This is a genomic window from Simplicispira lacusdiani (assembly GCF_003604195.1).
In the GTDB taxonomy this organism is placed as follows: domain Bacteria; phylum Pseudomonadota; class Gammaproteobacteria; order Burkholderiales; family Burkholderiaceae_C; genus Simplicispira; species Simplicispira lacusdiani.
In genome coordinates this window covers 55,933-101,672 of record NZ_QXGR01000014.1, presented here as the reverse complement: position 1 = coordinate 101,672, position 45,740 = coordinate 55,933, and the positions used below count along the sequence as shown (strand labels likewise).

At 65.0% G+C, this 45,740-nt stretch carries 37 protein-coding genes; 10 read left to right on the top strand and 27 right to left on the bottom strand.

Translation table 11 applies throughout. The annotated features are described in order from the left end of the window. Positions 1 to 157 precede the first annotated feature (157 nt). The 23 genes from D8S75_RS16435 to surE all read right to left on the bottom strand — a co-directional run bounded on the left by D8S75_RS16435 (position 158) and on the right by surE (position 22,892). Positions 158 to 682, bottom strand: coding sequence for a phosphoribosyltransferase (locus D8S75_RS16435; RefSeq protein WP_119967450.1), 525 nt, complete (start codon positions 680 to 682; stop codon positions 158 to 160). A gap of 61 nt (positions 683 to 743) precedes the next feature. After that, positions 744 to 2,120 carry an adenylosuccinate synthase gene (locus tag D8S75_RS16430; RefSeq protein ID WP_119967449.1) on the bottom strand — a complete coding sequence of 459 codons (1,377 nt, stop codon included), beginning with the start codon at positions 2,118 to 2,120 and terminating at the stop codon, positions 744 to 746. 29 nt (positions 2,121 to 2,149) lie between these two features. Further along, positions 2,150 to 3,298, bottom strand: a complete 1,149-nt coding sequence (locus tag D8S75_RS16425) for an ATP phosphoribosyltransferase regulatory subunit (protein ID WP_119967448.1) — start codon at positions 3,296 to 3,298, stop codon at positions 2,150 to 2,152. Between the two features lie 75 nt (positions 3,299 to 3,373). Further along, on the bottom strand, positions 3,374 to 3,562 hold the full coding sequence (locus tag D8S75_RS16420) for a DUF2065 domain-containing protein (RefSeq protein ID WP_119967447.1): 189 nt from the start codon (positions 3,560 to 3,562) through the stop codon (positions 3,374 to 3,376). Between the two features lie 26 nt (positions 3,563 to 3,588). Beyond that, entirely contained in the window at positions 3,589 to 4,500 is a 912-nt protein-coding gene (hflC, locus tag D8S75_RS16415) for a protease modulator HflC (protein ID WP_119967446.1), read from the bottom strand. 9 nt (positions 4,501 to 4,509) lie between these two features. Further along, complete coding sequence (gene hflK / locus D8S75_RS16410; protein ID WP_119967445.1) at positions 4,510 to 5,871, bottom strand: FtsH protease activity modulator HflK; 1,362 nt, start codon at positions 5,869 to 5,871, stop codon at positions 4,510 to 4,512. A gap of 53 nt (positions 5,872 to 5,924) precedes the next feature. Beyond that, positions 5,925 to 7,103 carry a GTPase HflX gene (gene hflX, locus D8S75_RS16405; protein ID WP_119967444.1) on the bottom strand — a complete coding sequence of 393 codons (1,179 nt, stop codon included), beginning with the start codon at positions 7,101 to 7,103 and terminating at the stop codon, positions 5,925 to 5,927. Between the two features lie 63 nt (positions 7,104 to 7,166). Continuing rightward, a complete protein-coding gene (gene hfq, locus D8S75_RS16400; protein WP_119967458.1) occupies positions 7,167 to 7,421 on the bottom strand; it encodes an RNA chaperone Hfq in 255 nt (84 codons plus the stop codon). A gap of 133 nt (positions 7,422 to 7,554) precedes the next feature. Then, positions 7,555 to 8,898, bottom strand: coding sequence for a ribosome biogenesis GTPase Der (gene der / locus D8S75_RS16395; RefSeq protein WP_119967443.1), 1,344 nt, complete (start codon positions 8,896 to 8,898; stop codon positions 7,555 to 7,557). Positions 8,899 to 8,914: 16 nt separating this feature from the next. Then, entirely contained in the window at positions 8,915 to 10,024 is a 1,110-nt protein-coding gene (gene bamB / locus D8S75_RS16390; protein ID WP_232829084.1) for an outer membrane protein assembly factor BamB, read from the bottom strand. 41 nt (positions 10,025 to 10,065) lie between these two features. Further along, positions 10,066 to 10,746, bottom strand: a complete 681-nt coding sequence (locus D8S75_RS16385) for a YfgM family protein (RefSeq protein WP_119967442.1) — start codon at positions 10,744 to 10,746, stop codon at positions 10,066 to 10,068. A 14-nt stretch (positions 10,747 to 10,760) separates the two neighbouring features. Then, complete coding sequence (gene hisS / locus D8S75_RS16380; RefSeq protein ID WP_232829086.1) at positions 10,761 to 12,026, bottom strand: histidine--tRNA ligase; 1,266 nt, start codon at positions 12,024 to 12,026, stop codon at positions 10,761 to 10,763. Between the two features lie 148 nt (positions 12,027 to 12,174). Next, on the bottom strand, positions 12,175 to 13,446 hold the full coding sequence (gene ispG, locus D8S75_RS16375) for a flavodoxin-dependent (E)-4-hydroxy-3-methylbut-2-enyl-diphosphate synthase (protein WP_370807805.1): 1,272 nt from the start codon (positions 13,444 to 13,446) through the stop codon (positions 12,175 to 12,177). Between the two features lie 2 nt (positions 13,447 to 13,448). Continuing rightward, entirely contained in the window at positions 13,449 to 14,375 is a 927-nt protein-coding gene (locus D8S75_RS16370) for a helix-turn-helix domain-containing protein (RefSeq protein ID WP_232829083.1), read from the bottom strand. 1 nt (position 14,376) lies between these two features. After that, positions 14,377 to 15,210 (bottom strand): type IV pilus biogenesis/stability protein PilW, encoded by an 834-nt coding sequence (gene pilW / locus D8S75_RS16365; RefSeq protein WP_119967439.1) that lies wholly within the window; start codon positions 15,208 to 15,210, stop codon positions 14,377 to 14,379. Position 15,211: 1 nt separating this feature from the next. After that, complete coding sequence (gene rlmN / locus D8S75_RS16360) at positions 15,212 to 16,363, bottom strand: dual-specificity RNA methyltransferase RlmN (protein ID WP_119967438.1); 1,152 nt, start codon at positions 16,361 to 16,363, stop codon at positions 15,212 to 15,214. 93 nt (positions 16,364 to 16,456) lie between these two features. Continuing rightward, complete coding sequence (gene ndk / locus D8S75_RS16355; RefSeq protein WP_119967437.1) at positions 16,457 to 16,882, bottom strand: nucleoside-diphosphate kinase; 426 nt, start codon at positions 16,880 to 16,882, stop codon at positions 16,457 to 16,459. Between the two features lie 88 nt (positions 16,883 to 16,970). Next, entirely contained in the window at positions 16,971 to 18,458 is a 1,488-nt protein-coding gene (locus D8S75_RS16350; RefSeq protein ID WP_119967436.1) for a pseudouridine synthase, read from the bottom strand. Beyond that, positions 18,455 to 19,183, bottom strand: coding sequence for an SMC-Scp complex subunit ScpB (scpB, locus tag D8S75_RS16345; protein ID WP_232829082.1), 729 nt, complete (start codon positions 19,181 to 19,183; stop codon positions 18,455 to 18,457). Before scpB ends, D8S75_RS16350 begins: the two co-directional genes overlap by 4 nt. Positions 19,184 to 19,342: 159 nt before the next feature. Beyond that, a complete protein-coding gene (locus D8S75_RS16340) occupies positions 19,343 to 20,362 on the bottom strand; it encodes an RluA family pseudouridine synthase (protein ID WP_232829085.1) in 1,020 nt (339 codons plus the stop codon). 17 nt (positions 20,363 to 20,379) lie between these two features. Continuing rightward, positions 20,380 to 21,312, bottom strand: a complete 933-nt coding sequence (locus tag D8S75_RS16335; RefSeq protein WP_119967434.1) for a peptidoglycan DD-metalloendopeptidase family protein — start codon at positions 21,310 to 21,312, stop codon at positions 20,380 to 20,382. A 12-nt stretch (positions 21,313 to 21,324) separates the two neighbouring features. Next, positions 21,325 to 22,104: a protein-L-isoaspartate(D-aspartate) O-methyltransferase gene (locus tag D8S75_RS16330; RefSeq protein ID WP_119967433.1), complete on the bottom strand. Its 780-nt coding sequence runs from the start codon at positions 22,102 to 22,104 to the stop codon at positions 21,325 to 21,327. After that, a complete protein-coding gene (gene surE, locus D8S75_RS16325; protein ID WP_119967432.1) occupies positions 22,104 to 22,892 on the bottom strand; it encodes a 5'/3'-nucleotidase SurE in 789 nt (262 codons plus the stop codon). Before surE ends, D8S75_RS16330 begins: the two co-directional genes overlap by 1 nt. Positions 22,893 to 23,019: 127 nt before the next feature. Between surE and D8S75_RS16320 the strand changes: the two genes are divergently transcribed. The 7 genes from D8S75_RS16320 (at position 23,020) to D8S75_RS16285 (ending at position 33,995) form a co-directional block, all read left to right on the top strand. Further along, positions 23,020 to 23,994, top strand: a complete 975-nt coding sequence (locus D8S75_RS16320; protein ID WP_119967431.1) for an NADPH:quinone oxidoreductase family protein — start codon at positions 23,020 to 23,022, stop codon at positions 23,992 to 23,994. A 247-nt stretch (positions 23,995 to 24,241) separates the two neighbouring features. Then, the gene (locus tag D8S75_RS16315) at positions 24,242 to 26,227 is read left to right on the top strand and encodes a TonB-dependent receptor plug domain-containing protein (RefSeq protein WP_232829081.1); all 1,986 of its coding nucleotides are present in this window, start codon (positions 24,242 to 24,244) and stop codon (positions 26,225 to 26,227) included. Positions 26,228 to 26,230: 3 nt separating this feature from the next. Beyond that, positions 26,231 to 26,773: a YfiR family protein gene (locus tag D8S75_RS16310; RefSeq protein ID WP_119967429.1), complete on the top strand. Its 543-nt coding sequence runs from the start codon at positions 26,231 to 26,233 to the stop codon at positions 26,771 to 26,773. Beyond that, entirely contained in the window at positions 26,770 to 28,665 is a 1,896-nt protein-coding gene (locus D8S75_RS16305; RefSeq protein WP_119967428.1) for a putative bifunctional diguanylate cyclase/phosphodiesterase, read from the top strand. Before D8S75_RS16310 ends, D8S75_RS16305 begins: the two co-directional genes overlap by 4 nt. 63 nt (positions 28,666 to 28,728) lie before the next feature. Further along, positions 28,729 to 30,306, top strand: coding sequence for a GGDEF domain-containing protein (locus D8S75_RS16300; RefSeq protein WP_119967427.1), 1,578 nt, complete (start codon positions 28,729 to 28,731; stop codon positions 30,304 to 30,306). Between the two features lie 173 nt (positions 30,307 to 30,479). After that, positions 30,480 to 32,039 carry an alkaline phosphatase D family protein gene (locus D8S75_RS16290; RefSeq protein WP_119967426.1) on the top strand — a complete coding sequence of 520 codons (1,560 nt, stop codon included), beginning with the start codon at positions 30,480 to 30,482 and terminating at the stop codon, positions 32,037 to 32,039. 162 nt (positions 32,040 to 32,201) lie between these two features. Continuing rightward, a complete protein-coding gene (locus tag D8S75_RS16285) occupies positions 32,202 to 33,995 on the top strand; it encodes a gamma-glutamyltransferase family protein (protein WP_119967425.1) in 1,794 nt (597 codons plus the stop codon). Between the two features lie 70 nt (positions 33,996 to 34,065). Here the strand turns inward: D8S75_RS16285 and D8S75_RS16280 are convergent, their stop codons facing one another. Genes D8S75_RS16280 through D8S75_RS16265 form a run of 4 tightly spaced genes read right to left on the bottom strand, consistent with a single transcriptional unit; the run spans position 34,066 to position 40,367 of the window. After that, entirely contained in the window at positions 34,066 to 35,862 is a 1,797-nt protein-coding gene (locus tag D8S75_RS16280; RefSeq protein WP_232829080.1) for a Na/Pi cotransporter family protein, read from the bottom strand. Positions 35,863 to 35,886: 24 nt separating this feature from the next. Further along, positions 35,887 to 37,533 carry an acyl-CoA synthetase gene (locus D8S75_RS16275; protein ID WP_119967455.1) on the bottom strand — a complete coding sequence of 549 codons (1,647 nt, stop codon included), beginning with the start codon at positions 37,531 to 37,533 and terminating at the stop codon, positions 35,887 to 35,889. 35 nt (positions 37,534 to 37,568) lie between these two features. After that, positions 37,569 to 39,272: a diguanylate cyclase domain-containing protein gene (locus D8S75_RS16270; RefSeq protein ID WP_119967423.1), complete on the bottom strand. Its 1,704-nt coding sequence runs from the start codon at positions 39,270 to 39,272 to the stop codon at positions 37,569 to 37,571. Next, positions 39,273 to 40,367, bottom strand: coding sequence for an ABC transporter substrate-binding protein (locus D8S75_RS16265; RefSeq protein WP_119967422.1), 1,095 nt, complete (start codon positions 40,365 to 40,367; stop codon positions 39,273 to 39,275). It abuts the gene before it with no gap. A gap of 59 nt (positions 40,368 to 40,426) precedes the next feature. Here D8S75_RS16265 and dnaG point away from each other — a divergent pair, with 59 nt between their 5' ends. From dnaG to D8S75_RS16250, 3 genes are all read left to right on the top strand, one after another. Continuing rightward, positions 40,427 to 42,346 (top strand): DNA primase, encoded by a 1,920-nt coding sequence (dnaG, locus tag D8S75_RS16260; protein ID WP_119967421.1) that lies wholly within the window; start codon positions 40,427 to 40,429, stop codon positions 42,344 to 42,346. A gap of 252 nt (positions 42,347 to 42,598) precedes the next feature. Further along, positions 42,599 to 44,968 (top strand): RNA polymerase sigma factor RpoD, encoded by a 2,370-nt coding sequence (gene rpoD, locus D8S75_RS16255; protein WP_119967454.1) that lies wholly within the window; start codon positions 42,599 to 42,601, stop codon positions 44,966 to 44,968. A gap of 76 nt (positions 44,969 to 45,044) precedes the next feature. Continuing rightward, the gene (locus D8S75_RS16250; protein ID WP_119967420.1) at positions 45,045 to 45,728 is read left to right on the top strand and encodes a DNA-3-methyladenine glycosylase I; all 684 of its coding nucleotides are present in this window, start codon (positions 45,045 to 45,047) and stop codon (positions 45,726 to 45,728) included. Positions 45,729 to 45,740: the final 12 nt, after the last annotated feature.

Genomic DNA, 45,740 nt, shown 5'->3' with positions numbered 1-45,740 from the left:
CTCAGCGAAGCCTTGCATTGTATACCGAATTTCTACCCGATCTACGCAAAACCCGAAGATTTTTTGCTTCGGCGAGGCCAACTTTTTAACCCCTCTGTCTTATGCAACTCTCGCTGCAGAAGAAGCGTTACTATAGCATGACAAAGCCGAACAAAAGTCAGACACGCCACTTTTCCAGCAATTTTTCCGGATTGAGGCTGTCGTAAGTCTCAAAGGGCTGATGGATCCATGGGTTCGTCGGAAGGAATTCCACGGAATAGTCAGGTGTGAACGTGGAGACGCCCTTCGTCCAAATGACCGCGCTTCGCAGTTCCGTGATCGGGTCGTAGCTGGTCTTGAGCATATTGATCACTGCATGCAGGGTATGACCCGTATCCGCCAGATCATCCACCAGCAACACCCGCCCAGCGATCTCGCCTTTAGGGGTGGTGATGAAGCGCGCAATGTCCAGATGCCCCTGAACCGTCCCAGCTTCTGCACGGTAGGAACTCGTGGACATGATGGCCAGCGGCTTGTCAAAAATGCGGCTCAAGATATCCCCCGGCCGCAACCCGCCCCGGGCAAGACAAAGAATTGTGTCGAATTGCCAGCCTGACTGATGGACCCGAATCGCGAGCTTCTCGATCAGGCTGTGGTACTCGTCGTAGCTCACGTACAGGTGCTTGCCATCTTCAGTCAACATTTTTTACTCCTAAATTGATAGCAATACACGCTTGATAGATAAGTGCTGAACATCAATTCGCTCAACATGGCAGGTAAGGATGCTGCATCATGATGGTGTGGTCGCGGTCTGGGCTGGTCGAAATCACCGCGACCGGGACCCCCGTCACATGTTCGATGCGCTGCAGGTACAGGCGCGCATTGACAGGCAACTTGTCGTACTGCGTGATGCCCACGGTGGACTCGCTCCAGCCATCCATCACTTCATACACCGGGATACAACGCGCAATTTCATCTGCGCCCATGGGCAGCAGATCGATCTGCTGCCCATCCAGCATATAGCCTGTACATAGCCGCAGCTCCTTCAGGCCGTCCAGCACATCCAATTTGGTGATGCACAGTCCGGACAATCCATTGACTTGTGCGCTGCGCTTGAGCAATGCAGCATCGAACCAACCACAGCGACGACTCCGGCCTGTTGTCACGCCTTTCTCAGCGCCCACGGTGCTCATGTGGTAGCCCGGCGTACCAGGAGTCTCCCAATCAAGTTCCGTGGGGAACGGACCGCCCCCAACACGCGTGCAATATGCTTTTGTGATCCCCAGGATGTAATGCAACATCCCCGGTCCAACGCCAGACCCTGCGGCGGCATTTCCCGCAACGCAGTTGCTTGATGTGACGTAAGGATAAGTTCCATGATCCACATCCAGGAGCGTGCCCTGCGCACCTTCAAACAGAAGGTTGGAACCATTGAGGTGCGCTTCATTCAACTCCCTCGACACATCAGCCATCATGGGCTTGAGCATCTCGGCATGCCGCATCGCTTCTGCATATACCGGATCGAACAGAACACGGCCATCACGCATGTAGGGCGTCAGTGCCTCACCAAAGGCGAATTGCCCGGAATTCAGGAACGTGGTGAGCACATGGTTGTGCAAATCAAGCAATTCGCGCAGCTTCGCCGCAAAGCGGTCCGGATACTTTAAATCCTGTACTCGCAGAGCCCGGCGCGCAATCTTGTCCTCGTAAGCTGGACCAATGCCCCGCCCCGTGGTGCCGATCTTCTCGGTTCCACCCTGCTCGCGAGCCGCCTCCCTTGCAACATCCAGCGCAGCATGGAAAGGCAAGATCAGCGGGCAAGCCTCACTGACGCGCAACCGTGAGCGAACTTCCACCCCAGCTTTTTCAAGCCCTTCAATTTCTTCGAACAACTTAGCGGCGGAAAGGACCACGCCATTGCCGATGTAGCACTTGACCCCCGCACGCATGATGCCACTGGGGATCAAATGCAGCGCCGTCTTAACACCGTTAATGACGAGCGTATGGCCTGCGTTATGGCCACCCTGGAAGCGAACCACGCCTTGTGCGCTCTCGGTCAACCAATCAACTAGCTTGCCCTTGCCTTCGTCGCCCCATTGGGTACCCACCACAACGACATTGCGACCTTTGGTAGTTTTCATTTCAAACCCGATTCAATTGTCAAAAAGCATCAAATGGCCTTGACGGTCCACTTTCCAGCAACCTGCACCAGCTCACGATCACAACGAAATTCATCTACTTCGCTTTCATGGCCTGGCAGCATGCACACCACGGTCTCACCACAGCGTCGCAATTCGGTGATCGCAGCACGAACATCCTCAGCCTCGCCCCATGGCGCACTGATGGCCGGCTTGAGCGCCCGCACGGGGACAGCAGCAACCACCTGCTTGAGATCCAGGCTGAATCCAGCAGCGGGTCTGTTTCGTCCAAAAACAGCCCCGACTTCATCGTAGCGCCCTCCGCGTACCAAGGCGTCACTAGCGCCACGGACATAGATCGCAAATCGGGCGCCGCTGTAATACGAATAGCCCCGAAGATCGGAAAGGTCGAAGGTAACGCGAGCCTGACCCACCCGGGCAGCCAGCCATTGCAGCTCCGCCAGCAACGCACTGATACCGGGTGTCTGACTCAGCGCCTTTTCTGCATCTACGAGAACGGAAGCATCACCATACAGATGGAGCAACGCCAACAACCCTTGGCGCGATGTGGCAGGAAAACCTCGCGTGAGTGCCGTCAGCTCACTAGCGTCCTTGGCAGCCAATGCCGCATAAACAAGGCGAAGCGTTTCTGCATCTGCAGAAACGCCAGTTAGCAAGGCCCGGACGATGCGTACATCAGCCATATCGACGCTGACCCCTTGCACACCTGCCACATCAAGGCAGGCCAGCGCCAACTCCAATGCTTCCAGGTCGGCTTCCAGCCCCGCGTGCCCAAAAATTTCAGCACCAAACTGCAGGGGTTCACGCGTGGCATGGGGGCGGTCCGGCCATGTATGGAGCACCGGTCCGCAATAGCACAGACGAGCAACCCCGCGGCGATTAAGCAGATGGGCATCAATGCGCGCAACCTGCTGTGTGGTATCCGCGCGCAGGCCGAGCATGCGACCGGAAATCTGGTCGACCAACTTGAAGGTCTGCAGATCCAGTGCCTCACCAGTGCCAGTGAGCAAAGACTCAAGATGCTCCAGCAGCGGGGGCATCACCAATTCGTAACCATAACTGCGCGCGGTATCGAGCAACCCGCGCCGCAATTCTTCGATGTGCCTTGCCTCGGAAGGCAAAACATCGGCAATGTGATCCGGCAGGACCCAGGCAGACATGGAATGTGGGAGGCTGTTAAAAGTGTGATTCTACCGGCAGGGGATCCTCCCCTGAATCCATGCCTGCCGATCGATTCAGATCAGCACGAGCATGAGCGCGCCTGCAGCCATACTCACGAGGGCAAAAAACCGAATTTGACCATCCCGCAACTGAACAAGCTGGGCAAACATTCGGCGCCAACCCGCCGGGGAGACGAAGGGCACAAGCCCTTCGATGAGCAGAACCAACGCCACGGCTGTCCAGATCGAGTCATCCCATCCCATGGCCAGAATGCCTATGCCGACACTCGTTACTTGCGCGGGCCAGATGGCTGCGCTGACGGTGCCGCATTACCGCGGAATGCCCGGAAGAAGTCGGACGATCCCGGGTCCACCACCATGACATCACCCTTGCGATTGAAGCTGGCTTTGTAGGCGTCCAAGCTCCGATAGAACTGCGCAAACTGCGGATCCTTGCCAAATGCATCGGCATAGATGCGCGCGGCCTGCGCGTCACCCTCACCCTTGACTTTCTGTGCGTCACGGTATGCATTCGCCACAGTGATTTCGCGCTGACGATCCGCATCTGCACGGATTTTTTCACCTTCCGCGGCCCCCGTGGATCGCAATTCATTAGCGACCCGCTTACGTTCCGCCTCCATCCGGCGGTAGACCGACTCCGTGATGGCTTCGACGTAATCAACCCGTGTAATGCGTACATCCACCACATCGACGCCCCAGGGCTTAGCGCCACGCACGGACTCCAGCACCTCCCGCTTCACATCTGCCATCAGCGCCTCGCGCTTGAGCGAAAGCAACTCTTTTACGGTGCGCTTGTTGATCTCTTCCTGGAACGCGTTACGGACAACTCGATTGAGTTGCATCGCCCCTGCATTCTCGTTCTCACCCACATTGCGAATGTATTCAGAAGGATCCGTGATCCGCCAGCGCACGTACCAGTCAATCACCACACGCTGCTTCTCAGCCGTCAGCATGGGCTCGGTATCAGTGCTATCGAGCGTGAGGAGCCGCTTGTCAATGTATTTCACATTCTGGAAAGGCGGAGGCAGCTTGAAATTCAAGCCAGGCTCTGTGATGACATCCTTGATCTGCCCAAGCGCATAAAGCACACCAAACTGCCGTTGGTCTACGACAAAGACCATGGAGCTGAGCAACGCGAGGGCCACAAGTATGGAAGTGGCAATAAGTCCTACCCTGTTCACATTGCTCTCCTAGCGCGACTCACGGTCGCGGGTGCGGCTGGTATCTCGCGCACGGGAATCATTCGATATGGCCGGAGGAATCACGACCGGTGCAGACGACGATGCCGAGCCCGAACCGGTTGCCTCTTGTCCAGCAGTAGGCTGCATCGCGGTCTGCATGATCTTGTCAAGGGGAAGATAGAGCAGATTGGAACCCTGGCGCGAATCCACCAAGACCTTGGTCACATTCGCATAGATCTGCTGCATCGTTTCCAAGTACATCCGATCACGCGTCACCTGCGGCGCCTTCTGATATTCCGCCAGCACCGAACTAAAGCGCTGCGCGTCACCTTGCGCCTGCGCAACGATACGAGCCTTATATGCATCAGCCTCTTCTTTCAAGCGCGATGCCGAGCCCACAGCCCGAGGCACCACGTCATTGGCATAGGCTTGAGCTTCATTTTTTGCACGCTCGCGCTCCTGGCCGGCCTTGAGAACATCATCGAAAGCCGCCTGCACCTGCTCTGGCGGCCTGACACCACCTTGCTGCAGGTTGATTCCAACCACTTCCACACCCACCTTGTAACGGTCCAGAATTGTCTGCATCAAGGCCCGTACACGCGGAGCAATCTGGTCACGCTCCTCAGCAAGCGCCGTATCCATGCGCATCTTGCCGACAACCTCGCGCACAGCGGTCTCAGCTGCCTGCACCACTGCATCAGCCGGGTTTTTGCTCTCAAACAACCAGGCACGTGCATCGTTCAACCGGTATTGCACCGCGAACTTGATTTCCACAATGTTCTCATCTTCCGTCAACATTGCGGACTCCCGCAGCCCTGTCGCCTTGATCACAGTATCACGCCCGACATCGACCGAGCGGATTTGCGTCACAAACACCAGCTCATGGCTCTGGATCGGATATGGCAAGCGCCAATTGAACCCGGCATGCACAGTGCTCTTGTACTTGCCAAACTGCGTGATCACTGCCTGCTGGCCTTCCTGCACGATGAAGAAGCCGGTGCCCAACCAAATCAGGGCAGCAATGGCCGCGATCAATCCCACTCCGAGCCCCGCACTCTTCATGTCCGGCTGAAAGCCGCCTCCACCATTGGAAGGCCCGCGTCCACCACCATTCCTGCCACCGAAGAATCCAGACAGCTTGCGATTGATATCTCGCCAAAGCTCATCGAGATCCGGTGGCTGTCCGCCTGGTTTGGAATCGCGCTCACCACGATCACCCGGGGAATGCGGCGGCGGTCGGCCGGCATCAGGGCGATCCTCATCACCCGATTTGTCATCGCCCCGTCCCCAGCGCGGGTCGTTCAAATTGAACATTCCCCGCAGGCGTTGGGGCAATGTCGCCCAACGTCGGGCGCTGTATGGTGAATTCATGCGCAAATTCTCTGGTTCTCTGAAAATGTTGATTGACGGAGCATTGTGCCCAATCAATCGCCTGCGGCATCCAAATGAATAGCAGGCTCAGGGGCTATGTCCATCGGACGTGCCATCAGCACTCTGGTGGCCAACAGTTTACGCAAGGCATCCAAACCATCCATTTCTCGGGCACTGACATACAAACGGGGCACTTGGTGACCATCGAGCTCGTAAGTATCGGACAGTTGTGCTGGACGCTGCTGAGGCTCTAGTGCGTCAAGCTTGTTAAAAACCAGCACCTGTGGCACACCAGCAGCGCCAATCTCATGCAAGACCTTCTGAACTTCTCCGATCTGTTCCGGGAAATGCGGATTTGCCGCATCCACGACGTGCAGGAGAAGATCCGCGTCCACCGCCTCTTGCAGAGTTGCCTGAAAGGCGTCAACCAACCCGTGCGGCAAGTCACGAATGAATCCCACAGTGTCGGAAAGAGACACCGAGCGCTCTGCTTCACCCAGATACAGCTGCCGTGTGGTGGTATCGAGCGTCGCGAACAACTGATCCGCGGCATAAGCCCTCGCTTTCACCAAGGCATTGAAGAGCGTCGATTTGCCTGCATTGGTGTAGCCCACCAAGGAAATATTGAAAGCATCCCTGCGCTCACGCTGGCGCCGCTGCGTAGATCTCTGACGCTTGACCTTGACAAGCCTCTCCTTGGTCCGTTTTACAGCATCGTCGATCATGCGCCGGTCCAGTTCAATCTGCTTCTCACCCGGTCCTCCGCGCACCCCTGCTCCGCCCGTCTGGCGCTCCAAATGGGACCAGCGACGCACAAGCCGCGTGCTGAGATACTGCAGTCGGGCGAGTTCCACCTGCAATTTGCCTTCATGGCTACGCGCCCGCTGGGCAAAAATTTCCAATATCAAGAGCGTGCGATCATTCACCGGCAATGCGAGATGCCGTTCAAGATTACGCTGCTGCGCCGGGCTCAGCGCTTGATCGAACAGGATCTCGACTGCACCATGCATCTGCGCCAGCAGCCGGATTTCATCCGCCTTGCCACTGCCTACGAACAGCGCAGCATCCGGTGCCTTGCGCTTGCAGGTGATGCGCGCAACGGGACAAAGCCCCGCTGTCTGCGCGAGAAGGCCAAGCTCTTCCAACTCCGCGTCAAAATGTGGCAGGCCAAAATCAACCCCCACCAGTACAACGGGGGCAGGTTGGCGATCAGCGGTTTCAGGAGTGCTCAAGTCAAATCTAGGGAACGGGGGGGCAAAGGGGCCCCTGAGAGGGCCTCAGACGCCCCTGCAAATTCAGCCGTTGCCGCCTTCTGCGTCAGCGGATTCGGTCGTGGTGAAATTGACGGCTCGCCCAGGGACAATTGTCGAGATGGCGTGCTTGTAGACCATTTGAGTCACCGTATTGCGCAACAAGACGACGTACTGGTCAAAAGATTCAATCTGCCCCTGCAGCTTGATGCCGTTCACCAAATAAATAGACACGGGCACATGTTCACGACGCAGAGCGTTGAGGAACGGATCTTGAAGAAGCTGGCCTTTGTTGCTCACGATATTCTCCGTGTTCAAGAATGTTGTTGTAAAGAAGCACCTTACCACAGCGCCTGGCATTCCCTAGGAACCCTGGGCCTTGTCATGGTGACTTGCAGGGGCAGCCATCCCATGGCCCCCCTTGGATGAACTCTTAGTGACCACCACCATCCGTGAAAGGATTGTGTGATGTTTTCATCTCAATGCGCAAGGGAGTACCCACCAGATCGAATTCCTTGCGGAAACGCCCTTCGAGAAAGCGCTTATAGGCCTCCGTGACATGCTCCAACGAATTGCCATGGATCACGATCACCGGAGGATTCATTCCCCCTTGGTGCGCATAGCGCAGCTTGGGACGGAACATCCCCGCCCTCTTCGGGCTCTGGAATTGCACAGCTTCGAGAAGCAGACGCGTCAACACCGGGGTCGACATCTTGCACATGGCAGCCTTATGGGCTTGCGCGATCGATGACCACAAAGGACCAAGCCCCTGCCGCTTCTTCGCGGAAATGAAATGCAGGGAGGCAAAGCGCAGGAAGCCCAGCCGGGTTTCGATCGAACGCTCCAGGAGCTGCTTCTGATAGTCATCCACGGCGTCCCATTTATTCACCGCAATGACCACTGCCCGTCCGCTCTCCAGGATATAGCCAGCGATGTGCGCATCCTGATCGGTCACGCCTTGCGTGGCATCAAGCAGCAGCAAGACCACGTTGGCAGACTCGATCGCCTGCAACGTTTTGACCACGGAGAACTTCTCGATAGCCTCGAACACCTTGCCCTTGCGGCGCAACCCGGCGGTATCGATGAGCTCGAACCGCTGACCGTTGCGCTCGAACGGCACGGAAATGGCATCCCGCGTGGTGCCCGGCATGTCGAACGCCACCAGGCGCTCTTCCCCCAGCCAGGTATTGATCAGCGTGGACTTGCCCACATTGGGCCGCCCCGCCACCGCCAGCTTGATGGTGGTCTTGTCAACGGTATCCGCATCCTCATCGGGTTCCGGCAGGTTCAGCAAACCCAGCGCCAGTTCAACAAGGCTGCGAATGCCTTGTCCATGTGCCGCCGATACACCATGCACCTCGCCCAATCCCAACTCGTAGAATTCGGTCAACTGCACGCCTTCCTGCATGCCTTCCGCCTTGTTGGCCACCAGCACGCAGGGCTTGCCCAAACGGCGCAGATAATTGGCGATGTCGTGGTCCTGCGCCGACAACCCTGCACGGGCATCGACCACGAAAACCACAACATCCGCCTCGGCAACCGCCTGCTGCGTTTGCTTGGCCATTTCGCGGTAAATGCCGCTGACGGCCTCCGGCTCGAAACCACCAGTATCGATAACGATGTACTCGTGCTTGCCCTGTTTTCCGTTGCCGTAATGCCGGTCACGCGTCAAACCGGCGAAGTCCGCCACGATGGCATCTCGGGATTTGGTCAGGCGATTGAAGAGCGTCGATTTACCGACATTCGGGCGCCCGACCAAGGCAATCACTGGCTTCATTGCAAACTACTTTTCTTCAGTCCGGGCGAAAGCCGTAGACATTTCCATTACGGGTCACCACCACCAGGGTATCGGCTGCAACCACGGGCGTGGCCGCGATGCCTGAGCCATCGGTCTGCAAGCGATTCAGCGGCGCGCCGTCCTCCCGGGACAGGAGGTGCACCAAGCCGGTGTCGTCACCGATGACCACAGAGCGCCCAAGCAGCAGCGGCGCCGTGAGCTTACGGTGCTGCAGCCTTTCAGAAGACCAGAGGCGCGCGCCATCGGCGCGCCGCCAGGACGTCACAACACCATTGCTTTCCGTGCCAAAAAGCACGGTTTCATTGCCATGGATGCCCTGACCACCATTTGCCTTCTGCACCCATTCCACATTCCCACGGGCCGTGTTCACGCAGCCCACGGCCGCCTGGAACGCACGTGCGCAGACACTGTTGTCCACCCGGCTGAAGGGCGCGACCAGCTCCACGAGCCGCTCCACATCATTGGTGCCACGGGAGCTGGCCAGAGGCGCCTCCCACCGGACAATGCCGTTGTCAGGATTCAGGCCAACCAGCCTACCGGACAGCCCGGCCACCAGCGTATCGCCTACCGCCGTCAGCACACCCGGTTGGCGCAGCACCAGCGGCTCGCCCGGCCGCGTCTGGCCCCACAAGCGCTGGCCGCTCTTGGCGTCGAATGCAGTGATCGACCGGTCCGCACCCAGCACAAAGACCCGGGCGCCAGCCACCAGAGGCGCGGTATAGACCTGAGAGGGCAGACGCTGGCGCCACAGTTCGCGCCCGGCTTCCAGCACGATCACCTCGTTGCCACGCGACACCACTGCGGCCCATTTACCATCGGTGCCGACACCTGCGGCGAGAGGCTCGCCCAGGGTGGCACGCCAGAGATCACCCCCGGTACGGGCGTCAATGCCCGCTACCACGCCATCTGCAGACGCCAACGTCACCACCGCGCCTCGCACATCGGCCACCATAGGCATGCCCTGCACGCTACCGATCTTCGCGGCCCATGCTTGGCGGATACCTAGCACCGGCACATTGGCGCCCAGATCCGCCGGTTTGGGTTTGGCGTCGCCGCCCCCCCAAAACGAGCATCCCGCCAATGCGGCGAGCAGGGCCAACAGCACGGCAGGCCGACCGGCAGCAAGCGCCGCGCGTTGAATCCGTGTCACTTTGACACCTCCGTCGAACCAGCCATTGCCACCGCCTGCGGTTGCACTCCCAGGGCATTGAGCTTGATTTCCACCAGACGCCGGTATTCCATGCTCTCAGAGAAATCCTTGTAGGCACGTGAATACTCTGCAACCGCTTCCTGCTTCTTGCCCAGCAAGGACAGCAGATCACCCTTGCGATCGGCCACCACAGCCGAATATTCCGGAGGGAACGGCGCGGCCAACTGCTTCAAGGCCTCGTCATAGGATTTCTGCTCCATCAGCAAGCCGGACAGGCGCAAACGACCCAGCGCCTTGTAGCCTTCGTCACCAGCGTTTTCGGCAACCCATGTCAATGCAGACTTGGCGGCATCGATGTCGCCTTTGTTCACCTGTACCTTGGCCACCAGAAGTCCCGCCTGCCCAGCCTGGGCAGTGCCAGCGTACTTGCTGCGAATGTCCGCAAAAGCCTGTTCCAGGCGCGCCATGTCGCCCGTATTGGCAGCGACCTCTACGGCATCAAACAGCGCCGCAGATTGCGTGGCCTGCCGGTTCTGCCAGAATTGGTAGCCGTTCCAGGCCGCCAACGCCCCCACAACAACCAGCAGCACGCCGCTGATCAGGTTTCCCCAGGTATTCCAGAAATGCTTGAGCTGGTCTAGCTGCTCTTGTTCTTCGAGATCGAGATGATTTGCCATGGCTAGTGTGAGGATTAACGGTCGGATTGTAGGTGGGCCGCCCATTCGGCCACGTTCTGCAATGCATGTTCGGCCTGCTGGCCACTGCCATCGCGCAGCGATTTCACCAGCACATTGCCACGGGCGAGCTCATCCGCGCCGAAAACCAGAGCATATCTGGCCCCACTGGCATCGGCCTTCTTGAACTGGGACTTCATGCTGCCCATGCCCTCGCCCGCACCGGTTGGGCTGTGCATCTGGACGCTCACGCCCAAGGCCCGCAATTTTTGCAAGAGGGCCATCGCGACAGGTAAGACGCCAGCATCCGGCACGACAGCATATGCCAACGGCACAGGTACGGCAGTAGCCATGCCCTGCTCCTTGAGGAGTTCAAGCACCCGCTCGACGCCCAGAGCCCAGCCCACTGCCGGGGCTGGCTTGCCGCCAATCTGCTCAATCAGGTAGTCGTAGCGTCCACCGCCGCAAATGGTGCCCTGCGAGCCCAAGCGGTCGGTCACGAACTCGAACACCGTGAGGTTGTAGTAGTCCATGCCACGCACCAGACGCGGATTGACCTTCCAAGCGACGCCATTGGCATCAAGAATGGCCTTGACCGCATTGAAGTGGGCCAGCGACTTCTCCCCCAGGAAATCGATCAACCGGGGCGCTGCCTCGACCAGCGCCTGCATGGCAGGATTCTTGGTGTCCAGGATGCGCAAAGGATTGCTGTGCAGACGGCGCTTGGCTTCCTCATCAAGCTGATCGACATGCCGCTCCAGGTAGGCGATCAGCGCCGCACGATGCGCCTTGCGCTCCTCGGGCTGGCCCAGGCTGTTGAGCTCAAGCCGCACGTCGGTCAGACCCAGCTCCTTCCACAGCGCATCTGCCAGCAGAATGATCTCGGCGTCGATCTCCGCACCAGGAAAGCCCAGTGCCTCGGCGCCGATCTGGTGGAATTGACGGTAGCGCCCGCGCTGCGGACGCTCATGACGGAACATCGGCCCCATGTAGTAGAGCCGCTTGCCGCCGTCATAGAGCATGGAGTGCTCCACGACTGCACGCACCACGCCGGCCGTGCTTTCGGGCCGTAGCGTGAGTTGCTCACCATTGAGGCGATCCTCGAAGGAATACATTTCCTTTTCGACGATGTCCGTCACCTCGCCCAGCCCTCGCACGAACAAGGCCGTCGGCTCCACGATGGGAGTGCGGAGGTTGCGGTAGGCATAGCGGTCCATCAGCGCGCGGACCTTCTCCTCCAGCCACTCCCAGCGGGCAGAGTCGGGCGGAAGGATGTCATTCATGCCCTTGACCGCCAACAGCTTTTCAACTTTGGTCGGAGGCAGTGCTTTTTCTGTACTCACGGCAATGGTTTCAGTAATGGTATGTAAAGGATGCCATGGCAACCCATGCAGGGCCCCAAGCAGCCGGACCCAGGCCAGAGCGACGGGCTCAGGCGCCTGAGGAGCCCGGGCCAAAGCGCTTGTCGATATAGCTCTGGACCAGTTGGTGGAATTCCTGGGCGATGTTGTCACCGCGCAGGGTCAGTGCCTTTTCTCCGTCGATGAAGACCGGTGCGGCAGGGGCTTCGCCTGTTCCGGGCAGGCTGATGCCAATGTCCGCGTGCTTGCTCTCGCCGGGTCCGTTGACGATGCAGCCCATGACGGCCACCTTCAGGGCCTCAACGCCCGGGTAGCGCGCACGCCAGACCGGCATCTGCTCGCGCAGGAAATCATCGATCTGCTTTGCCAGTTCTTGAAAGGTAGTGCTGGTGGTACGGCCACAGCCGGGGCAGGCGGTTACGCTGGGCACGAACATGCGCAGGCCCAGCGACTGAAGAATTTCGGAAGCAATCAACACTTCCTGGGTGCGCGACTCACCTGGCTGCGGCGTGAGCGATACACGGATGGTGTCCCCGATGCCCTCCTGCAGCAGCACAGACAGCGCCGCAGACGACGCCACCGTGCCCTTGGTGCCCATCCCCGCTTCCGTCAGCCCCAGATGCAGGGCATAGTCACAGCGGCGCGCCAGTTCGCGGTAGACAGAAATCAGGTCCTGCACGCCACTGACCTTGCAGGACAGAATGATCTGGCTGCCGTCTAGCCCCATCTCCTCGGCACGCCGCGCAGACTCAACCGCCGACGTGATCAGAGCCTCGTACATAACCTGGCGTGCGTCCCAAGGTTGCGCTCGGCGGCCATTGGCATCCATGAGCTGGGCAAGCAGCTCCTGATCGAGGCTGCCCCAGTTCACACCAATGCGCACCGGTTTCTGCCAACGGATCGCCGCTTCGATCATCTGGCCGAATTGCCGGTCCCGCTTGTCGCCCTTGCCGACATTGCCCGGGTTGATGCGGTACTTCGACAGTGCTTCGGCGCATGCCGGGTATTCGGTCAGCAGGCGGTGGCCGTTGTAATGAAAATCACCGATCAGGGGAACATCGATGCCCATGCGGTCGAGCTGCTCCCGAACGTAGGGAACGGCCTGCGCCGCCTCCGGTGTATTGACCGTGATGCGCACCAACTCCGAACCAGCCAGGGCCAGCTCCTTGACCTGGATGGCCGTACCCACGGCGTCCACCGTATCGGTGTTCGTCATGGACTGCACGCGCACCGGTGCATCCCCGCCTATGGTCACCACGTTGGCACCCCAAGCTGCTCGCGCCTGGCGCGTCCTGCGCACCTGCGGCGCAGCGACAGTGATGGATACCATTCCGTCAGACATGTTCACGGCTTCACCTCAAACCGTGCCACGTTGTCCCTGGACACGGAAACCAGATCCATTACCTTGCCACGGACAAACACCTCCGTGGCATTCGCATTACCCACCACCACAGCGAACGGCGGCTTGCCAGGTGCAACCACCCTCTCGCCCGCCGCGACTACCCGCTGAAGCGTCGTAGTCCCCGAAGCATCCCGGACCTGGATCCAGGACTCGCTGCGCGCATGGAACATCAACAGATCGGGAGCCGCCTCGGCCATAGTCCCTGCAGCCGGAACGGGCGTAACCAACGCGGCGGCTGGCATCGCCGCCGGCACATCCTGGGCCGGCCCAGGCACGGGCGCCAGAATGGGCGCAGCTGCCGCAGCCACGGGATTGGCTGGCTGACTGGGCGTGGAAACGGGGGCTGGTTCGGAGGACGCCACCACAGACTCCGTCACTGGCTGGCCTGCGGCCGGCCCCGCCACAGGCTCTGTCCCGGTCTGCGCCTGCTCCAGGGTCGCATGCGGGAACAGCGTGAGGATGGCCACGGCCCCCAGCAGCAAGGCCAGCACGGCCAGGAATACGGGATGCAGGGCGCGTGACACGATGGCTCCGGTACGCGCCTTCTCGCTGCCATCCTTGAAGGCCGCATTGATGCCCGCACTGTCCGCGGACAGACTGGGCACGCCGCTCTGCGGCATGAGTGCCAGCACCGGCGCGGGGTCGATCTTCAGCGAACGGCAGACACTGGACGCCAGGGCGCGCACAAAAACAGCATCGGGCAAAGCTGCATAGTTATCGGCTTCAAGAGCCTCCAGCTTCCCCACTGGAACCTTGAGAGCCACGGCCAGGGCCTCAATGTGCATGTTCTGGGATTGCCGAGCCACCTTCAGCATGGCGCCTGGTGAAGCCCTCCCGGCCTGCGCCATCTCCGCAGACTGGATCTCCATTTCACTCATTGAACGCCCCCCGTTCGAAGGCAGCCAGTTCACGAGACTCCGGGAAGCGCTTGCGCAGCTGGTCGGCGAGTTGGCGCATGGCCACGGAATCACCAAGGCTGCGCTCGATCTTGACACCCAGCCACAAGGATTCGGCGTTGGCGAGATCACTGTTATTGATGCGCCGGATATAGAACTGCGCACGCGTTAATTCACCACGGCGCATCAGCAACTCGGCCAAGTTATATCCCACCACGGGGTTGCCTGCATCCAGCTCATAGGCACGCAGCAAGGTCTGTTCCGCTTGCTGACTCTGGCCTGCACGCGCCTGGCAGAGCCCCTGCGCCATGAAGGTCTTGCTGCGGGCCATGTATGTCGGGCTATTCAAAACCTGGACAAAGTACTTGTCGGCCTCGGCGTACTTTTGCTGCTGGCACAACAGCAACGCATAGTTGTGCATGACGTTGGCATCGGAAGACCGAATGGACAGGGCCCGGCGGAAGCTTTCCTCGGCCTGGCCGAGGTCATTGAGGCGCATGTAGATCAGGCCACGCAGGTTGTAGGCATCGGCATAGGTGGGGTCATTGACCAATGCCTGCTTGACCTCATCCAGCGCCACGGCCACCTTGCCGGTTTCGAAATAATTGACCGCCAATTCCAGGCGGATGCGTGCACGACGCCGCGCATCGGGCTCATCGGATGGCGTGATGACCTCGGTTGCGGCACTCTCGCCAGAGCCCCCTCCCGTGGCGGCACAGCCCTGGATACCCACCAGACAAGCCATCAGCGCAAGGGCTGCCATCACCCCACCCAGCCCTGGGCGCCAGCGTGTAACGGTATCCACCATGTCATGCCTCCTTGTTGTTCGAATGGGTCGGTAACCCCACGGGCTGGATCGCGATCGTGCGGCGCTTGGCCATGCGTTCGACGGCACGCGTGCGGTCCTGCACCTCTCCAGCCAATTGACCGCAGGCGGCGTCGATATCATCACCCCGCGTCTTGCGCACCGTGGTCACGATCCCCGCGTCGCTCAGTATCCTGGCAAATGCCGCCACTTGCTGCGGTGCTGAGCGGTGCAGCCCCGATGCGGGGAACGGATTGAAGGGAATCAGGTTGAACTTGCACCACACCCCTGAACGGGCATGGCGCCGCACCAGAGCCACCAGTTGCTGCGCATGCTCGGGCTGGTCGTTGACGCCATCAAGCATGCAGTATTCGAAGGTGATGAAATCCCGGGGGGCATGCTCCAGATACCGGTTGCAGGCATCCATGAGCTCATCGATCGGATATTTGCGGTTAAGCGGCACGAGGTTGTCGCGCAATGGGTCGTTCGGCGCATGCAGCGACACTGCCAGCGCCACGGGGCAATCGGTGGCCAGGCGGTCGATCATGGGCACAACGCCCGATGTGGAAACCGTCACGCGACGGCGCGACATGCCGTAGCCATGGTCGTCGAGCATGACACGCAAAGCCGGCACCAAGGCGGCATAGTTCTGCAAAGGCTCGCCCATGCCCATCATCACCACATTGGAAATGACGCGCTCCGACGTGCCCAAACGCTTGCGCAGCTGATGCTCTGCGTACCACAGTTGCGCGATGATTTCGGCCGTGGTCAGGTTGCGGCTGAAGCCCTGATGGCCTGTGGAGCAGAAACGGCACCCGACGGCACAACCAGCCTGCGAGGAAACGCAGAGCGTGCCACGGTCGTCTTCCGGGATGAAGACCGCCTCGACGGCATTGCCCGCGCCCACGTCGAACAGCCATTTGACCGTGCCATCGCTCGACTGGTGCTCGCTAATAACCGCCAGCGCCTGAACGGCGGCACAGGTCTTGAGCTTCTCGCGCAGCGACTTCGCCAGATCGCTCATGCGGTCGAAATCGCCCTCGCCACGCTGGTGAATCCAGCGGAAAAGCTGCGTGGCGCGGAAACGCTTCTCACCCAGCCGCTCACAGAAAGCGGCCAGGCCGTCGAGATCAAAATCCAGGAGGTTGGTGGTCATGCGCGTGCGCGCGGACACGTGGCAACGCCCTGGGAACCCCAGGCGCACGACTGCCCAGCTTCTGCGGGGAAGCGCTGCTTGGGGAACGCCATGTCAGCGCGAGTAAATGTTCATGCCGGGGAAGAAGAATGCAACTTCCACGGCAGCGGTTTCGGGAGCATCCGAACCATGCACGGCGTTGGCATCGATGCTGTCGGCGAAGTCTGCGCGGATGGTGCCGGCTTCTGCCTTCTTGGGATCGGTGGCGCCCATGAGTTCACGATTCTTCAGAATGGCGTTTTCTCCTTCCAGGGCCTGGATCATCACGGGGCCGGAGATCATGAAATCCACCAGATCCTTGAAGAAGGGACGTGCCTTGTGCACGGCGTAGAACTGCTCGGCTTCCAGGCGGGACAGGTGCGCCATGCGGGCGGCGACGACCTTCAGGCCGGCGGCCTCGAAACGGGCGTAGATCTGGCCGATGACATTCTTGGCGACAGCGTCAGGCTTGATGATGGAGAGGGTACGTTCGATAGCCATTTTTATTTCCTGGAGATGGTGTTACTTGGGTTTTTTGTCTTCTAGACAAAGCTTTTCATTCTACCTTGGCCGCTTCAACCCCGGAAGCTCAGCGGCCACCCCGGCCGCCGCCACGGCCGCCGGGACCACCTCGACCATCGCGCCGCTGTGCCTGGCGCTGTCGCGACAGGCTGTCCGAGCCGATATAGCCCACAGAGGTCTTCAGCGGATCGGGCTGACCGCCGCCCCCTCCGGCCTGGCGCGGGCCATTGCCCTTGCCCCCGGGCTTGCCGGCACGCGCCGGGGAGAAAACGCCCCGATTGGGCGCCTGCCCCCGGCCGCCGGACCTGTCGGGCGCGCCCTGGCGGCCGTCACCCCGCATACCCTGGCCGTCGCGGCGCTGCATCGCCCCCTCCTGCCGGGGCAGGCGCTCAGCACCGGCCGCCTTCATGAGCGCGGTGATGTCTGACTCGTCCAACTCCATCCATGCCCCCCGCTTGAGCCCACGGGGCAGCACCATGGCACCGTAGCGGATGCGAATGAGTCGGCTGACCGCATGCCCCACCGCCTCCATCATGCGGCGCACCTCACGGTTACGCCCTTCGGAGATGGTGACACGGTACCAGCAGTTAGACCCCTCGCCGCCCCCCTCCTCGATGGAGCCGAAGGCGGCCATGCCATCGTCGAGCTGCACGCCTTCGAGCAAGCGCGCCTTTTCCTCGCCGCTGAGCGCACCCAGCACGCGCACCGCGTATTCACGCTCCAGCCCGAAACGCGGATGCATGAGCTTGTTGGCCAGCTCCCCAGAGCTGGTGAACAAGAGCAGCCCTTCGGTATTCAGATCCAGGCGCCCCACCGACTGCCACTTACCTTGCTGCAGGCGCGGCAACTTGCGGAACACGGTTGGACGGTTCTGGGGATCGTCGTGCGTCACCACCTCGCCCACGGGCTTGTGGTAGGCGATCACGCGCGGCGGGGGCGGATCGATGCGGTAGCGGATGGGCTTGCCATTGACCTTGACCTGGTCGCCGTACTGGATGCGCTGTCCGATATGCGCCGGTTCGTTGTTGACGGAAATCCGGCCTTCCAGGATGAGCTGCTCCATTTCCAGGCGCGAGCCCAACCCTGCCTGAGCCAACACCTTGTGGAGCTTGGGAGTCTCCACCTGGGGCAACAGCACCCGCTTGAGAGGCGCGACCTCCTCGCTGGCCTCATCGGCATCGAACTGGCCGGAAACGACATCCGCGAATTGGTAGCCTGACACGGCGGCCTTGCCCCCCTGACCCCGCCCCGATCCTGCACGTTTGCGGTCGTCGGGTGCATGCGGACGTTCACGGCGGGGGCCTTCGGCAGCATTGCTGCCCGGATCGACTGTCACGGGTTGCGCACCAGCCTCCAGCGACTCCACCCGGGCCACAGGTGCGAACGCAGGCGTTTCGGCCTCCTGGCCCTCCCCCGTCATGCGGTCAGGCGAGATCAGCGGCTGCTCAGCCTTCTTGCGCCGCGGCTTCCTGGATTTGGCGGAAGCAGCTCCTTCTGCCTCGGTGGGTGGAAAAGACTGCGCGGTCGCATCGTCGGATGGAAAGGTCTCGTTCATGAGGAAGTCCCCGGGATGCTGTCGGCAGCATCTGCATGGTTGATGGTGATGGCGGGCGCATTCCCGGACGCGGTATCGGCATCCAGGGCACCTTCGCCCGGTTCGGTCGACGCCAGTTCCGGCGTGGTGGCGGTATCGAGCGCCAGCAGATCGGGTTGCTCGATGGTATCGGCCATCGGCATTTCGAGGGTCTGCAAGAGCCGCTCCTGCACCGCAGGCTCGTCCAGCATGGGCAACTGGTCCAGCGACTGCAGGCCCAGGTCGTCCAGGAATTGCCGCGTCGTCGCCAGCAGGGCCGGCCGCCCCACGGTCTCGCGATGGCCGATGACCTCGACCCAGCCCCTGTCTTCGAGCTGCTTGATGATCAGGCTGTTGACGGTAACGCCACGGATGTCTTCGATGTCCCCGCGCGTGACAGGCTGACGGTAGGCGATGATGGCCAGCGTCTCCAGCGTGGCGCGGGAATAGCGCGGCGGTTTTTCCGGATGCAGGCGATCCAGGAACACGCGCATCTCGGGGCGGCTCTGGAAGCGCCAGCCCGACGCCACCTGCACCAGCTCCACGCCGCGCAGGGCCCATTCCTGCTGCAGATCCTGCAACAGTGACTTGAGCGTGTCCGATCCGAGCGCGTCATCGAAAAGCACGCGCATTTCTCGCACGGTCAGCGGCTGCGGCGCGCAGATCAAGGCGGTTTCAAGGACCCGTTTGGCGTCCACCGTGTTCATGGTTCAGCGGTTCCGGGAAAGGGGTGCGCCACGCGAGCCGTGAGACACCGGATCTACAGAAGAAATCGTTCAATGGGGGCTGTGTGGATGCGGCAGCAGAACCACACCATCGCCTGGCGGGAGTCCGCGGGCAGACGAGCAAGGCCAAAACAAGGGCCGTCAAGGCCCATTGTAGCCCAGCCCCCAGACTGCGAGGGCATGGCGCATGTCCTGCGGCAGCGGCGCCAGAAATTCAAGCGCCGCTCCGGTGATCGGGTGCGCGAATGCCAGCCGGAAAGCATGCAGAGCCTGGCGCTGCAAGCCTGCGGCCGGCGCACCGCCATAGAGCGCATCCGCCACCAGGGGGTGGCCGACGGAGGCCATGTGCACGCGGATCTGGTGGGTGCGCCCGGTGTGCAGCGTACAGCGCACCCAGCATCCCTGGTCGCTGCGGCCCAGCAGATCCACATCGGTGCGCGCCGTCTTGCCTGCATGCACGGCCAGGTCGACGACCGCCATGCGCAGACGGTTGCGGGGATCACGACCGATAGGCTTGTCTATGGAAAGGCTCTCGCGCCCCTGCCAGGGGTGGTGGGCCAGCGCGAGATACTGGCGGCGCACCTCCCGCTGCGCGATCATCCTCACCAGCGCATCCATGGTGGCACGCGTGCGCGCCACCACCATGAGGCCGCTGGTGTCCTTGTCGAGCCGGTGGACAATGCCGGCGCGCGGCATCTGGGCGCACAGCGGATCGTGGGCCATCAGCCCATTGAGCAGCGTGCCACTCCAGTTGCCCGGCGCCGGGTGGACCACCAGTCCGGCGGGCTTATGAACCACCAGCAGGTGGGCATCCTCGTAAACAATGTCGAGGTCCATGGCCTCGGGCCGGAAGGCCTGGCTCTCCAGCGTGGGGCGCATCTCCAGCACCACGCGGTCGCCCGCCTTGATGCGATGCGCGGCCTTGGAAAATGGTCGGCCATTGAGACTGACCGCGCCATGCGCCAGCAATTGCTGGAGGTAACTGCGGGAAAACTCAGGAACAGTCGCGGCCAGGGCGCGGTCCAGGCGCTCTCCGTGCTGCGCCACCCCCAGGTCGATCGTGCGGAATTCCGGTTCGGCCAACGACGCGGGCGCGTCTTCCGCCAGCTCCTCGCTCAGATCCTCGGCCTCGGAGCCTTCCATCGCCCCTCCGGGCAGCATGGCAGCCACTGCGGGCCTCAACGGGCGGGCAGGTAACGCGCCGGGTCGACCGGCTTGCCCTGGCGGCGGATCTCGAAATGCAGCTTCACGCGGTCGGTATCGGTGCTGCCCATCTCGGCGATCTTCTGACCCTTGCGCACCGACTGGTCCTCCTTCACCAGCAGCGCCTGGTTGTGGGCATAGGCCGTGAGGAAGGTGTTGTTGTGCTTGAGGATGATCAGGTTTCCGTACCCGCGCAGACCCGCGCCGGCATAGACCACCCGGCCGTCCGCTGCGGCCAGCACGGGGTCGCCAGCCTTGCCGCCGATGTCATAGCCTTTGTTGCGGGCTTCGTCGAAACCGGCCAGCAGCGCGCCCGGCGCCGGCCAGATAAAGCCGACCTCATCCTCCCCGGCCGGCGCCGCAGGCGCGGGAGCCACCGCCACGGGGGCGGGCGCAGGCGCGGACGCCGCAGGCGCCGCGGGCGCCACCGGAGCCGGCGCCGCGCCGTTCGACGCGCCAGACTTGGGCGCCGAGGCCACGGGCGCAGGCGCCACCGTCGAAGCCGTCACGGGGCGCGTCACGACCCCGGTGGACTCCGCGCCGGAAGACGCCAGCATCGCGGACGGCGCCACCACTCGCAGCACCTGGCCGACTTCGATCAGGTTGGGGTTGTCCAGGTTGTTCCAGCGCGCCAGGTCTTTCCAGCTTTGGCCGCTGTCCAGGCCGATGCGGATCAGGGTGTCCCCGGGCTTGACGGTGTAGTAACCCGGCTTGCCCGCGTTTTCCGCGCCAGGCAGAGGCCTGGCGGCGGCAGGCGCGGCGACCACCTCGCCGGGCTGCACCGGCACCGTGACAGCGGTTCCACGGTCTTCCACGGGGGCCCTGGTCATGCGGGTGCCGCAACCAGCCAGCACCAGGCTCGCCAGCGCAACAGAAACCCAGAGACCACGACCACACGATACGAACATAAGCAATTCCCTTCAGGCAACGCCCGATTTTAGGGGGACAAAATGCACGGGTTCGAGTACGGTTTGTTTCAATGCGTGCGCCGTCTTGTCCACCACCAGCAGCATCTGCTGCCCATCGGCTCCGGCGATGGGCGCCACCAGCCGCCCCCCCACCGCCAGTTGCTCGCACCACTGCGGCGGCACGCCGGCACCTCCTGCAGCCGCAACGATGCCCGCGTAGGGCGCACCCTTGGCAAAGCCGGCCATCCCATCACCGAACAGCAGATGCACATTGGCCAGCCGCAGCGGACGCAGATTGGTGCGCGCCTTGTCGTGCAGCCCGCGCAGCCGCTCGATGCTATAGACCTCGCGGGCCAGACAGCTCAGGACCGCTGCCTGGTAGCCGCAGCCCGTGCCGATCTCCAGCACCCGCCCCAGCCCCCCCGCCGTGCGCACGATGTCGGCGCCCAGCAGCAACTCGGCCATGCGTGCCACGACGCTGGGCTTGGAAATGGTCTGCCCGAGCCCGATGGGCAGGCTGGTGTCTTCATAGGCCTGGTTGACCAGGCCCGTATCCACGAAGCGGTGCCGCTCCACGGCCCCCATGGCCCGCAGCACCTGCGGCGCGGCGATGCCGGAGGCCGCGAGCCGCTGCACCATGCGCGCGCGCACGGCCGCCGAATCCAGCCCCAGCCCGGCAGGTACCGGCACCGGAGTCGGGGCACTGGATCGCGGCGCACTGACGGCCTGCGGCCGGTGCCCTGCCGCAGGCAAGGGAATCCGCGCGGGAAAACCGGGACGGCGCTGCTGCATCAACCCTCCCCCATGGCCGCCGCAGGGGCGGCGGATGCCAGGCGCGCCGCCGTCTGGGCCCAATACCCCAGGTTCTCATGGTCGGTGAGGTCGACCTTGAGCGGCGTCACCGAGACATGGCCCGCCGCCGTGGCATGGAAATCCGTTCCCTCGGCATCGTCCTTGGCGGCGCCGGCGCCGCCGATCCAGTACATGGTCTCGCCGCGCGGGCTTTGCTGGGTGATCACGCGCTCGGCCGCATGGCGCCGGCCCAGGCGGCACAGCTTCAAAGGGCGCAGCGCCTGCAGCGGCAGGTTGGGAATGTTCACGTTGAGAAGCCAGGGTGCCTGCCCCACCAGGCCCTGCACCGCCATCTGGCGGACGATGTCAGCCGCCTTCTGCGCGGCCGCCTCGATCTCGCCCCAGCCTTTGTCCACCTGGGAGAACGCGATCGACGGGATGCCGAACAGATAGCCCTCCATGGCGGCCCCCACGGTGCCCGAGTAGATCGTGTCGTCGCCCATGTTGGCGCCGTTGTTGATGCCCGAGACCACCAGGTCCGGCCGGTAGCCGAGCAACCCGGTCAGCGCGATGTGCACGCAGTCGGCCGGCGTGCCATTGATATAGCGGAAACCGTTGTGCGCCTGGTGCACGTACAGCGGCGAATGCAGCGTCAGGGCGTTAGACTTGGCGCTATTGTTGTGCTCGGGCGCCACCACCTCCACCTCGGCCACCGTGGACAGTGCCGCGTGCAGCGCCACGATGCCGGGCGCCTGGTAGCCATCGTCGTTGGAAATAAGGATTTTCATGGTACGGGCAGTGTGCAACGGATTGTAGGCGGCCCCCTGCCATCCCCAGGCCGCGTCGCTCGTGGGACATCGCGACCGGCCACCCCCGTCCTATCATTCCGCCTCCCAACGACCGGAGACACATCCCATGCACGCATGGCTATGCACCAACCCCACGGGCGTCGAAGCCCTGACCTGGACCGAACTGCCCACTCCCGCCCCCAAGGCCGGTGAGGTGCTGGTGGAGATCAAGGCCGCCAGCCTGAATTTCCCCGACCTGCTGATCGTGCAGAACAAATACCAGATGAAGCCCCCACTGCCCTTCGTGCCCGGCTCGGAATACGCGGGCGTGGTGCAGGCCGTGGGCGAGGGCGTGACCCACCTGCAACCTGGCCAGAACGTGGCCTGCCTGTCGGGCACCGGCGGCTTCGGCACCCACACCATCGCCCCGGCCGCGCTGTGCATGCCCCTGCCGCCCGGCTTCCCGCACGTGGACGCGGCCGCCTTCATCATGATCTACGCCACCTCGCACCACGCGCTGGTGGACCGCGCCCAGCTCAAGGCCGGCGAGACCGTGCTGGTGCTCGGCGCGGCCGGTGGCGTGGGCACGGCGGCCATCCAGATCGCCAAGGCCATGGGCGCCACGGTGATCGCCGCCGCCTCCACCGATGAAAAATGCGCCCTGTGCACCTCGCTGGGTGCCGACGCCACCATCAACTACAGCAACGAAGACCTGCGCGAGGCTCTCAAGCGCCTGACCGGCGGCAAGGGCCCGGACGTCATCTACGACCCGGTGGGCGGCGACTTCGCCGAGCCGGCCTTCCGCTCCATCGCCTGGCGCGGCCGCTACCTCGTGGTGGGTTTCGCCTCCGGTCCCATCCCCGCGCTGCCGCTGAACCTGCCGCTGCTCAAGGGCGCCTCCATCGTGGGCGTGTTCTGGGGCGAATTCTCCAAGCGCGAACCCAAGGCCAACGCGGCCATGATGATGGAACTGGCCCAGTGGTACGCGCAGGGCAAGATCAAGCCGGTGATCGACCGCACCATGCCCATGGCCGAGCTGCCCGCGGCCTACGCCCGCATGGGCTCACGCAGCGTCCAGGGCAAGCTGGTCATGGTCAACTGACCTCGTGCCCCCCTCCCCTGCCCGGCACAGGAGGGGTGGGCATCCCCCCATCCCTCGACAGAGCAGGATGGCTATGATGCCGCAATCGTTGCAATTTCTTACATGCAGCCCATGCCCCTTGGCATGAACGGTCGGCACACAGGGTTGCACCGGTGCACCATGCCCCGATTGCGCGCCATCCCAAATGCATCCCACGCTCCGAAATCCAGCCAGGCCTACCCTCTCTTGCCCCCGTGGCTCCCTGCGCTTGGTATTGCTTGCCGTTGCGCTGCTCGCCGGTAATGCCAGCCATGCAGCAGCGCATGGTGACGACATCGCCGGCCTGCCGCTTGAGACACTCATGCAGATGGAAGTGCGCACGGCGAGCCGCTATGCCCAGACACTGCTGGAAGCACCGGCCGCCATGAGCGTGGTCACTGCCGACGACATCCGCACCTTCGGCTACCGCACGCTGGCAGACATCTTGAACGGAATGCGCGGGCTCTACACCAGCTACGACCGCAGCTACCACTATCTGGGCATGCGAGGCTTCGCCACACCGGGAGACTACAACACCCGGGTGCTCCTGCTCGTGGACGGGGTGCGCTACAACGACAACGTCTATGACCAGGCCGCCATTGGCACCGACTTCATCATCGATACCGATCTGATTGAGCGCGTGGAATTCCTGCCCGGCCCCGGTTCTGCCATCTACGGCGCGAATGCCTTTTTCGGCGTGGTCAATGTCATCACCAAGGACCTCACCCAACTCGCTGGCGCTAGCGCCAGCATGGAAATCGGCAGCAAGGGCCACGGCCGACTGCAGGGCAATTGGAGCACGGTAGATGCAAGGGATACCAGGTGGCTGGTGTCGGTGGCACGATCCAGCGAACGCGGCAAAGACCTCTACTTTCCCCTGTATGACACTCCCGACGACAACCACGGTGTAGCGAGCGGACTGGACTACGACCGCAGCACCCGGGTGTTCGCGCGCATGCGGCATGAAGGACTATCACTTTCCCTTGCTCACGGTGAACGCATCAAGGGCATCCCGACGGCCGCTTTTTCCCAGCGTTTCAACGATCCCCGATCGTTCACCCTGGACGAGAACACTCGCATGGCCGCCGAATACACCGCAAAGCTGGCGCCCGGCATCGACCTGACGACCCGGCTGCATGCTGGTCGGTACCGCTATGCGGGCGATTACGTTTATGACTACCCACCCATCACGGTGAACCACGATTCGGCTCAAGGGCAGTGGTGGGGCGCCGAACTGCAATGGGTCAGCACCACCCTAGCCCTGCACAAGCTGGCATGGGGACTGGACTACCGCCGCGACACTCACATCGCACAATTCAATGCCGACCAAGCCCCCACCGCCACCTACCTTGATACGCGCCGCAAAGGCCAGGTACTGGCCGCCTACCTCCAGGACGAATGGGCCCTGCGCCCCGACCTGGCCCTGCACACCGGCCTACGCTACGACCACCAAGCTGGCCAGGGCGGAAGCATCCATCCCCGGCTGGGACTGGTGCACTGGGCCAGTCCCTCGACCACGGTCAAGCTGCTGCATGGCACCGCCTACCGTCCGCCCAATGCCTACGAACAGGACTATCGCCTGGACCAGCCCGGTGGCGTGGTCGACTCCGGCGTACCTTTGCGCCCGGAGCGCGTGCGCACGACCGAACTGGCCATTGAGCATGTGCCCACCATCGCTACCCGCATGCTGCTGACAGCCTTCCACTCCGAAGTGCACAACCTGATCGCGTTGGACGAAATCCCCGCACTGTCACGGCTGACGTTTAGCAATATCTCCATGGCGCGCGTGCATGGCATGGAAGCCGAAATCGAGCACCGGTGGGGCCACGGCCTGCGAATCAAGGCGGCCTACGGCTGGCAAAGGGCACGCAACACGCTGACCGGCGAGCCTCTGGTCAATGCCCCGCGCCACCTGGTCAAGCTGCAGTGGTCCGGTCCCTTCGGGAATTTTCAGGGTGCCCCCTGGATGAACGGCCGCCTGGGCCTTGAAATCACCGGCATGGCTCCCCGCCTGAGCCCGGGCGCTCCCGTCACCGGCCATCTGCTGGCACACCTAACATACACCGCCAAGCTGGCAGGCAGCACGGAGTTGTCGGTCGGCATCCGCAATCTGTTCAACCGGCACCATGCCGACCCGGTATCGTTCGAAATCCGCGGCAACGCTCTCCAGCAGGATGGACGAAGCCTGCGCGTGAAACTCACGCATGCGTTCTGAGCCATGCCTTCCATGCTGCTCCGGGTGTCCTGGTATTTACTTCTGCTGCTAGCCTGCGCCCCGGCATGGCACCGCCAAGCATGGGCGCAACAATCGGTGTCGGAGCATGACATGAAGGCGGCCTACATCCTCAATTTCATCCAGTTCGTCGAATGGCCAACTGACAGCCCAGGTGGAGCGAAGGATTGGAGCCTGTGCGTTTCTGCTTTCAGTCCCTTGGTGCGCCCGCTCCATGCCCTGCACGGCAAGGAGGCCCCCAATGGCCAGCAGGTGCGCGTGCGCTTATTCGACCCCGGCAATGCCCAGGAATGCCGCATGCTGGTGCTGCAGGGCACCGACCTGGAGCGCCCCACCCAACAGCTACTGCATGGCCGACGCGGCGTGCTGACACTCTCGGATGATCCAACCGCACTGCGGGCCGGCGTCATGATCGGACTGGTGGAACAAGGCGGGCGCATCGTTTTCGACGTGGACAACACCGCTGCCAACCGTGCAGGACTGACGATCAGCTCCCGTCTGCTGCGGCTCGCAAGGACGGTACGATGAAACGGCCATCCAGCCCAGACAACATCCCCGCGAATCTCACCTCCCGGCTCGTACTGACCGGCATGACTGCCACGGGCCTGGCTCTGCTGCTGGTAGTGGTGCTACTGACAGCCTTCGAGTACTGGGGTATCCGCCACGCAACACTGCAGGACAGCCGCGTGGAGGCCGCCATCGTGGCCGACAACGTATCGGCAACCTTGGTCTTCGACGACGCCCGCGCCGCCCGCGAGATGCTGCAGGCGCTGCAAGCATCCCCCATGGTGCTGGTGGCCGGTGTCTACCGCGCCGACGGTTCCCTGTTCGCCGATTTCTTGCGTGACGGTCAACCCCCACTACCCACCAGCCTGCCGTCACTGGCCATGGCTGGCGCAGCCGACCAGGCCAGCCTTCACGAATTGCAGCTGATCCACCCCATCGGACCACAACAGAAACCTGGCGGATGGATCTATCTGCGCAAATCCATGCAGGAGGTCTACAAGCGCCTAGCCGTCCACTTCTTCAGCGCACTGCTGATCGCACTGGGCGCCATGGGACTGGCCTCCCTGCTGGTGCTGCGCAGCCGTGCAGCAGTGCGCGATGCCGAAACCCGGCTGGATGTACTCGCACACACCGATCCTGTCACCAGCGTTGGCAACCGCCACGCCTTCAACGAACGGCTGACCACCGAAATAGCGCATGCCCAACAGACAGGCGGCAGCGTGGCCCTGGTGCTACTCGACCTCGACAACTTCAAAACCATGAACGACACGCATGGCCACGCCGCAGGCGATGCGCTGCTGCTGCAGGTGGCACAGCGCCTGCAGACCGTGGTGCGTGCCAGTGACGTGATATGCCGCATGGGCGGCGATGAATTTGCCCTCATCCTGTCGGAAGACTTCGACGAGGCATTTCTCGAACGCTACGGCCAGCGAATCATCGGCACCTTCCAGGCGCCCTTCGCGGATTCAGGCCAAGCGCTACAGGTCACAGGCAGCGCCGGCATCGCCACCTTCCCTCTCGACGCCCAGGACATGGACAGCCTGGTACGCCATGCCGACACCGCCATGTACCGTGCCAAGGATCTGGGCAAGAACCGCTGCCAACGCTTCGACCCGGCGATGAACGAAGCATTGCTGCGCCGGCTGGCGGTCGAAAAGGAGCTGCGCCTGGCGCTGCAGGACAGCAAGGGCCTGTCCTTGCACTATCAACCCGTGTTCTCAGCCCACGACCGCACCATGGTCGGTGCCGAAGCGCTGCTGCGCTGGACAAGCCCCGTTTTGGGCGTCGTACCGCCGCTGGAAGCCGTCGCGGTGGCCGAGGACAACGGACTGATCGTGGAACTAGGCTATTGGGTGCTGCGAACCGCCTGTGCCGACGCGGCACGCTGGCAATCCACGGCGCCCCTGCGCATATCCGTGAACGTATCGGCCCGCCAGTTACACGACGCCCAATTCCTGGAGTCCGTCATGGATATCCTGCGCGCAACCGGGCTCGCACCGCGCCTGCTGGAGATTGAACTGACAGAGACTGTGCTGATGGACAACATGGACGCAGGCGCAAACATCCTGCACAGGCTCAGCCAGCTTGGCGTGCAGTTGGCCATTGACGACTTCGGCACGGGCTATTCCTCCATGGCCTACCTGCGCCAACTGCCCATGAAACGCCTCAAAATCGATCGCAGCTTCGTGCGCGATCTGCCCCATCACGAGCACAGCCGTACTATCGTCACCGCCATCGTCAGCATGGCCCACGGCCTGGGGTTGGACGTGACGGCCGAGGGCGTGGAAACGCTGGAACAGGCCGACTACCTCGCAAGCCAAGGCTGCGACGTGCTCCAGGGCTACGCCTTCGCCCGACCCATGCCCGTCGCACAGTTCGAACAGGGACGCTCCATGCCAGCCCTGCCGGGATGACCCTGTTCAAGCCCCGCCGCCTCTGTCACACTCACGGTTTACTCCCCGACCTGCTGCCTTTTCATGGCCGAAAGATCCCCCTCGGAAATCGCGCGCGAAACCCTCCGGCAGTTGGCCCTGCGCCGTCTGCCCCCCACGCCTGACAACTACCAGGCGCTGTACGACGAAATCTCCGGCAACATCACACCACCCCCCTTTCCCGAAGGACCGCTGCGGCAGATCCTACGGGTGATCCCTGGACAGACTCCCGCACAGAAACGCCTGCTCGACCAGTTCGAACATGCCGTGGCGCAGAACGACTGGCCGGCCCTGCAAAGTGTGCTGGTAGGCTACGCCAAGCTCGGCGCGGGCACCTCCGTGGCCAGTCTCGACACCGACCATGCCCCGGCGGCCGCCCCGTCCGCCTCGGCGGCGCCCGCGGCCGCCCCCCCGGCCGCCACATCCACCGTCGTCGCGCCCGATCTGGCCGAGCAGATGGCACGGCTGGTGGAACACGCCCTGCACGGCCTGAGCAGCGACGACGCCCGCGTGCATCTGCTCGGTGAACAGCTGGTGCAGTTCCTGCGCCAGCCCGCGCCCCCGTCGAGCACGCTGCAGCTCATGCTGGCCAATTTCAGCTTCCGCCTCTCGTTCGCCGCCGAGGACCAGGCCGCCATCCGCGCCACGCTGCTCGAACTGCTGCACATGGTATTCACCAACATCGCGGCCCTGAGCATCGACGACCGCTGGCTGCATGGCCAGGCCGAGGCCCTCATCGCCGCCACCGCCCAGCCGCTCACGCTGCGCCGGCTCGACGACGTGCAGCGCCGCCTCAAGGACGTGATCTTCAAGCAGACCGAGGCCAAGGGCCGCATGGTCGAGGCCCAGGAGCAGATGAAGGAAATGCTCGCCACCTTCATCGAGCGCCTCTCGGCCATGACCCAGGCCAGCAGCGGCTACCAGGACAAGATGGAGCACTACGCCGAGCAGATCGCGCAGGCCACCTCGCTCCAGGAGATCACCCCGGTGCTCAAGGAAGTTGTCGGCGCCACGCGCAGCATGGCGCTGGACAGCCGCGTGGTGCGCGACGAACTCACCGACCTGCGCGAGCGCACCGAGCGCAAGCAGACCGAGATGGCGCGCCTGCAACAGGAACTCGACCGCGTGAGCGCCCAGGCACGGCACGACCCGTTGACCGGTTCGCTCAACCGCAAGGGGCTGGACGAGGTGATCGAGCGCGAGATCGCCCGCGCCCGGCGCACCGAGACGCCCCTGTGCGTCTCGCTGCTCGACGTGGACAATTTCAAGCAGATCAACGACCGGCTGGGCCACGACACCGGCGACGCCGCCCTGGTGCACCTGGCCAACGTGGTGCGCGAGGTCATGCGCCCGCAGGACATGCTGGCGCGCTACGGCGGCGAGGAATTCGTCGTGGTGCTGCCCGACACCGCCCTGCCCCAGGGCGTGGAGGCCATGCAGCGCCTGCAGCGCGAGCTGACCACGCGCTTCTTCCTGCGCAACAACGAGAAGGTCCTCATCACCTTCAGCGCTGGCGTGGCCCAGATCACCAGCACGGAAACCAGCACCGAGGCCATCCGCCGCGCCGACCAGGGCATGTACCTGGCCAAGCGCTCGGGCAAGAACCGGGTCATGGCGGCGTAGCAAGAACACCCCCCTGTGTCGCTGCGCTCCTTCCCCCCTCTCTCGCTCCGCTGCGCTTCGCGGGAGGGGGGACGACGCCAGCGCGGCGGGGCGGCCCTTGCGCGGCGTCTGCTGGCCTGGGCCGCGCCGATTTCAAGCGCCGCACGCAGCGCCATCGGTCATTGAATCCCTCCATGCCTGCGCACACTCTCCTTGGCCTGGACCGGCGCGCTTTCCTGCGCCATGCGGCTTCCGTGGCCGGCGCGGCCGCCCTGCCCCGCTGGGCCTGGGCCGAAGGCACGCTGCGGCACGACCCGTTCGGCCTGGGCGTGGCCAGTGGCGACCCGACGAGCGACGGCATGGTGCTGTGGACGCGGCTGCTGCCCGCCGAGCCCGGCGCGGCGTCCGGTCCGCTCACCGTGCGCTGGGAACTGGCCGAGGACGAGGGCTTCCGGCGCATCGTGCAGCACGGCACGGCCACGGCCTTGCCCGAGCTGGCGCACAGCGTGCATGTCGAGCTGGCCGGCCTGGCGCCCGGCCGCTGGTACCACTACCGCTTCCTGCACGGCGACGCCGCGAGCCCCACGGGCCGCACGCGCACCGCGCCCGCCGCCGACCAGATGCCCGCGCGCCTGCGCCTGGCCTTTGCCTCGTGCCAGAACTGGGAGCACGGCCACTACGCCGCGTGGCACCACCTGGCGCAGGACGCCCCCGACCTCGTGCTGTTCCTGGGCGACTACATCTACGAATACACCTCGCCGGCCCACGCCAGCGGCCTGGCCCGCGTGCAAACCTTGCGCCACGCCACCACGCTGGCCGACTTCCGCGACCGCTACGCGCTCTACAAGAGCGACCCGCTACTGCAGGCCGCCCACGCCGCCTGCCCCTGGGCCGTGGTCTGGGACGACCACGAGGTGCAGAACGACTACGCCGGCGCCACCGGGCGGGGTGATCCCGGCGCCTTCCTGGCGCTGCGCAGCGCCGCATGGCAGGCGTTCTACGAACACATGCCACTGCGCGCCCACACCCTCGGCGCCCACGGCCTGGCCCTGCACCGCCGCCTGGCCTGGGGCCGCCTGGCGCACATCCACCTGCTCGACATGCGCCAGCACCGCGATGCGCAGGCCTGCCGCCGCCCCACCGCGCGCAGCGCCGGCGCGGTGCGGCCCGAGGACTGCGCCGCGCTCGCCGACCCGGCCCGCACGCCGCTCGGCACGGCCCAGGAGCGCTGGCTCGACGCCGGCCTGGCGCAGGACGCCCGCCAGCAGACGCGCTGGAGCGTGCTGGCGCAGACCACGCTGTTCTCGCCACGCTTCTATCCGTCGGGCCTGCGCGCCACCGACACCTGGGACGGCTACCCCGCCGCGCGCCAGCGCCTGCTGCAGTCCATCGCCGGGCACGCGCCGCGCAACACCGTGGTGCTGGGCGGCGACATCCACCAGAACTACGTCTGCCGCGTGCCCCTTGATGCCGAACGGCCCGACGCGCCCGCGCTGGCCAGCGAGTTCTGCGGCACGTCCATCAGTTCGCGCTCGGGCACCACGCAGGACAAGGTAGACGCCGTCGCCCGCCACAACCCCCACGTGCTGCTGGCGCGCTGCGAGGAGCGCGGCTACGGCCTGGCCGACATCACCCCCGCGCGCTGGACCACCACCCTGCGCGCCGTGCAGGACCCGCTGCGCGCCGACAGCGGCGCCCGTTCCCTGGCGCGCTTCGAGGTGGCGGACGGCCACCCCGGGCCCGAACCCGCATGATTCAGACGCTATTATTTTTATAGCTATTAGCGCTTACCCAGAAAGCCCCAGGGGCCAAAAACACTTCAAGCATCGCGCAGCCTCCATGGCGGGGCCGCGCTGGCCCGCACGCCGCGCGCCGCTTCGCATTACCATGGCCCCTCCCCTTTCCTGGAGACCGCCATGCACCACCGTCCCCTGGCCCTGCTGGCCCTGGCCGCCGCGCTCGCCGGCTGCGCCAGCGCCCCGTCCTTCCACTACACCGCGCCCAGCCAGCCCGAGGCCGCCTCGGGCTACACCGAGAAGCCGGGCTGGACCACCAGCAAGTTCGCCGTGGCCGCCGCCAACCCACTGGCCACCGACGCGGGCTACCAGGTGCTCAAGGCCGGCGGCTCGGCCGTGGATGCGGCCATCGCGGTGCAGATGGTGCTGACGCTGGTCGAGCCCCAGTCCAGCGGCATTGGCGGCGGCGCTTTCCTGCTGCATGCCAGCGGCGGCAAGGTGGAGGCCTATGACGGGCGCGAGACCGCGCCGGCTGCCGCCGACGAAAAGCTCTTCCTCGATGCCAGCGGCAAGCCTCTGGCCTTCCACGACGGCGTGGTGGGCGGCCGCTCGGTCGGCGTGCCCGGCACCGTGCGCATGCTGGAGATGGCGCACCACCAGCACGGCAAGCTGCCCTGGGCGGCGCTGTTCCAGCCCGCCATCCAGTTGGCCGAAGGCGGCTTCAAGGTCAGCCCGCGCCTGTACACGCTGGTCAAGGGCGACGCCCACCTGAAAAAGGACCCGGTCGCCGCCGCCTACTTCTACAAGCCCGACGGCGACGCGCGCGACGTGGGCTTCAACCTGCGCAACCCCGAACTGGCCGCCGTGCTGCGCAAGATTGCGGCCGAGGGCAGCAAGGCCCTGCACGAGGGCGAGATCGCCCAGGCCATCGTGGACAAGGTGCAGAAGCACCCCACCAACCCCGGCAAGCTCAGCATGGCCGACCTGGCCGGTTACCAGCCGAAGAAGCGTGAGGCCCTGTGCATGGACTACCGCGCCCGCGCGCAGGACTACCGCCTGTGCGGCTTCCCGCCGCCGAGCTCGGGCGCCATCGCCGTGGGGCAGATCCTGGGCATCCTGAACCACACCAACGCCGCCAACCTGCCGCTGCAGGACGGCCTGCCCACGGCGGACTGGTTGCACCTCTACACCGAGGCATCCCGCCTGGCTTTCGCCGACCGCGCGCTCTACGTGGCCGACCCCGATTTCGTGCAGCCCCCGGGTGGCAGCTGGATGAGCCTGCTCGACCCGGCCTACCTCGCCAGCCGCGCCCGGCTCATTGGCGCGCAGAGCATGAAGGTGGCCCAGCCCGGCAAGCCCGGCGGCACGCAAACCAGCCTGGCCCCCATGCCCGACCAGCCCGAGTACGGCACCAGCCACATCAGCATCGTCGACGGCCATGGCAACGCCCTGGCCATGACCACCACCATCGAGGACGCTTTTGGCGCGCGCCAGATGGTCAAGGGCTTTTTGCTGAACAACGAACTGACCGACTTCAGCTTCGCCCCCGCCGACGCGCAAGGCGCTTCAATAGCCAACCGCGTGCAGCCGGGCAAGCGCCCGCGCTCGTCCATGGCGCCCACGCTGGTGCTCGACAAGGCCACGGGCCAGGTGCTGCTGAGCGGCGGCAGCCCCGGCGGCGCGCTCATCATCCACTACACGGCCAAGACACTGTACGGCGCGCTGCAGTGGGGCCTGTCGCCCCAGCAGGCGATCAACCTGCCCAATTTCGGCTCGCTCAACGGCCCCTCGCTGCTGGAGGAAAAACGCTTCCCGCCGGCCACGGTGGAGCAGCTGCGCACGCGCGGCGCCGAGGTGCGCGAGATGAACATGACCAGCGGCCTGCAGGCCCTGCAGCGCAGCCAGGCCCAGGGCCGGCCGGCGTGGCTGGGCGGCGCCGACCCACGCCGCGAGGGCGTAGTCATGGGTGATTGAGGGTAAAAATCGCCTCTGGCGCCCTATCCATGGGCGCCATTAGCTCCTAAATAAGTAGCAAAACAGCAACTTACTCGACCGAGTCCATGTCCGGCGGGCCACCATCGGCCAGCGCGGAAAGCTCCGGCAAGGCCGCCAGCCGCTGGATGGCCTTGTAACCCTGCTCCACGGCGCGGCGCAGGTCGCTGAGCCGCGACAGCCAGCCATAGACGGCGTTCACATCCACCCCGCCCCCCGCGCCGGCATGCAGCAGCGCGGCCTTCGCGGTCTGGTAGGCCTCCTCGAACGCCGCGCGCTCCTCGCCCAACAGCCACTCCCCGCCCGGCCCCAGGCGTGGGCCTTCCGGGTCGGCGGCGGTGAAAAAGGCCTCGGCCGCCGTGAAGACCGGCACCACGCAGGCCACGATGTCGGCCCCGGGCGGCGGCGCCTCGGCGGGAAGGCGCTCCGGCATCCCGGGCAGGATCAGCAGGGACAGCCCGGGTGGCTCTTCCGCGCGCGGCGTGTGGTTGCCCTGCACGCCCACATGGTGCATCACGCGGGCCAGGGTGTCGAAATGCGTGGCGATGCGCAGCAGTTCGGGCAGTTGGGCGGCCACCTCCTTGTGCATGGCCCGCCGGCTGGTTTCGCTCACGAACTTGCCGATCTGCAACTGCAACTGCTCGATGGACTGGAGCTGGCGCCCCAGGCGCGCATCGGCCTGGGGCACCGGCGCGGCCCAGGGCAGCGCCACCGGGTTGAGGCGCGTGGCCTCGCGGGCCAGTTGCATGGCCAGATGGCCCAGGCGCGCCAGTTCGTGCCGCAGGGCTTGCAGGGCCAGCACCGGCACGGCCGCGACGTTGCGGTCCAGGTAGCGCGGGCGCGCCGCGTCCTCGTCGGATGATCCGAAGCGCGCGAGCAGAAAGCGCACCAGCGGTCCGGACAGCGGCCACATCAGCAGCACGCCCAGCAGGTTGAACAGGGTGTGGAACAGCACCAACTGCGTCACGGCATCGCCGCTGCCCGTGAGCCAGACCCCCATGGCATGGATCAGCCGCAGCAAGGGCGAAAGCACCACCACGGCCACCACGGCCGTCACCACGTTGAACAGCACATGCGCCGCCGCCAGCCGGCGGGCATTGGACGTGGCGCCGATGGCCGCCAGGATGCCGGTGAGCGTGGTGCCGACGTTGGCCCCGATCACCACGCCCGCCCCGACCTCGACAGGCATCATGCCCCCGGCCACGGCCGTCAGCACCAGCGCCAGCGTGGCCGACGAGGCTTGCAGCAGGATCGTCAGGCCAATGCCCAGCAGGCCCGCCAGGAGCACGCCCGGCAGGGTTCCGTCGAGCTGGGGCAAAGCCTGGGGGCCCAGCCCTCCAAAGCCATCCTTGAGCATGTCGATGCCGAGAAAGAGCACGCCAAACCCCGCCAGCGCCATCCCCAGCCCCGCTCGGCGCGTGCCCTCGCCCGTGAGCTTGAGCGCCATGCCCAGGCCGATGAATGGCAGGGCGAAGGCGTCGATCTTCATCTTGAACCCTATCCACGCCACCAGCCAGCCCGTGACCGAGGAGCCGACGTTGGAGCCGAACACCACCCACAGCGCCGAGGTGAAGCTCAGCAGCCCGGCGTTGACGAAGCCGATGGCTGCCACGGTCATGGCCGTGGACGACTGCACCAGCGCCGTCAGCAGCACGCCGGTGGCCAGCCCGTGCAGGCGGGTGCGCGTCCAGGCCGCCAGAATGCGCTCCAGCGCCCGGCCGGCGGCCAGCTTGAGGCCGTCGGTCAGCATGGTCATGCCGAGCAGGAACAGGCCGATGCCGCCCAGCAGCGACACGGCCAGCATCCAGTAGGACGGCGCGGGGGTCACGGTGCCATCAGGTGCGATCACACACGGCGGAGCCTGGCACGGCGATCACACGTCGATCGCGCCGGCCGAACCCGCCTGCTTGCGCAGCTCGAACTTCTGGATCTTGCCCGTGCTGGTCTTGGGCAGCTCGCCGAACACCACGGCGCGCGGCACCTTGAAGCCGGCCAGGTGCTTCTTGCAGTGCGCCACGATGTCCTCGGGCGTGGTGGCGGCGCCGGCCTTGAGCTCGATGAAGGCGCAGGGCGTCTCGCCCCACTTCGGATCGGGCTTGGCCACCACGGCGGCGGCCAGCACGTCGGGGTGGCGGTAAAGCACGTCCTCCACCTCGATGGACGAGATGTTCTCGCCGCCCGAGATGATGATGTCCTTGCTGCGGTCCTTGATCTTGATGTAGCCGTCGGGGTACTGCACGGCCAGGTCGCCGCTGTGGAACCAGCCGCCGGCAAAGGCCTCCTCGGTCGCCTTGGGGTTCTTCAGGTAGCCCTTCATGGCGATGTTGCCCTTGAACATGATCTCGCCCATGGTCTCGCCGTCCTGCGGCACGGGCAGCATGGTTTCGGGGTCGAGCACGCGCACGTCGCGCTCCAGGTGGTAGCGCACGCCCTGGCGGGCGTTCAGGCGCGCGCGCTCGCCGATGTCGAGCGCGTTCCAGGCCTCGTGCTTGGCGCACACGGTGGCCGGGCCGTAGACCTCGGTCAGACCGTAGACGTGCGTGAGATCGAAGCCCATCTTTTCCATGCCTTCGATCATCGAGGCCGGCGGCGCCGCGCCCGCCACCATGGCCTTGACGCCTGCGGGCACACCCACCTTCATGGCATCGGGCGCATTCACCAGCAAACCGTGCACGATGGGCGCGCCGCAGTAGTGCGTGACGCCATGGTGGCGGATGGCATCGAAGATGGCCTGGGCCTCGACGCGGCGCAGGCACACGTTGACGCCCGCGCGCGCCGCCACCGTCCAGGGGAAGCACCAGCCGTTGCAGTGGAACATGGGCAGCGTCCACAGGTAGACGGCGTGCTTGGGCATGTCCCACTCCAGCACGTTGCTGATGGCGTTGCTGGCCGCGCCCCGGTGGTGGTAGACCACGCCCTTGGGGTTGCCCGTGGTGCCGCTGGTGTAGTTCAGCGCGATGGCATCCCATTCGTCCTCGGGCAGTTCCCAGGCGAACGCCGGATCGCCAGCGGCGACGAAAGCCTCATACGTGGTGCTGCCAACCTTCTGCAGCGCGGGTCCGTAGACCTCGTCTTCGACATCGATCAGCAGCAGCGGCGCCGTGGACTGGCGCAGCGCCAGGGCCTTGGCCAGGGTGGGCGCGAATTCGGGGTCCACGATCACGGCCTTGGCCTCGCCATGGTCGAGCATGAAGGCGATGGCCTCCGGGTCCAGGCGGGTGTTGAGTGCATTGAGCACGGCGCCCGCCATGGGCACGCCGAAATGCGCCTCCACCATGGGCGGGGTGTTGGGCAGCATCACGGCCACGGTGTCGTTCTTGCCGATGCCGGCCCGCCGCAGGCTGCTGGCGAGCTGGCGGCAGCGCGCGTAGGTCTGGGCCCAGGTCTGGCGCAGGCCGCCGTGCACGATGGCCAGGCGGTCGGGGTAGACCTCGGCGGTGCGCTCGATGAAGCCCAGCGGCGACAGGGGCGCGAAGTTGGCGGCGTTGCGGGGCAGGTTCTGGTCGAAGATGGAGGTCATGGGCATCGGTGCGGTGGGGTTGTGTAGGGTGCGCGTTACTCCAGGCCCTCGCGGCGCCGGAGCTTGGCGTGGTACATGGCGGCGTCGGCGCTGGAAAGCAGCGTGTGCGCGTCCTGGGCATCACGGGGGAAAAGGCTCAGCCCCACGCTGGCGCGCACGGCATAGGGCTTGCCATGGATGTCCAGTGGCGGCTCGAAAGCCTGTTGCAGCTTGGTGGCGATCTGCCGGGCGGCTTCTTCCGAATCGACGTTCTCGCACAGCACGGTGAATTCGTCGCCCGCCAGCCGGGCCACGGTATCGGTCTGGCGCACGGCGCCCCCGATGGCCCGGGCCGCCGCCTGCAGCACGGCGTCGCCCATGGCATGGCCGAGGTTGTCGTTGATGGCCTTGAAATCGTCCAGATCGACGAACAGCAGGGCGCAGGGCCGGCCGGTGCGCCGCGACATCTCCAGCGCCTGCGCCAGGCGCTGCTCGAACATGCGGCGGTTGGGCAGGCCGGTCAAGGCATCGTGGTGCGCCAGGTGCGCCATGGCATCGCGGCTGGCGTTGAGTTCGGCCATCTGGCTGCCGATCTGCTGCTCCATGTCGTTGAAGCTGCGCGCCAGCTCGCCCAGCTCATCCTGCCGCTCGATGGGCAGCTGCCCATGGGCGCGCCCCTGCGAGAAGGCCTGCGTGGCCCGCACCATCGCGTTGAGCGGCCCCGTGACCACGCGCGACACCCAGGCCGCCAGCAGCACGCCCACCAGGCACAGCAGCAGCAGCATCTGCACGATATTGCCTCCCAGCTCCACCGCCTCGCCCTGCACCACGGACATGGGCTGGGACAGCCCCACCACAAGGAAGCGCCCATCGTCCTGGAAACCCAGGGGCATGCGCACGAAGGCGAAGGCCTGCGGGCTGCCGTCCACGCCGTCCTGCGCCATCACCAGATGCTGGCTGCGCCCCTGCACGATCTGGCCCACGGGGGCCAGGCTGTCCTGGGCCAGGATGCGCTGGCCCCGGTCGAAGCCATAGGTCTGGCCGCGGTCGGGGTGCATGAGGAAATCGCCCCAGCGGTTGGTCAGGAAAAAGCCATAGGGCGCCGGCAGGCCGGAGCTGAAATGGGAGAAAAACTCCTCGGCCACCACCCGGATGACGAGCACCCCCACCACCTGCCCGTCATGCACCACGGTGGTGGCCATGCTGAACACCGGCTGCTCGGCGCCACTGCCGGGGTCCCCCTCGTGGTTGATACCGAATTCGGACACATAGGTGTTCCCGGGGCCCAGTTTCAAGGTTTCGTAGACGAACGGGAAATGGGCTTTTTCCTGCAGGGCGCCGCCCTGCACGCGCACCAGCCCCGAGCCCGAGCGCTCGACCCGGACCAGCTCCAGCCCATGGTCGTGCGCGCTGATCAGCCGGATCTGCTGGTACGAGGCGCGCGCGCTCAGCACGGCCTTGAAGACGCTGGCCAGCATGTCGCGGTCGCGGGCCTGCGCCTCGGGGTGGGCACCGCCCTGCGCCACGGCCTGCGAGCCCGCCGTCAGGTTGGCGAGCATGGCGACATCCCGCCCCACGGTGGCAAACCCGGTGCGCATGTGCTGGGAGAGGATCTGGGTGGTCGCCAGCAGCGAGCGCTGCGCGCGGTCGTTGAGCATGTCGCGCGCGAAGACGAAGGTGAAATAGCCCACCAGCAGCGCCGCGAACACACTGAAGCAGGCCAGCAAGACCCCCAGGCGAACGCCGATTCTCCAGCGCACTCAGAACCTCTCCGGCCGGTCGCCCGACACGATGCGCTGCCAGAGCTTGCCACGGCGGTCGGCATCCTCCACCGGCTCCAGCCAGACGATGGGCCCCTTGACCGCGCCGCCGGCCAGTCCTGCGGGCTCCTCCAGCGTGTTGGCCAGGCCCTGGCGGCGCGTGAGTTCGCGGCTCACCTGGGGATCGAGCATGTAGTTGATCCACTGCGTGGCCAGGTCCACCTGGACCGAGCGGCTGGAGATGGCCCAGCAATCCAGCCAGGCCAGCGCTCCTTCGCGCGGCACCACGTAGCCCACGTCCAGCCCGGCGTCCTGGAACTGCTTGAGCTGCTGCTGCCCGTAGTTGGCATGCATCACGGCCACGCGATGGCGGCGAAAGAGATCCAGCGATTCCTCGGGCAGGGTGTAGAACGACAGCAGGTTGCGGCGCAGCTCCACCAGGCTGCGCGCCACGGCGGGAAACTGCCCCTCGGCGATGCGGAAGGGTTGCAGCCCCAGGCGCATGGCGGCCAGCGCGAAGCCGTGGCTGCTGCCATCGAACGCCAGCACGCGGCCCTGCCAGCGGGTGTTCCACAGCACAGACAGGGACTCGGGCGGTTCGCTGAACTGCTGGCGGTCGTAGATCAGCCCCATTTCCGAATACGTGTAGGGCACGGCATACACCTGCCCCTGGTGGGCCAGGCCCGCGATGGCGTCGAGCTTGCGAAAACGCGGCAGTTGGCGCGCGGCGTTCGGGATGTCGGACATCTTCAGCGGCGCCAACTGCTGCTGCGCGACGAACTGGGCGATCTCCACCGTGTTGGCGGCCACCACATCGAAGCCCGGCCCCCGGGGGTCGGTCAGCTTGGCGCGCAGCACGTCGTCGGAGCCAACGGTGGTGATCTCCACGCGGACGGAGTGGCGCTTCTCGAAAACAGCGACCAGGTCGGGATCGGCATAGCCGGGCCAGGTCAGCACCCTCAGGACCGGGGTCGCGGCCTGCGCCATGGGCAGCAGGCCCAGCACCGCCAGCCCGAACAGCGCGCACAGGCGCCGCCACGCCCTCCCCCGAGGCGCGGCAGCATCCGGCTTCTCCCCCCTGATCGTCTCCACCATCCTGCCAACCCCGCAGCGCAACGATTACTGAAAAACAGTTTACGCGGACAATAGCACCCGTGACGATCCCCCAGTCTTTCATCCAGGAACTGCTCTCGCGCGTCGACGTGGTCGAAATCGTCGGACGCTATGTCCAGTTGAAGAAAGGGGGCGCCAACTTCATGGGGCTGTGCCCCTTCCACGGCGAGAAGTCGCCGTCCTTCAGCGTCAGCCCCTCCAAGCAGTTCTACCACTGCTTCGGCTGCGGCAAGAACGGCAATGCCATCGGTTTCCTGATGGAGCACGCGGGCATGGGCTTCGTCGAGGCGGTGCAGGACCTGGCCCAGCAAGTGGGCCTGCAGGTGCCGGAAGACGACGTTTCGCCCCAGGAGCGCGAACGCGCCGCCGCCCAGCGCCAGCGCCAGGCCACGCTCACCGACGTGCTGGAAAAGGCCGCCGGCGCCTACCGCATGCACCTGCGCCAGTCGCCACGCGCGGTGGAGTACTTCAAGGGCCGGGGCGTCTCGGGCGAGATCGCCAAGCGCTACGGCCTGGGTTATGCCCCCGAGGGCTGGCGCAGCCTGGCCAGCGTGTTCCCGCAGTACGACGACCCGCTGCTGGCCGAGAGCGGCCTGGTGATCGTGAACGAGGAAGACGGCAAGCGCTACGACCGCTTCCGCGACCGGGTCATGTTCCCGATCCGCAACGTCAAGGGCGAATGCATCGGCTTTGGCGGCCGCGTGCTGGGTGACGACAAGCCCAAGTACCTGAACTCGCCCGAAACCCCGGTGTTCCACAAGGGCCGCGAGCTGTACGGGCTGTTCGAGGCCCGCACGGCCATCCGCGAGCACGGCCATGTGCTCGTCACCGAGGGCTACATGGACGTGGTGGCGCTGGCCCAGCTCGGGTTTCCGAACGCCGTGGCCTCGCTGGGCACGGCCTGCACGGCCGACCACGTGGCCAAGCTGTTCCGCTTCACCGACACGGTCATCTTCAGCTTCGACGGCGACGCCGCCGGCCGGCGCGCCGCGCGCAAGGCGCTCGAAGGCGCCCTGCCCTATGCCAGCGACACGCGCAGCGTGAAGTTCCTGTTCCTGCCCACCGAGCACGACCCCGACAGCTTCGTGCGCGCCCACGGCAGCGACGCTTTTGCCCGCCACATCGCCGAGGCCATGCCGCTGAGCCGCTTCCTCGTCGAAATCGCCAGCGAACAATGCGACCTCGGCACCCCCGAGGGCCGCGCCCACATGGCCAGCAACGCCCGCCACCTGTGGGAGCCGCTGCCCGATGGCGCGCTCAAGCGCCAGCTCCTGGGCGAGTTGGCCGCCCTGGCCCAACTCGACCCGCGCGACCTGGCCGACATCTGGACCCAGGGCGCGGCCCGCGACGCCGCCCGCTCGCGCCATGCACCGGCGACGGCCGCTGGCGATGGCCCGCACGGGGGCGGCCCGCACGCCGGACAGGGCGGAACCGGCCCCGCCCGCGCGCCGCGCCACGCCGCCCACAGAGACGCGCCCCGCGCCCCGGCCTGGCCGGGGGCGCAGCGCAGCGCCCGATCGGCCCCCGCGGGCCGCGCCGACCACGCGGCGCGGCTGCTGCTGTCGCACATGGGCTTTCTCGACGAGCTGGCGCACGAAGACCACGACGTGCTGTGCGCCCAGGACGCGCCCCACGGCCCGCTGTTCGCCTGGATCGAGCACCAGTTCCACGAGCACGGCGCGCAGCCCTGGGCCGTGCTGCGCGAGAGCCTGCGCGGCCATGCCTGCGAGGCGCTGGCCGAGCGCGTGATGACGGGCTCGCATGCCCAGACCGAGGGTGACACCCAGGAGCTGCGCATGGAATTGCGCGGCTTGCTCAACCGCATGCTGGCCGAGCAGCTGCGCCAGCAGGAAACCCAGGCCCTGGCCGCCGCCAGCACCGATCCGGGCGCCCTGCAGCGCTACCGGGCGTTGCAGGCGCGCCGCGTCGCGCTGGAGAAACTGGCGCACCCGCGCTCTTGAATTGCGCATCGCCGGTATAATGTAGGGTTTATCGGCAAGAGCGACAGCAGCACCTCCGGGCCGGGCCACCGTGACGAACGCGCACAACCGCCCACCACACCGCAAGGACTGCACACCAAATGTTCGCCCAGACATCTTGCCCCTGAGGGTTTACCCCTCGAACCGCGAAGGCCCTGCCTTTGCCGTGCCTCCCGCGCCGGGATCCGTGGCGCTTGCGTTTTCTTTGTTTCCTTTTTGAATCTGAGGTTGTACATGCCCGCTCAAAAGTCCGCGAAGTCGCCCAAGTCCACCCCCGGCACCGCCGCCAAGGCCGCTTCCGCAACCGCCAAGAAGCCACCAGCCAAGACTGCCGCGCCCGCCAAGAAGAGCGCCGCAGCCACCCCGGTGGCCCAGAAAGCCAAAACCGTGCCCGTGACCAAGCCCGCCGCCAAGACCCCCGCCGCAGAAGAAACCAAGACCCCCCGCGCCAAGGCCGCCGCCCCCGCCGAAGCCGAGGCCGCCGAAGCGCCCAAGAAGCGCCCCGGCCGCCCCGCCAAGGCCGCAGGCAGCGCCCCGGCCAAGACGCCCGCCAAGCGCGGCCGCAAGCCCAAGGCTGCCGCCGAGACCGCCGACGCTGACGACGCCGACCTGTCCGACATCGAATCCGATCTCGAAGGCGAAGTCGAGGAAACCCCCGAGGCTGCGGCCACGGTCGAGAAGGTCAAGCCCCTGCGCATGAAGATCAGCAAGGCGAAGGAACGCGCCTTGATGAAGGAATTCGGCCTGGACGAAACCGTCCTGTCCGAGGAAGACATGGCCAAGCGCCGCTCGCGCCTCAAGACCCTGATCAAGCTGGGCAAGACGCGCGGTTACCTGACGCACGGCGAAATCTCCGACCACCTGCCCGACAAGCTGATCGACGCCGAAACGCTGGAAGTCGTGATCTCCATGCTCAACGACATGGGCGTGGCCGTGTACGAGCAGACCCCGGACGCCGAAACCCTGCTGCTGACCAACACCGCGCAGACGGCCGCCACCGAGGAAGAGGCCGAGGAAGCCGCCGAAGCCGCCCTCTCCACCGTGGACAGTGAATTCGGCCGCACCACCGACCCGGTGCGCATGTACATGCGCGAAATGGGCACCGTCGAACTGCTGACGCGCGAAGGCGAAATCGAGATCGCCAAGCGCATCGAAGGCGGCCTGATGGCCATGATGGAGGCGATCAGCGCATCGCCCGCCACCATCGCCGAGATCCTGAACATGGGCGAGGAGATCCGCGAGGGCAAGGTCGTCATCTCCACCATCGTGGACGGCTTCTCCAACCCCAACGAGGCCGACGACTATGTGGCCGAGGAAGACTTCGACGAGTTCGACGAGGAAGACGACGACGACGGCAAGGGCGGCAGCAAGGCCCTGACCAAGAAGCTCGAAGAACTCAAGAACGAGGCCCTGCGCCGCTTCGACCGCATCCGCGAACTGTTCGAGAAGGTGCACAAGGCCTACGACAAGGAAGGCTACGGCACGCCCACCTACATGAAGGCCCAGCACGCCCTGTCGGCCGAGCTGATGACCATCCGCTTCACCGCCAAGACCATCGAGAAGCTGTGCGACATGGTGCGCGGTCAGGTGGACGACGTGCGCAAGAAGGAACGCGAGCTGCGCCGCATCATCGTGGACAAGTGCGGCATGCCCCAGGAAACCTTCATCAAGGACTTCCCCGCCAACCTGCTGAACCTCAAGTGGGTCGAGAAGCAGGCCCAGGCCGGCAAGCCCTGGAGCGCGGTGATGGCGCGCAACATTCCGCCGATCCAGGACCTGCAGCAAAAGCTCATGGACCTGCAGGCGCGCGTGGTCGTGCCGCTGGCCGAGCTCAAGGACATCAACAAGCGCATGAACGAGGGCGAAGCCACCTCGCGCGACGCCAAGAAGGAAATGATCGAGGCCAACCTGCGCCTCGTGATCTCCATCGCCAAGAAGTACACCAACCGGGGCCTGCAGTTCCTGGACCTGATCCAGGAAGGCAACATCGGCCTGATGAAGGCGGTGGACAAGTTCGAATACCGCCGCGGCTACAAGTTCTCGACCTACGCCACCTGGTGGATCCGCCAGGCCATCACGCGCTCGATTGCCGACCAGGCGCGCACCATCCGCATCCCGGTGCACATGATCGAGACCATCAACAAGATGAACCGCATCTCGCGCCAGCACCTGCAGGAATTCGGCTTCGAGCCCGACGCCTCCGTGCTGGCCGAGAAGATGGAGATCCCCGAGGACAAGATCCGCAAGATCATGAAGATCGCCAAGGAGCCGATCTCCATGGAAACGCCCATCGGCGACGACGACGACAGCCACCTGGGCGACTTCATCGAGGACGGCGCCAACACCGCCCCCATCGACGCCGCCATGCAGGCCGGCCTGCGCGACGTGGTCAAGGACATCCTTGACGGCCTCACGCCGCGCGAGGCCAAGGTGCTGCGCATGCGCTTCGGCATCGAGATGTCCACCGACCACACGCTGGAGGAAGTGGGCAAGCAGTTCGACGTGACGCGCGAACGCATCCGCCAGATCGAGGCCAAGGCGCTACGCAAGCTCAAGCACCCCAGCCGCAGCGACAAGCTGCGCAGCTTCATCGACTCGCTGTAAGCACGCGCGACCCGCAAGCCCGGCCCCGCCATCGGGGGGCCGGGCTTTTTTGCGCCCACCGGACGGAACCACCCGCATGACCCTCGACTACCCCTGGCTCTACGACACGGTACGAGCGCGCTTCGACTCCGACGAAGCCCTGGAGGCTTTCCTGCCCCGGGCACTCACCCCCGAGGAACTGCGGCGCAAGGGCGATGACCGCTATCTTTCCGCCATGAGCCAGCGGGTGTTCCAGGCGGGCATGCAGCACACGGTGGTTGACGCCAAGTGGCCGGCATTTGAGCAGGCCTTCGCGGGCTTCGCCCCGGAGCAAATGGCGCGGCTCGGCCCGGAACACATCGAAGGCCACATGCAGAATGCCCGGCTCATCCGCGACCGCGCCAAGCTGCAAACCATCCCCCAGAACGCCCGGTTCATCCTGGACATCCGCCAGGAACAGGGTTGCAGTTTTGGCGCCTTCATCGCCGACTGGCCCGGCACCGACACCATCGGCCTGTGGCGCCTGCTGGCCGAGCGCGGCGCGCGCCTGGGCGGGCGCTCGGCGGCCGGGTTCCTGCGCCTGGCCGGCAAGGACAGCTTCCTGCTGACCAGCGACGTGGTGGCCCGCCTGGTGGCCGCAGGCATCCTCACCCGCACGCCCACCAGCCAGCGCGACCTGCAAGCGGTCCAGGAGGCTTTCAATGGACTGCAGCAACGCTCGGGCCGGCCGCTGTGCCAGCTCTCGGCCCTGCTGGCCTTGAGCATCAATCCGGGGTTCTGACAAAAAACCCCA

Bases quoted from the DNA above. Each gene is read 5' to 3' on its own strand.
- D8S75_RS16435 (WP_119967450.1), bottom strand. From the start codon at position 682: ATGTTGACTGAAGATGGCAAGCACCTGTACGTGAGCTACGACGAGTAC.
- D8S75_RS16430 (WP_119967449.1), bottom strand. From the start codon at position 2,120: ATGAAAACTACCAAAGGTCGCAATGTCGTTGTGGTGGGTACCCAATGG.
- D8S75_RS16425 (WP_119967448.1), bottom strand. From the start codon at position 3,298: ATGTCTGCCTGGGTCCTGCCGGATCACATTGCCGATGTTTTGCCTTCC.
- D8S75_RS16420 (WP_119967447.1), bottom strand. From the start codon at position 3,562: ATGGGATGGGATGACTCGATCTGGACAGCCGTGGCGTTGGTTCTGCTC.
- hflK (WP_119967445.1), bottom strand. From the start codon at position 5,871: ATGAATTCACCATACAGCGCCCGACGTTGGGCGACATTGCCCCAACGC.
- der (WP_119967443.1), bottom strand. From the start codon at position 8,898: ATGAAGCCAGTGATTGCCTTGGTCGGGCGCCCGAATGTCGGTAAATCG.
- D8S75_RS16385 (WP_119967442.1), bottom strand. From the start codon at position 10,746: ATGGCAAATCATCTCGATCTCGAAGAACAAGAGCAGCTAGACCAGCTC.
- hisS (WP_232829086.1), bottom strand. From the start codon at position 12,026: ATGAATGACATCCTTCCGCCCGACTCTGCCCGCTGGGAGTGGCTGGAG.
- ispG (WP_370807805.1), bottom strand. From the start codon at position 13,446: ATGTCTGACGGAATGGTATCCATCACTGTCGCTGCGCCGCAGGTGCGC.
- D8S75_RS16370 (WP_232829083.1), bottom strand. From the start codon at position 14,375: ATGGAGATCCAGTCTGCGGAGATGGCGCAGGCCGGGAGGGCTTCACCA.
- pilW (WP_119967439.1), bottom strand. From the start codon at position 15,210: ATGGTGGATACCGTTACACGCTGGCGCCCAGGGCTGGGTGGGGTGATG.
- rlmN (WP_119967438.1), bottom strand. From the start codon at position 16,363: ATGACCACCAACCTCCTGGATTTTGATCTCGACGGCCTGGCCGCTTTC.
- ndk (WP_119967437.1), bottom strand. From the start codon at position 16,882: ATGGCTATCGAACGTACCCTCTCCATCATCAAGCCTGACGCTGTCGCC.
- D8S75_RS16350 (WP_119967436.1), bottom strand. From the start codon at position 18,458: ATGAACGAGACCTTTCCATCCGACGATGCGACCGCGCAGTCTTTTCCA.
- scpB (WP_232829082.1), bottom strand. From the start codon at position 19,183: ATGAACACGGTGGACGCCAAACGGGTCCTTGAAACCGCCTTGATCTGC.
- D8S75_RS16340 (WP_232829085.1), bottom strand. From the start codon at position 20,362: ATGCTGCCCGGAGGGGCGATGGAAGGCTCCGAGGCCGAGGATCTGAGC.
- D8S75_RS16335 (WP_119967434.1), bottom strand. From the start codon at position 21,312: ATGTTCGTATCGTGTGGTCGTGGTCTCTGGGTTTCTGTTGCGCTGGCG.
- D8S75_RS16330 (WP_119967433.1), bottom strand. From the start codon at position 22,104: ATGCAGCAGCGCCGTCCCGGTTTTCCCGCGCGGATTCCCTTGCCTGCG.
- surE (WP_119967432.1), bottom strand. From the start codon at position 22,892: ATGAAAATCCTTATTTCCAACGACGATGGCTACCAGGCGCCCGGCATC.
- D8S75_RS16320 (WP_119967431.1), top strand. From the start codon at position 23,020: ATGCACGCATGGCTATGCACCAACCCCACGGGCGTCGAAGCCCTGACC.
- D8S75_RS16310 (WP_119967429.1), top strand. From the start codon at position 26,231: ATGCCTTCCATGCTGCTCCGGGTGTCCTGGTATTTACTTCTGCTGCTA.
- D8S75_RS16305 (WP_119967428.1), top strand. From the start codon at position 26,770: ATGAAACGGCCATCCAGCCCAGACAACATCCCCGCGAATCTCACCTCC.
- D8S75_RS16300 (WP_119967427.1), top strand. From the start codon at position 28,729: ATGGCCGAAAGATCCCCCTCGGAAATCGCGCGCGAAACCCTCCGGCAG.
- D8S75_RS16290 (WP_119967426.1), top strand. From the start codon at position 30,480: ATGCCTGCGCACACTCTCCTTGGCCTGGACCGGCGCGCTTTCCTGCGC.
- D8S75_RS16285 (WP_119967425.1), top strand. From the start codon at position 32,202: ATGCACCACCGTCCCCTGGCCCTGCTGGCCCTGGCCGCCGCGCTCGCC.
- D8S75_RS16275 (WP_119967455.1), bottom strand. From the start codon at position 37,533: ATGACCTCCATCTTCGACCAGAACCTGCCCCGCAACGCCGCCAACTTC.
- D8S75_RS16265 (WP_119967422.1), bottom strand. From the start codon at position 40,367: ATGGTGGAGACGATCAGGGGGGAGAAGCCGGATGCTGCCGCGCCTCGG.
- rpoD (WP_119967454.1), top strand. From the start codon at position 42,599: ATGCCCGCTCAAAAGTCCGCGAAGTCGCCCAAGTCCACCCCCGGCACC.
- D8S75_RS16250 (WP_119967420.1), top strand. From the start codon at position 45,045: ATGACCCTCGACTACCCCTGGCTCTACGACACGGTACGAGCGCGCTTC.